Source organism: Pseudoduganella sp. GW821-FHT12E03 (assembly GCF_058807115.1).
The window spans coordinates 1-55,570 of record NZ_JBXAQJ010000013.1; the positions used below are offsets into that span (position 1 = coordinate 1).

The 55,570-nt window shown below is 62.6% G+C and carries 53 protein-coding genes and 1 tRNA gene (1 of these 54 cut by a window edge); 29 read left to right on the top strand and 25 right to left on the bottom strand.

Annotation, left to right across the window (positions count from 1 at the left end):
- From AC1RRC_RS27525 to AC1RRC_RS27540, 4 genes are all read right to left on the bottom strand, one after another.
- Nucleotides 1-356, bottom strand: a 356-nt coding sequence (locus AC1RRC_RS27525; RefSeq protein WP_493058805.1) for an aldehyde dehydrogenase family protein, incomplete at its 3' end; no start/stop codon positions are given.
- A 10-nt stretch (nt 357-366) separates the two neighbouring features.
- On the bottom strand, nt 367-1,377 hold the full coding sequence (locus tag AC1RRC_RS27530) for a dihydrodipicolinate synthase family protein (protein ID WP_493058806.1): 1,011 nt from the start codon (nt 1,375-1,377) through the stop codon (nt 367-369).
- Between the two features lie 17 nt (nt 1,378-1,394).
- Nucleotides 1,395-2,399 carry an ornithine cyclodeaminase family protein gene (locus tag AC1RRC_RS27535; RefSeq protein WP_493058807.1) on the bottom strand — a complete coding sequence of 335 codons (1,005 nt, stop codon included), beginning with the start codon at nt 2,397-2,399 and terminating at the stop codon, nt 1,395-1,397.
- An 83-nt stretch (nt 2,400-2,482) separates the two neighbouring features.
- A complete protein-coding gene (locus AC1RRC_RS27540) occupies nt 2,483-3,007 on the bottom strand; it encodes a YceI family protein (protein ID WP_493058808.1) in 525 nt (174 codons plus the stop codon).
- A 102-nt stretch (nt 3,008-3,109) separates the two neighbouring features.
- Here AC1RRC_RS27540 and AC1RRC_RS27545 point away from each other — a divergent pair, with 102 nt between their 5' ends.
- The 12 genes from AC1RRC_RS27545 (at nt 3,110) to AC1RRC_RS27600 (ending at nt 16,829) form a co-directional block, all read left to right on the top strand.
- Nucleotides 3,110-3,775, top strand: coding sequence for a FadR/GntR family transcriptional regulator (locus AC1RRC_RS27545; protein ID WP_493058809.1), 666 nt, complete (start codon nt 3,110-3,112; stop codon nt 3,773-3,775).
- 84 nt (nt 3,776-3,859) lie between these two features.
- Complete coding sequence (gene kce / locus AC1RRC_RS27550; RefSeq protein ID WP_493058810.1) at nt 3,860-4,789, top strand: 3,5-dioxohexanoate:acetyl-CoA acetone transferase; 930 nt, start codon at nt 3,860-3,862, stop codon at nt 4,787-4,789.
- A 24-nt stretch (nt 4,790-4,813) separates the two neighbouring features.
- Complete coding sequence (locus AC1RRC_RS27555; RefSeq protein WP_493058811.1) at nt 4,814-5,926, top strand: FAD-dependent oxidoreductase; 1,113 nt, start codon at nt 4,814-4,816, stop codon at nt 5,924-5,926.
- A gap of 39 nt (nt 5,927-5,965) precedes the next feature.
- A complete protein-coding gene (locus tag AC1RRC_RS27560; RefSeq protein WP_493058812.1) occupies nt 5,966-7,609 on the top strand; it encodes a DUF1302 domain-containing protein in 1,644 nt (547 codons plus the stop codon).
- A gap of 24 nt (nt 7,610-7,633) precedes the next feature.
- On the top strand, nt 7,634-9,004 hold the full coding sequence (locus AC1RRC_RS27565; RefSeq protein ID WP_493058813.1) for a DUF1329 domain-containing protein: 1,371 nt from the start codon (nt 7,634-7,636) through the stop codon (nt 9,002-9,004).
- 28 nt (nt 9,005-9,032) lie between these two features.
- Entirely contained in the window at nt 9,033-9,590 is a 558-nt protein-coding gene (locus AC1RRC_RS27570; protein ID WP_493058814.1) for a cupin domain-containing protein, read from the top strand.
- A 22-nt stretch (nt 9,591-9,612) separates the two neighbouring features.
- Entirely contained in the window at nt 9,613-10,554 is a 942-nt protein-coding gene (locus AC1RRC_RS27575) for a VOC family protein (protein WP_493058815.1), read from the top strand.
- A gap of 14 nt (nt 10,555-10,568) precedes the next feature.
- Nucleotides 10,569-10,937 (top strand): Rieske (2Fe-2S) protein, encoded by a 369-nt coding sequence (locus AC1RRC_RS27580; RefSeq protein WP_493058816.1) that lies wholly within the window; start codon nt 10,569-10,571, stop codon nt 10,935-10,937.
- 34 nt (nt 10,938-10,971) lie between these two features.
- On the top strand, nt 10,972-11,592 hold the full coding sequence (locus tag AC1RRC_RS27585; protein WP_493058817.1) for a TetR/AcrR family transcriptional regulator: 621 nt from the start codon (nt 10,972-10,974) through the stop codon (nt 11,590-11,592).
- 156 nt (nt 11,593-11,748) lie between these two features.
- Nucleotides 11,749-12,825, top strand: coding sequence for a WD40/YVTN/BNR-like repeat-containing protein (locus tag AC1RRC_RS27590; RefSeq protein ID WP_493058818.1), 1,077 nt, complete (start codon nt 11,749-11,751; stop codon nt 12,823-12,825).
- Nucleotides 12,822-15,221, top strand: coding sequence for an efflux RND transporter permease subunit (locus AC1RRC_RS27595; RefSeq protein WP_493058819.1), 2,400 nt, complete (start codon nt 12,822-12,824; stop codon nt 15,219-15,221). The genes AC1RRC_RS27590 and AC1RRC_RS27595 overlap by 4 nt, the downstream gene beginning before the upstream one ends.
- Nucleotides 15,222-15,239: 18 nt before the next feature.
- Nucleotides 15,240-16,829, top strand: coding sequence for a methyl-accepting chemotaxis protein (locus AC1RRC_RS27600; RefSeq protein WP_493058820.1), 1,590 nt, complete (start codon nt 15,240-15,242; stop codon nt 16,827-16,829).
- On the opposite strand, the gene AC1RRC_RS27605 is transcribed toward AC1RRC_RS27600, so the two are convergent.
- The 5 genes from AC1RRC_RS27605 to AC1RRC_RS27625 all read right to left on the bottom strand — a co-directional run bounded on the left by AC1RRC_RS27605 (nt 16,777) and on the right by AC1RRC_RS27625 (nt 20,834).
- Nucleotides 16,777-17,286, bottom strand: coding sequence for a hypothetical protein (locus tag AC1RRC_RS27605; protein ID WP_493058821.1), 510 nt, complete (start codon nt 17,284-17,286; stop codon nt 16,777-16,779). The two genes, AC1RRC_RS27600 and AC1RRC_RS27605, sit on opposite strands and share 53 nt — an antisense overlap.
- A gap of 77 nt (nt 17,287-17,363) precedes the next feature.
- On the bottom strand, nt 17,364-18,371 hold the full coding sequence (locus AC1RRC_RS27610) for a fumarylacetoacetate hydrolase family protein (protein ID WP_493058822.1): 1,008 nt from the start codon (nt 18,369-18,371) through the stop codon (nt 17,364-17,366).
- Between the two features lie 120 nt (nt 18,372-18,491).
- Complete coding sequence (locus tag AC1RRC_RS27615) at nt 18,492-18,953, bottom strand: PaaI family thioesterase (RefSeq protein WP_493058823.1); 462 nt, start codon at nt 18,951-18,953, stop codon at nt 18,492-18,494.
- On the bottom strand, nt 18,946-19,968 hold the full coding sequence (locus tag AC1RRC_RS27620; RefSeq protein ID WP_493058824.1) for a fumarylacetoacetate hydrolase family protein: 1,023 nt from the start codon (nt 19,966-19,968) through the stop codon (nt 18,946-18,948). Before AC1RRC_RS27620 ends, AC1RRC_RS27615 begins: the two co-directional genes overlap by 8 nt.
- On the bottom strand, nt 19,965-20,834 hold the full coding sequence (locus AC1RRC_RS27625) for an ABC transporter substrate-binding protein (protein ID WP_493058825.1): 870 nt from the start codon (nt 20,832-20,834) through the stop codon (nt 19,965-19,967). The genes AC1RRC_RS27620 and AC1RRC_RS27625 overlap by 4 nt, the downstream gene beginning before the upstream one ends.
- 177 nt (nt 20,835-21,011) lie before the next feature.
- On the opposite strand from AC1RRC_RS27625, the gene AC1RRC_RS27630 reads away from it, so the two are divergent.
- Nucleotides 21,012-21,665 (top strand): TetR/AcrR family transcriptional regulator, encoded by a 654-nt coding sequence (locus AC1RRC_RS27630; RefSeq protein WP_493058826.1) that lies wholly within the window; start codon nt 21,012-21,014, stop codon nt 21,663-21,665.
- A 167-nt stretch (nt 21,666-21,832) separates the two neighbouring features.
- On the opposite strand, the gene AC1RRC_RS27635 is transcribed toward AC1RRC_RS27630, so the two are convergent.
- From AC1RRC_RS27635 to AC1RRC_RS27645, 3 genes are all read right to left on the bottom strand, one after another.
- Nucleotides 21,833-21,925, bottom strand: a tRNA-Ser gene (locus AC1RRC_RS27635).
- A 186-nt stretch (nt 21,926-22,111) separates the two neighbouring features.
- Nucleotides 22,112-25,234 (bottom strand): glycoside hydrolase family 2 TIM barrel-domain containing protein, encoded by a 3,123-nt coding sequence (locus tag AC1RRC_RS27640; RefSeq protein ID WP_493058827.1) that lies wholly within the window; start codon nt 25,232-25,234, stop codon nt 22,112-22,114.
- Nucleotides 25,235-25,245: 11 nt separating this feature from the next.
- Complete coding sequence (locus tag AC1RRC_RS27645; RefSeq protein WP_493058828.1) at nt 25,246-26,520, bottom strand: DUF2264 domain-containing protein; 1,275 nt, start codon at nt 26,518-26,520, stop codon at nt 25,246-25,248.
- Between the two features lie 251 nt (nt 26,521-26,771).
- Between AC1RRC_RS27645 and AC1RRC_RS27650 the strand changes: the two genes are divergently transcribed.
- Entirely contained in the window at nt 26,772-27,941 is a 1,170-nt protein-coding gene (locus AC1RRC_RS27650; protein ID WP_493058829.1) for a glycoside hydrolase family 88/105 protein, read from the top strand.
- Between the two features lie 155 nt (nt 27,942-28,096).
- On the opposite strand, the gene AC1RRC_RS27655 is transcribed toward AC1RRC_RS27650, so the two are convergent.
- Nucleotides 28,097-29,413: a BNR repeat-containing protein gene (locus AC1RRC_RS27655; RefSeq protein WP_493058830.1), complete on the bottom strand. Its 1,317-nt coding sequence runs from the start codon at nt 29,411-29,413 to the stop codon at nt 28,097-28,099.
- 75 nt (nt 29,414-29,488) lie between these two features.
- A complete protein-coding gene (locus AC1RRC_RS27660; protein WP_493058831.1) occupies nt 29,489-32,341 on the bottom strand; it encodes a TonB-dependent receptor in 2,853 nt (950 codons plus the stop codon).
- A gap of 312 nt (nt 32,342-32,653) precedes the next feature.
- On the opposite strand from AC1RRC_RS27660, the gene AC1RRC_RS27665 reads away from it, so the two are divergent.
- Both AC1RRC_RS27665 and AC1RRC_RS27670 read left to right on the top strand, forming a co-directional pair.
- Nucleotides 32,654-33,769 (top strand): LacI family DNA-binding transcriptional regulator, encoded by a 1,116-nt coding sequence (locus tag AC1RRC_RS27665; RefSeq protein WP_493058832.1) that lies wholly within the window; start codon nt 32,654-32,656, stop codon nt 33,767-33,769.
- Nucleotides 33,766-35,112: an MFS transporter gene (locus tag AC1RRC_RS27670; RefSeq protein ID WP_493058833.1), complete on the top strand. Its 1,347-nt coding sequence runs from the start codon at nt 33,766-33,768 to the stop codon at nt 35,110-35,112. Before AC1RRC_RS27665 ends, AC1RRC_RS27670 begins: the two co-directional genes overlap by 4 nt.
- A gap of 82 nt (nt 35,113-35,194) precedes the next feature.
- Here AC1RRC_RS27670 and AC1RRC_RS27675 read toward each other — a convergent pair whose 3' ends face one another.
- The 5 genes from AC1RRC_RS27675 to cysS form a co-directional block, all read right to left on the bottom strand.
- Nucleotides 35,195-36,460: an aspartate kinase gene (locus tag AC1RRC_RS27675; RefSeq protein WP_493058834.1), complete on the bottom strand. Its 1,266-nt coding sequence runs from the start codon at nt 36,458-36,460 to the stop codon at nt 35,195-35,197.
- A 136-nt stretch (nt 36,461-36,596) separates the two neighbouring features.
- Nucleotides 36,597-38,153 carry a tRNA lysidine(34) synthetase TilS gene (gene tilS / locus AC1RRC_RS27680; RefSeq protein WP_493058835.1) on the bottom strand — a complete coding sequence of 519 codons (1,557 nt, stop codon included), beginning with the start codon at nt 38,151-38,153 and terminating at the stop codon, nt 36,597-36,599.
- Between the two features lie 92 nt (nt 38,154-38,245).
- Nucleotides 38,246-39,220, bottom strand: coding sequence for an acetyl-CoA carboxylase carboxyltransferase subunit alpha (locus tag AC1RRC_RS27685; protein ID WP_493058836.1), 975 nt, complete (start codon nt 39,218-39,220; stop codon nt 38,246-38,248).
- 85 nt (nt 39,221-39,305) lie between these two features.
- Nucleotides 39,306-39,953: a DNA-3-methyladenine glycosylase family protein gene (locus tag AC1RRC_RS27690; protein WP_493058837.1), complete on the bottom strand. Its 648-nt coding sequence runs from the start codon at nt 39,951-39,953 to the stop codon at nt 39,306-39,308.
- 1 nt (nt 39,954) lies between these two features.
- A complete protein-coding gene (gene cysS, locus AC1RRC_RS27695; protein ID WP_493058838.1) occupies nt 39,955-41,346 on the bottom strand; it encodes a cysteine--tRNA ligase in 1,392 nt (463 codons plus the stop codon).
- Nucleotides 41,347-41,526: 180 nt separating this feature from the next.
- Here cysS and AC1RRC_RS27700 point away from each other — a divergent pair, with 180 nt between their 5' ends.
- The 3 genes from AC1RRC_RS27700 to AC1RRC_RS27710 all read left to right on the top strand — a co-directional run bounded on the left by AC1RRC_RS27700 (nt 41,527) and on the right by AC1RRC_RS27710 (nt 43,564).
- Nucleotides 41,527-42,171 carry a peptidylprolyl isomerase gene (locus AC1RRC_RS27700; RefSeq protein ID WP_493058839.1) on the top strand — a complete coding sequence of 215 codons (645 nt, stop codon included), beginning with the start codon at nt 41,527-41,529 and terminating at the stop codon, nt 42,169-42,171.
- A 93-nt stretch (nt 42,172-42,264) separates the two neighbouring features.
- Nucleotides 42,265-42,756 (top strand): peptidylprolyl isomerase, encoded by a 492-nt coding sequence (locus tag AC1RRC_RS27705; protein ID WP_493058840.1) that lies wholly within the window; start codon nt 42,265-42,267, stop codon nt 42,754-42,756.
- Nucleotides 42,757-42,811: 55 nt separating this feature from the next.
- Nucleotides 42,812-43,564 carry a UDP-2,3-diacylglucosamine diphosphatase gene (locus AC1RRC_RS27710; protein WP_493058841.1) on the top strand — a complete coding sequence of 251 codons (753 nt, stop codon included), beginning with the start codon at nt 42,812-42,814 and terminating at the stop codon, nt 43,562-43,564.
- A 17-nt stretch (nt 43,565-43,581) separates the two neighbouring features.
- On the opposite strand, the gene AC1RRC_RS27715 is transcribed toward AC1RRC_RS27710, so the two are convergent.
- Nucleotides 43,582-44,292 carry a CPBP family intramembrane glutamic endopeptidase gene (locus AC1RRC_RS27715; protein ID WP_493058842.1) on the bottom strand — a complete coding sequence of 237 codons (711 nt, stop codon included), beginning with the start codon at nt 44,290-44,292 and terminating at the stop codon, nt 43,582-43,584.
- Between the two features lie 81 nt (nt 44,293-44,373).
- Here AC1RRC_RS27715 and AC1RRC_RS27720 point away from each other — a divergent pair, with 81 nt between their 5' ends.
- The gene (locus AC1RRC_RS27720) at nt 44,374-45,129 is read left to right on the top strand and encodes a substrate-binding periplasmic protein (protein ID WP_493058843.1); all 756 of its coding nucleotides are present in this window, start codon (nt 44,374-44,376) and stop codon (nt 45,127-45,129) included.
- Between the two features lie 12 nt (nt 45,130-45,141).
- On the opposite strand, the gene AC1RRC_RS27725 is transcribed toward AC1RRC_RS27720, so the two are convergent.
- Together AC1RRC_RS27725 and AC1RRC_RS27730 are read right to left on the bottom strand one after the other, a co-directional pair.
- The gene (locus AC1RRC_RS27725; RefSeq protein WP_493058844.1) at nt 45,142-45,723 is read right to left on the bottom strand and encodes a DinB family protein; all 582 of its coding nucleotides are present in this window, start codon (nt 45,721-45,723) and stop codon (nt 45,142-45,144) included.
- Nucleotides 45,724-45,733: 10 nt separating this feature from the next.
- Complete coding sequence (locus AC1RRC_RS27730; RefSeq protein ID WP_493058845.1) at nt 45,734-46,321, bottom strand: DUF1439 domain-containing protein; 588 nt, start codon at nt 46,319-46,321, stop codon at nt 45,734-45,736.
- A gap of 51 nt (nt 46,322-46,372) precedes the next feature.
- On the opposite strand from AC1RRC_RS27730, the gene AC1RRC_RS27735 reads away from it, so the two are divergent.
- The 5 genes from AC1RRC_RS27735 to AC1RRC_RS27755 all read left to right on the top strand — a co-directional run bounded on the left by AC1RRC_RS27735 (nt 46,373) and on the right by AC1RRC_RS27755 (nt 50,288).
- Nucleotides 46,373-47,137, top strand: a complete 765-nt coding sequence (locus AC1RRC_RS27735; protein WP_493058846.1) for a DUF72 domain-containing protein — start codon at nt 46,373-46,375, stop codon at nt 47,135-47,137.
- A 10-nt stretch (nt 47,138-47,147) separates the two neighbouring features.
- Nucleotides 47,148-47,960 (top strand): substrate-binding periplasmic protein, encoded by an 813-nt coding sequence (locus AC1RRC_RS27740; protein WP_493058847.1) that lies wholly within the window; start codon nt 47,148-47,150, stop codon nt 47,958-47,960.
- A 95-nt stretch (nt 47,961-48,055) separates the two neighbouring features.
- Nucleotides 48,056-48,433 carry a GntR family transcriptional regulator gene (locus tag AC1RRC_RS27745; RefSeq protein ID WP_493058848.1) on the top strand — a complete coding sequence of 126 codons (378 nt, stop codon included), beginning with the start codon at nt 48,056-48,058 and terminating at the stop codon, nt 48,431-48,433.
- Nucleotides 48,430-49,287: an ABC transporter ATP-binding protein gene (locus tag AC1RRC_RS27750; protein WP_493058849.1), complete on the top strand. Its 858-nt coding sequence runs from the start codon at nt 48,430-48,432 to the stop codon at nt 49,285-49,287. Before AC1RRC_RS27745 ends, AC1RRC_RS27750 begins: the two co-directional genes overlap by 4 nt.
- Nucleotides 49,284-50,288 carry a hypothetical protein gene (locus AC1RRC_RS27755; RefSeq protein ID WP_493058850.1) on the top strand — a complete coding sequence of 335 codons (1,005 nt, stop codon included), beginning with the start codon at nt 49,284-49,286 and terminating at the stop codon, nt 50,286-50,288. The genes AC1RRC_RS27750 and AC1RRC_RS27755 overlap by 4 nt, the downstream gene beginning before the upstream one ends.
- Before the next feature lie 6 nt (nt 50,289-50,294).
- On the opposite strand, the gene AC1RRC_RS27760 is transcribed toward AC1RRC_RS27755, so the two are convergent.
- Nucleotides 50,295-51,023 carry a PAS domain-containing protein gene (locus AC1RRC_RS27760; RefSeq protein ID WP_493058851.1) on the bottom strand — a complete coding sequence of 243 codons (729 nt, stop codon included), beginning with the start codon at nt 51,021-51,023 and terminating at the stop codon, nt 50,295-50,297.
- Between the two features lie 114 nt (nt 51,024-51,137).
- On the opposite strand from AC1RRC_RS27760, the gene AC1RRC_RS27765 reads away from it, so the two are divergent.
- From AC1RRC_RS27765 to AC1RRC_RS27780, 4 genes are read left to right on the top strand one after another with little or no spacing between them, the layout of a single operon-like run.
- Complete coding sequence (locus AC1RRC_RS27765) at nt 51,138-52,067, top strand: 4-hydroxyproline epimerase (RefSeq protein ID WP_493058852.1); 930 nt, start codon at nt 51,138-51,140, stop codon at nt 52,065-52,067.
- An 18-nt stretch (nt 52,068-52,085) separates the two neighbouring features.
- Nucleotides 52,086-53,213, top strand: coding sequence for an NAD(P)/FAD-dependent oxidoreductase (locus tag AC1RRC_RS27770; protein WP_493058853.1), 1,128 nt, complete (start codon nt 52,086-52,088; stop codon nt 53,211-53,213).
- Nucleotides 53,210-53,524: a (2Fe-2S)-binding protein gene (locus AC1RRC_RS27775; protein ID WP_493058854.1), complete on the top strand. Its 315-nt coding sequence runs from the start codon at nt 53,210-53,212 to the stop codon at nt 53,522-53,524. Before AC1RRC_RS27770 ends, AC1RRC_RS27775 begins: the two co-directional genes overlap by 4 nt.
- Nucleotides 53,521-54,789: an FAD/NAD(P)-dependent oxidoreductase gene (locus tag AC1RRC_RS27780; protein WP_493058855.1), complete on the top strand. Its 1,269-nt coding sequence runs from the start codon at nt 53,521-53,523 to the stop codon at nt 54,787-54,789. The genes AC1RRC_RS27775 and AC1RRC_RS27780 overlap by 4 nt, the downstream gene beginning before the upstream one ends.
- Before the next feature lie 220 nt (nt 54,790-55,009).
- Here AC1RRC_RS27780 and AC1RRC_RS27785 read toward each other — a convergent pair whose 3' ends face one another.
- Nucleotides 55,010-55,390: a tautomerase family protein gene (locus AC1RRC_RS27785; RefSeq protein WP_493058856.1), complete on the bottom strand. Its 381-nt coding sequence runs from the start codon at nt 55,388-55,390 to the stop codon at nt 55,010-55,012.
- 58 nt (nt 55,391-55,448) lie between these two features.
- A protein-coding gene (locus AC1RRC_RS27790) for a flavodoxin family protein (RefSeq protein ID WP_493058857.1) crosses the window boundary here: on the bottom strand, nt 55,449-55,570 show its 3' end. 448 nt of this gene lie beyond the right edge of the window; only the last 122 of its 570 coding nucleotides appear in the window; its start codon lies off the right edge, out of view — the gene reads right to left on this strand; it ends in the stop codon at nt 55,449-55,451.

Below are 55,570 nucleotides of genomic sequence, written 5' to 3' on the forward strand. Positions count from 1 at the left end.
GCCGCGTACAGGATTTCACCGCGCGACTCGACCAGCGGCTTGCCCTGTTCCGCCGTCATGATGACGGCCAGGTCATCAATGTTCTCCAGCATCAAGTCGTACAGCTTGCGCAATACCTGCGCCCGCACCTTCGGCAAGGTCCTGCGCCAGCCGCGCATGGCGCGCTGCGCCGCGTCGATGGCGCGCCGGGTTTCAGCCGCGCCACCATTCGGCACGCGCGCCACCAGGTCGCCGGTAGCAGGGTTGATCACATCGATGGTCAAGCCATTGTCGGCCGGCACCCATTGCCCATCGATCAGCATGGCCTGGCGCAGCAGGTCCGGATCGTTCAATGGTAACTTGGTCACGTCATTCATGGGGTTCACCTTAAACAGGGTTGCGGCCGATGAAGAATTCTTCATCCTGCGATGCGGTCGGGTTCAGGCCGGCCGCCTGTGTGGCGCTGCGCAACAGCGCCATGTCCTTGCCATGCACGCGCGCGGTCGGGTGGCGGATCGGGCCGCCGTTATAGCCCTGCAGCCAGCTCTGGTACTTCCACAGCAGGCGGTTCGACAAACCGTGGCCGCCAAAGCCCAGCGTGGCCACGGCGCGGCGCATCGGTTCAAGTTGGTAATACAGCTCGGTGGCTTCGTCGAACTTGCCTTCGCGGATCATCTTGTGCGCGCGCGGAATCCATGGGCCGAAGAAGGCGCTGTAATTGGTGCCACAAAACGGAATGTCCATCAGTTGCGCCAGCGGGATGTATTCGTATTCCAGTGGCGACGCCATCACCACTTCCTTATGGAAATGACGGTGCACTTCGATTGCCGACATAAAGTACGGCATACCGCCTTCAAGCTTGATCGCCACCACGTTCGGGCAATTGTCGACCAGCTTGCGCAACAGCGGCACGGGGATATCGGCCGGATGCAGGCGGCCAAAGCCCCAGGTCGGCACTGGGAACACAATCACGCCGAGGTTCGTCGCGTCGCAAATCGCCTTGGTGTAGTCATACACGTCGTCCAGCGTTTTCGGGTAAAAGTGCGGAGGATAGCCCAGCAGCACCAGGTCGGCGCCATTGGCTTCGGCGCGCTTCACCGCTTCGATATTGTCTTCCAGCGTATTGAAGATGGCGTGGTGCACCACCAATAATTTACCCTTGGCTTCGTCCACCATGATTTGCTGGAACAAGTCGTGCTCCTGCTGCGACAGCGGTACTTCCGACACCGCCAGCGAGCCGATGAAGCCATGTTCGATCGACAGCCGCACGTCGTGCCGGATGGCCTTTTCGTTAATGCCCTTGAAGTCATTGGTCATGGTTGGGATGGTGACGTTGGCAACGCCGACCAGCGCTTCACGCGCCCAGTCGCGGGCTTCCTGCCTGGTGTAATTTGCCATGATGTGGGTTCTCCTGTTTAAATGGATTTGTGTTCAAAGGTGATCGGCAGCGCTATCGCCAATCCTTGTTCCAGTGCGCGGGTTAAGATCAGTTCAGCCACCACGATGTCTTGCAGGCCACCGCCCACCGACTTGAACATGCGCGTTTGCGCGCTGTGCAACTGTGCTTCCAGCTTGCCGCCCATCAGGTCGGCCATGCCGTATGCCTTGTCGTGGAAGGCGATGCCCGCCGCTTGCGCGGCCAGCATGTCGCCGGTTTCTTCCAGTACTTCTTCCAGCATGTCGCAGACTATGATGTCGCTGCGCGCCACTACCGAGGCGTCGATCTCGCGCTGGGTCGGCACGGTGGAACCGATCGACACCACGGTGGCGCCAGGTTGCAGCCAGTGGCCAAACAAGATCGGCGATTCGTCACGCGAACGCGCGCAGCACAACACCAGGCTGGCGCCCTGCACCGCTTCCTGGCCGCTGGCCACGCCGCGCGCCGGCACGCCGAGCTCGCGCGTCACGGCGTCGGCAAACGCATCCCGCTTGGCCGGGGTCGGGCTGAACACCACCACTTCCGTCAATTCCCTCACGCTGGCGACGGCGCGCACGTGCATCGACGCTTCCAGGCCGCTGCCCAATACGGCCAGGCGCGCCGGCCCTTTGGGCGCCAGCCGGTCCAGCGCGGCGGCCGACGTCGCGGCCGTACGGAAACCCGTCACCAGAGCGCCGTCGACAAAGCCGGCGATGCGGCTGGTTTCGCGGTCGAACAGAACAATCACGTATTCGACGCCGGACTGGGCGCTGCCCATGGCCGCGCCCATGACTTTGGCGCCGTAATAGCGGCCGCCCACCGGCACCGCCGACAAGGTGCGCAGCCACGTCTTACCGACGGCGGCCACGCTGCGCGGCGGCGTGGACTGGGCCGGAATCGGTTGCGCATACGCGGCTTGCAGCGCGCGGATGGCGTCTTTCCAACTAAATACGGCACGTGCCGTATCATTATTAATGAAAACAGGGGGTGGTATGGTACTCATGGTGTTCCTCGCTCGTGGAATTTGAAACAGATTAAGTTACGAATTAATGCATGTCAATAGAATTATTGATTGCATTTTTGATTTTATTCGGCATGATGCGTCAGCTCCGCTTCGATGCGCAGCCGCACCGCATCCGACAGCGCGCCGGGAAACGCGCCCATGCCATAGGCGCCGCGGCTGATGACGGCGTCCGCGACAAACCCCAACACCGGCGCCTGGGTCCACGGATTGGTCGCGCGCCCAGTCAATTCCGCCTGTAAATCCAGCGGCAAGGTAATGCCGCGCAGGGTCAAGTCCCCTTCGATCACATAGCGCGCATCGGCCACCCGCCGCACCGCGCGCGATGCAAACACCGCCTTGGGATGCGCCTCCACATGAAACCAGTCGGGGCCCCGCAAGTGTTCGTCGCGCACCACCAGCGCGGTATCGATTGACGCCACCTCCACTTCAAACGTCACGCCGCCCGCTTCGATCGCCTGGCCGTCAAAGTGCAATTGCGCCGCGAACCGCTTGAAGACGCCCGGCGTGCTGGTGAGCCCCAGGTGGCGCACTGAAAATGCGATGTGGGTATGCGCTGGCTCGAACGCCCAGCGGGTAGAATGCGTCATTTGTTGCTCCTTTGGTCAGTAAAAAAGTTTGAATCAATTGCTCGCGCATTATGTATCATCTTTTAAATTGATACGTATTAATTTTTAAATTGAAGGATATCTATGAATTTGATCGATGATGATATCGCCCGGCTGCGGCAGTACATCGCACAGCGCGATGCCGACCTCGACCCGCGCCTGCCGCCCGAGCCCAAGTTGTGCGAAGCACTGGGCATGTCGCGCGGACGGCTGCGCACGGTACTGAAACGGCTGGAACACGAAGGACTGATCTGGCGCCATGTCGGCAAAGGCACCTTCATCGGGCCGCGCCAGGTCGACGCGAACGACGCCAGCCTGTCCGCCGCCGTCAGTGTCGATGACTTGCTCGGCGCGCGCCTGGTGCTGGAACCCCAACTGGCGGCCCAGGCCGCCATCCACGCCACCCCGGCCGACATCGCCGCGCTGGAACTGTGTCTGGCCGAGATGGCCGCCGCCGGTCCCTTCCTGCACTGGAAGCGCCTCGATGAACGCCTGCACCGCGCCATCGCGGAAGCCGCGCACAACGGCTTGTTGCTGCTGCTGTACGACACCATGCGCACGCAAATGCGCGCCAACCTCGATAGCCGCATCGAAACCGTGTATGCCGCCATGACGGGTTCACGTCCGGACACCGACGGCGAACACGCGCAACTGGTAGCCGCCATCCGCGCGCACAATCCCGACCGGGCCGAACAAGCCATGCGCGAACACTTGCGGTCGGTACGTACACGCCTGTTCGGCCAGCGCTAGCAAAAACAACCACGCAAAATCCGTTGACTCTGTCATCCTTTTATGAAACGATACGTCTCGACTCGTTTTAAAAAGGAGACAGCGATGAAGAAAGTCATCATCACCTGCGCCATTACCGGCGGCGCGCACACCCCGTCGATGTCGCAGTACTTGCCGGTGACGCCGGACGAGATTGCGCGCCAATCGATTGCCGCCGTTGACGCTGGCGCCGCCATCGTCCACTTGCACGCCCGCGATCCCGTCAACGGCAAGCCCACCGGCAGTCCGGACGTGTTCCGCCAATTCATCGGCACCATCAAGGACGCCACCGATGCAGTCATCAATATCTCCACCGGCGGCGGCGGCCCCGGAATGCCGATCGCCGAACGCGCCGAGGCTGGCCGCGTGCTGCGGCCAGAAATGTGCTCGCTCAACATGGGGTCGATCAACCTGGTGCTGTCGGAAATGGGGCAAAAGAAGCGCGACTGGCAGCACGACTGGGAACAGCCGTTCCTGGACTCCACGCGCGGCATGATTTTCCGCAATACCTATGAAGATATCGAATGGATCCTGGAACAGATCGGCCGCGCCGGCGGCACCCGTTTCGAGTTCGAGTGCTACGACACCAGCCATTTGTACACGCTGGCCTATTTCCTGGAACGGGGCCTGGTGAAACCGCCGCTATTCATCCAAAGCGTGTTCGGGCTGCGCGGCGCGCAAGGCGCCCATGCGGAAGACGTGCTGCACCAAAAACGCACCGCCGACCGCCTGTTCGGCAACGACTACCAATGGTCGGTGCTGGCCGCTGGAAAAAATCAAATGCCGCTGGCCACCATGTCGGCGCTCCTGGGCGGCAACGTGCGCGTCGGCCTGGAAGACAGCCTGTATATCGGCCGCGGCGAACTGGCGCAATCGAATGCGGAACAAGTCGGCAAGATCCGCGGCATTTTGACCGAACTGGGGATGGACATTGCCCGTCCCGATGAAGTGCGGGAATTGCTGCAGCTGAAAGGCAGGAATGAGGTTGGCTTCTAACACAAATAACAGGAGATACACATCATGTCAGACGTAAAAAGCGCGCTGGTGGTCGGCGCCGGCATCGGCGGCGCCACCGCCGCCTACACCCTGGCGCGCGCCGGGATCAAAACCCAATGCGTGGAAATCGCACCCAAAAGCTCGGTGGCCGGCACCGGCATTTGCCTGCTGCATAACACCATGCGCGCCTTGGGCCAGGTCGGCCTGGCCGAACCTTGCCTGCAATATGGCCAGCAACTCGATCACTTCCGCCAGTTCAACGCCGCCGGCAGGCAACTCAGCGAAAACCCGACGCCGCCCGGCATTGGCATCAAACGTCCCGACCTGGCGCACGTGCTGGAACAATCGGCCATCGAAGCCGGCGCCACCATCGAACACGGCGTCACCGTCACCACCCTGGACGACCTGGGCGACCGCGTCAAAGTCGGCTTCAGCAATGGCGCCAGCGGCGAATATGACATCGTGGTGGCGGCCGATGGCGTCTATTCCACCATCCGCAGGCAAGTCTTTGGCGCCGAATATGACGCTACCTTTGCCGGCCAGAGTTGCTGGCGCTTTTCCGCGCCGCGCCTGCCCGAACACGACGGCTTCTGGCTGTTCCGTCACAAGGGCGCCGCCGTCGGCGCCATCCCGACCTCGAAGGAAGGCTGTTACCTGTTCGTGCTGGAAAGCAGCAAACAGCCTCTGCACATGGCGGAAGACCAACTCGACATCCTGTTGAAGCAACGGCTGGCGGAATTCAGCGCACCGCTGATCCGCCATTCGCTGGACCAGTTGTCCGGCCCGAAACACGTGCTGTTCCGCCCATTCGACGTGCGCCTGATGCCCGGCCCGTGGTGGCACAAGGGCCGCGTGGTGTTGCTGGGCGACGCCGCCCACGCGCCGACGCCGCAATTGACGTCGGGCGGCGGCATGGCGATCGAAGATGCGGTGGTGCTGGGGCAATGCCTGGCGGCGCCCGGCACGGCGGCGCAGGCGCTGGAAGCCTACAGCCAGCGGCGCGTGCCGCGCGTCAAGCGGGTATGGGAAGCGTCTTACCAGATTTGCCAATGGGAGCAGGAAGACCCGGTCGGCAACGCGCAAAAGACCGCCGGACTGCTACTCGATACCTACAAGTTCCTCGGCGAAGCGATGTAACCCACTGAAATGAAGCAGTCCATAACAAAGGAGACAACCGTGAACCACCACCACCAACCCGCGCGCGGCCTGCGCCTGCTGGCCATGGCAGCGGCGATTGGCGCCATGGGGGGCGCCCATGCGGCCGATATCGACACTGGCAATGGCGACCTGGCCGTACGCTGGGATAACACCCTGAAGTACAGCAGCGCCGCCCGCGTGCACAAGCAAGATCCCGCGCTGCTGTCGGGCGACATTTTTTCCGCCAACACGGATGACGGCAACCGCAATTTCAACCGTGGCGTGATTTCCAGCCGCATCGACTGGCTCAGCGAACTGGACGTGGTCTATGCCCGCCAATATGGCTTGCGCGTCAGCGCTGCCGCCTGGTACGACAGTGTCTACAACGGCCGCAACGACAACAGCTTGCCCCCCACCACCAACCGCTTTTCCGGCCCCTACGACCATTTCAACCCGACCACCCGCACCTTGCACGGCCGCGATGCCGAATTGCGCGACGCGTTTGTCTTTGGCCGCTTCGACCTGGGCGGCACCCGTTTGAATGTGCGCGCCGGCCAGCACTCGGTGCTGTGGGGCGAGAGCCTGTTCTTTGGCGCGAACGCGATTGCCGGCGCGATGGCGCCGGTCGACGTGATCAAGCTGGCGTCGGTGCCCAGCACCCAGTTCAAGGAAGCGATCATGGCGGTGCCGCAGGTGTCTGCGCAATGGCAAATCAATCCAACCGTGTCGCTGGGCGCGTTTTACCAGTTCCGCTGGAAAGCCAGTCGCCTGCCCGCCGCCGGCAGCTATTTCTCGGGCCTGGACTTCCAGCCGGCCGGCGGCGAAGGGCTATTGATCGGCCTGCCCCATCCGCTGCTGCGCGGCCCGGACCAGGAAGCGAAAAACAGTGGCCAGGGTGGCCTGCAATTGCGCTTCTCGGCACTGGAAACCGACTTCGGGCTGTATTCCGTGCGCTTCCACGGCAAGACGCAGCAACTGGTCACCAGCATCATCCCGCCCGGCATGCCGGGCAGCTACCACCTGGCGTACCACGAGGGCACCACCGCGTTCGGAGCCAGCGCGTCGCACACCTTTGGCGACATCCAACTGGCCATTGAAGCGTCGCTGCGCCGCAACCAGGACCTGGCGTCGACCGGCGCCTCGGACTTGAGCGCCCTGTTCGGCGCGCCGCCCGCCAACAATAGCGACCGCCCCGCGTACGGCGTCGGCCGCACCGGCCACGTCAATATCAGCACGCTGTGGACCTTGCCATCATCGCCGCTGGCGCGGGAAGCGTCGCTGACGGCCGAAATCATGTGGAACCGGGTCCTGTCAGTGCAAAAAAACCGCCAGGCGCTCGATCCCAACTCGACGCGCGACGCCTGGTCCTTGCGCGCGGTGCTGGAACCGACTTACCGCCAGGTCTTGCCGGGCCTGGACCTCAGCGTACCAATCGGTATCGGCTGGAGTCCGGCCGGTTCGCGCTCGCAAGCGCTGGGGCCCGCCCTGCCAGCGGAAAACGGCGGCGACTTCAGCATCGGCTTGAAGGGCAGCTATCTCGACGTGTGGAGGCCAAGCATCAGCTACACGCATTTCTATGGTCCGGCCGGCGCCATGATGACCGGCGCCATGCCGATGTTCACTTACCGCCAGTTCATGAAAGACCGTGACTTCATCGCGCTGTCGATCAGCCGCACGTTCTGACCCGTCAAAGTAAAAGGAACCATCATGAAATTCCAGACCTGCATCCGCACCGCCGCCCTGCTATCCACCATTGCCGTACTGGCGCCAAGCCACGCCGGTGTCCCTGCCACGGAAGCGGCCCGCCTGAAAAACGATTTGACCCCGATGGGCGCCGAAAAGGCCGGTAACAAGGAAGGCACCATTCCCGCCTGGACCGGCGGCCTGACCACGCCAACACAAGGTTTTAAAAATGGCGGACGCCGTCCCGATCCTTATGCCGCCGACAAGCCGACATTGCAAATCACCGCGAAAAACATGGGCCAGTATGCCGACAAGCTGACCGACGGCGTCAAGGCGCTGCTGCAAAAATATCCGGACAGCTTCCGGCTCGACGTCTATCCGACCCGTCGGCCCGCCGCCGCTCCGCAATACGTGTACGACAACACGTTCCAGAACGCCACCCGCGCCACGCTGGTCAATTCCGATGGCGGCCAGATTCCAAAAGGCGCGTATGGCGGGGTTCCCTTCCCCATTCCCAAGACCGGCGTGGAAGTCATGCTCAACCACAAACTGCGCTGGCGCGGCGAATCGTGGGTACAGGCCGGGCATAACTGGCAAGTGACCGCCGACGGCAAGAAGGTGCTGTTGTCCGACGTGGTACAGCACACCAACGCACCTTACTACTTCAAGGACAGGGCCGCCGACAAGCCGGGCGAACCCTACTGGATGGGACGTATCGAAACGCTGGGCCCGGCCATCCGCGCCGGCGAAGCCATCGTCGGCCATGAAGTGATCGACGCCAGCAATACCAATACCTGGGTCTACCTGGTCGGCCAGCGCCGCGTGCGCAAGTTGCCGAATGCCTGCTGCGACACGCCGACACCCGCCGCCGCCGGCGTGCTGTCGTTCGACGAAATTGAAATCTTCACGGGCCGCCTGGACCGTTTCGACTGGAAGCTGGCCGGCAAGAAGGAAATGTACATTCCGTATAACGCCAACCGCATGCTAACGGCCAGCAAGGATAGCGACGTGCTCGGCACCCAGCACATCAACCCGGACCATCTGCGCTGGGAATTGCACCGCGTTTGGGTGGTGGAAGCGGCCTTGAAACCGGGTCAGCGCCACACATCGAAGAAGTCGGTGTATTACGTGGATGAAGATTCCTGGCTGGGCGTGCTGGCCGACCGCTACGACGCCAACGACAAGCTGTGGCGCATGGTCTATACCACGCCAGTGGCCGCGCCCGACGTGCCGGGCGTGATCGCTTCCGGCTTCGGCGCCTACGACTTGCTGGCCGGCGGCTATATCGCGATGGAAGTCGGCGCCGAACAAAAATCGCAATACAAGATCAACCCGGCGCCTTACCCGCAATCGTTCTTCGCGCCGGAAAACATGGCGGGCGAAAGCGTCCGCTGATCCCTCCACCTGGAACATGAGTCTCAACATGCAAACAGAAGAAAACCAACCCGGCTTGCGTCAGCTGGCGTTACGCCCGGTCCGGCGCATCGTCACCGGCACCAATGCCGAGCACCGCTCATACATCCAGTCCGACAGCGCCGCACCCAACGTGGTGTACGAACCGGGCCGTCCCGTCGCGCACGTGCTGTGGGCTACCGGAGAGGCGCGCGCGGCAGGCGGCGAACCGGCGCCGGCCGGCCACGCGTTCCCGTTCCACTCAGCGGGCGGCTCGCTGCTGCGCGTGGTCGACTTCCCGCCGGACGCGTTTTATGACCAGCAGGAATTGATGAAATTCCTCGACGCGTCCGGCGTTCGCGACCCCAACCAGCCGCGCCATTTCTGGTTCCACAAGACCGCTTCGCTGGATTACGCCATCGTACTGGAGGGCGAGATCGTCGCCATGATGGACGTAGATGAAACCGTGATGCGGCCGGGTGACATCCTGGTCCAGCGTGCCACCAACCACAGCTGGTCGAACCGTTCCAACCAGCCGTGCCGCATGGCGTTTGTACTGCTGGACCTGGTGCCCGGCGAACCACTGTAATCCCCACCTTTAAGGAGTTACCATGAATATTATCGGACCCGATTATCTGGTCTTCGCCATCGACGATCTGGCGGCAGGCAGCCAGTTCCTGACCGACTACGGCTTGCACGACCAAGGCAATGGCCTGTTCACCGCGCTGGACGGCACCGGCATCATCATCCGCCAGAGCAACGATCCATCCCTGCCCGCCTGGCCGCTGCCAACCACCAACCAGTTGCGCAAGACCGTCTATGGCGTGGCCGACCAGGCCACGCTGGACGCGATTGCCGCCGAACTGGGCAAGGACCGCGAAGTCAAACGCCTTGCCGACGGCTCGATTGAAGCGGTCGATGACATGCAATTCGTGCTGGGCTTCCAGATCACCGTGCGCCGCAAGCTGGACTTGCCGGGCGAATGCGCCAATGCGCCGGGCGTGCCGCAGCGCGGTTTCAATGTCAGCGGCATCGACTGGAATTTGCCAGCCGCCGTGCCGAAACCGCGCTCGCTGTCGCACGTCGTGTATTTCGTGCCGGATTATAAAAAGACCGAAGCGTTTTATATCGAGCGCCTGGGCTTCCGGCTGGTCGACCGTTTCGAAGGCATGGGGCCGTTCCTGCGCCCGGCCGGCTGCATCGAGCACCACACCATGTTCCTGATCCAGACCCCGCCGCATTTGCACGGCTGCGAACATTTCACGTTCCACATGGGCGGACCAACCGAAGTGCTGCTGGCCGGCCAAAACCTGGTACGCAAGGGCTATGAATCGTTCTGGGGCCCGGGCCGCCACCGCTTCGGCTCGAACTGGTTCTGGTATTTCAACTCGCCGTTCGGTGCCCATATCGAATACGACGCCGATATGGATTTGCACGACGACAGCTGGACGCCACGGGTCGAACATGCGCAGGCGGACCGCTCGCAAATCTTCCTGTTCCACTGGCGCGACACGTGGGCGCCGGGCGGTCCGCCCCCCGGCGGCGCGGTGTAATGGAGGAAAGCGCCATGGCCGACGCCTCCTGGATCCGGCTGTGCCGGCTGGATGAGCTGCCCCAGCCTGGTGCGCGCGGCTTTGATTTAAGCGGCCGTGGCACGGATGACCTGTTTATCGTGCGCCGTGGCAGTCTGTTGCGCGCTTACCGCAATTCCTGCCCGCACTGGCCGGAAGTGACACTGCCGTGGCGCAAAAATGGCTACCTCGACAGCAAGGCTGAACACGTGGTCTGCCACGGCCATGGCGCCCGTTTTACGCTCGACGACGGCTTGTGCATACAAGGCCCCTGCCAGGGACTGAAGCTGCAAGCCATCCCGCTGCGCGTGGACGACGGCCGCCATGTCAGCGTGCTGTTCGCCAGTCCGGAGCGCAGCTTGTAGAATTGCGGGGAATTTCATTTGATATCGAGGCCCCGTGAAACCATCCGCACAACGTTCCCCCGGCCGTGCACGCAGTGAAGACTCGCGCACGGCGATTTTGACCGCCACGCTGAAACTGCTGGAAGCGCAATCGCTGCAACAATTATCGATCGAAGCGATTGCGCGCGAAGCCGGTGTCGGCAAGACCACGATTTACCGCTGGTGGCCATCCAAGGCCGCTGTCGTGATTGAAGCCTTCCTGATGAACCACGTCAGCCGCGTGGCCGCGCCCAGGGATATGAAGGCGGCCGACGCGCTGGTGCAGATCATGCAATTGCTGATCAAGGAATACAATGACTGGGAAGGCCGAATCGTCACGCAAATCATCGGCGAAGGCCAGAGCGATCCGGACATCTTGCGCGAATTCCGCGAGCGTTTCTGGAATGACCGGCGTGCGCTAACCCTGGGACTGGTCAGCGAAGCATGCCGCCACGGCGAACTGCGCGACGACTTTAGCGCTGAATTTTTGCTGGAACTGATGTTCGCGCCGATTTACTTCCGCCTGCTGTTGCGTACCGCGCCATTGGACCAGGAATTTTCCGATTCCTACTGCGACAACATCTTCCGCCTGCTGGCACCGCCAGCGCCAGCCGCGCCCAAGACCAAGGCCCGCTAGCCTGACACCACGCTCCTCTTGCAGGCCCGGGCCCGGGCCTGCCATCCCCCAGCTTCCACCGCCGCCGCGCCAACGCGCATTGCATGATTGACGCCCGCCATCTTCGCCGATAATATAATACGCATCGTATCGATTCCATATTAGAGGAGACAAACCATGTTCACTCATCCTGCCCGGCGGCGCGCCCTAGTAGTGCTGGCCGCCTGTATCGGCGTCTTGGGCGAGGGCGCCGCGCTGGCGGCCCCCACCGGCCCGGCGCTCTCTCGGCCCGCGATCCCCACGCAGCGGGCGGCCCAGTCGGTATTGCTCGGCATTGCGCGGGCCGGCCAGCGCCTGGTGGCAGTGGGCGAGCGCGGCATCGTGTTGCTGTCGGACGACAACGCCGCCACCTGGCGCCAGGTACCCGTGCCTGTCAGCGTGACCCTGACCGCCGTGCGCTTCGCTGATGGCCGGCGCGGCTACGCGGCCGGCCATGGCGGCGCGGTGCTGGCCACGGAAGACGGTGGCGAAACCTGGGTGCGCGTGCTGGACGGCAGCCAGGCCGCACACATTGCGCTCGATGCGGCCCAGGCCAGCGGTAATGCGGCGGCCCTGCGCGACGCGCAGCGCCTGCTGAGCGACGGCCCGGACAAGCCGCTGCTCGACTTGCTGGTACTCGACCCGTGGCGGGTGATCGTGATTGGCGCTTACGGCATCGCCTATGCCACCACGGATGGCGGCAAAAGCTGGCATTCGTGGTCGCAGCGTCTGGGCAATCCCCGTGGCCTGCACTTGTATGCGATCCGCCGCCACGGTGACACCCTCCTGGTGTGCGGTGAACAGGGTCTGGTACGCCTGTCGCGCGACGGCGGCCAGCACTTCACGGCCCTCAAGACGCCCTATAACGGCAGCTTCTTTACGGCCGAACTGACTGGCGCGGACGGCATCGTGCTGGCCGGCCTGCGCGGCAACCTGCTGCGCTCATCGGACGCGGGCGCCACCTGGCGCCACAGCGCGGCGCCGGGCGCCGCCACCATCACGGCTTCCGCCCTGCGCTCCGATGGCGCGCTGATGCTGGCGACCCAGGCCGGCATGGTGCTGGTCGAGCGCAACGGCGTGCTGGCGCCCGTCAACCCGGCCCCGCTGCCGCCGCTGACCGGCATTTTTCCTAAAAACGATGGCGCCAGCCTGGCCCTCAGCATCCAGGGACTCGGGGCCGTTCCCTCTCCCGCCCAGAATGGAGGCCAACCATGAAACCCGTCCCACCTATCGACGTGCATCCGGACGTCCCCTTCGATCCCCGTTCCGGATCGCTGCTGGAGCGCGCGCTGTTCAACCACCGCCTGATCGTGGTGGCGCTGTGCGTGATTGCCACCGTGCTGCTGGGCTGGCAAGCCACCCGGCTGCACTTGAACGCCAGCTTTGAAAAGACCATCCCGGCACACCACCCGTATATCCAGAATTACCTGCAGCACCAGCATGAACTGTCCGGCCTGGGCAATGCCGTGCGCATCGCCGTCGAAAATCCCAATGGCGATATCTACGACGCCAACTACCTGCGCCAACTGCGTAGCCTGTCCGATGAACTATTCCTGTTGCCCGGTGTCGACCGCCTGAAAATGAAATCCCTTTGGACACCGTCGACGCGCTGGGTCGGTGTGACCGAAGAAGGCCTGGAAGGCGGCCCCGTGATCCCCGACGGCTACGACGAATCGCCGGACAGCTTGCGGGCGCTGGCCGCCAATATTGCGCGCTCGGGCGAAATCGGCCAACTGGTCGCGCTGGACGCCCGTTCGACCATTATCTATCTGCCCTTGCTGGCGAAAACGCCGGATGGCCACACATTGAACTATGCCGATTTTTCCGCGCAACTGGAAGCCCTGCGCGGCAAATACCAGCGGCAGGGATTAACCATCCACATCACGGGCTTTGCCAAGCTGGTGGGCGACCTGATCGACGGCGTGCAAGCGGTATTGGTATTCTTCGCGCTGGCGGTTGCCATCGCCACCGCCACGGTGTACTGGTACACGCGCTGCATCCGCTCCACCTTGCTGGTGGTGGCCGCCTCGCTGGTGGCGGTGGTGTGGCAAATCGGGCTGCTGCCGGCACTCGGCTACGCGCTCGACCCGTATTCGATCTTGGTGCCCTTCCTGGTGTTTGCCATCGGCATGAGCCACGGCGCGCAAAAAATGAATGGCATCATGCAAGACGTCGGGCGCGGCATGGACAAGCTGGTGGCGGCCCGCTATACCTTTCGCCGCCTGTTCCTGGCCGGCCTGACGGCGCTGTTGGCCGACGCAGTGGGTTTTGCCGTGCTGCTGGTCATCGACATCCAGGTCATCCGCGAACTGGCGATTGCCGCCTCGCTGGGCGTGGCCGTGCTGATTTTCACTAACCTGATCCTGCTGCCGATTTTACTGTCGTACACCGGCGTCAGCGCCAAGGCCGCCGTGCGCAGCCTGCGCTCGGAAAGCGCCGGTGAGACGAAGCACCCGGTGTGGGCCTTGCTCGACCAGTTCACGCGCCGCCGCTGGGCCACGGCCGCCGTGATCGCGGCCACGGCCATGGGCGTGGCCGGGTTTGCCGCCAGCACCCACCTGAAAATCGGCGACCTCGACCCCGGCGCCCCGGAATTGCGCGCCGACAGCCGCTACAACCGCGACGTCGGCTTCATGAACGCGGGCTATGGCGCGTCCAGCGACGTGCTGGCGGTCATGGTCAAGACTCCGGAAGGCGGCTGCTCGCGCTACGACACGCTCAACAAGATCGATGCGCTGGAGTGGCAGTTGCGCCAGCTCGACGGCGTGGAAGACACCAATTCGCTGGCGCGCCTGAACCGCCGCATGCTGGTCGGCCTGACCGAAGGCAATCCCAAATGGTATGAACTGGCGCCCAACCAGGACATGCTCAACACGGTGACGGCCGGCGCGCCGCGCGGGCTGTATAACGATAGCTGCAGCCTGCTGACCTTGTATGTCTACCTGCGCGACCACAAGGCCGATACGCTGGCGCGCGTGGTCGACCATGTGGATGCCTTCGCCAGAGAAAACAATAGCCCGGACGCCACCTTCCTGCTGGCCGCCGGCAGCGCCGGTATCGAGGCCGCCACCAATATCGCTGTCAAGGATGCGTGGCGCAAGATGCTGGTGCTGGTGTATGGCGCGGTAGTGGTGCTGTCGTTCGTCACGTTCCGCTCATGGCGCGCGGTGGTGGTGGCGGTGTTGCCGCTGATGCTGACGTCGGTGCTGGCCGAAGCGCTGATGGTGGCGCTGGGCATGGGCGTGAAGGTCGCGACGCTACCGGTGATCGCGCTGGGTGTGGGCATCGGCATCGACTATGCGCTATATATCTTGTCGGTGACACTGGCCGAACTGCGCGCCGGCAAGAGCCTGTCGGCAGCCTATTACCGCGCCCTGCTGTTTACCGGCAAGGTGGTGATGCTGACCGGCGTGACATTGGCCATAGGCGTCGTCACCTGGGTCGCCAGCCCGATCAAATTTCAGGCCGACATGGGGCTGTTGCTGGCGTTTATGTTCTTGTGGAATATGCTGGGCGCGCTGATCTTGCTGCCGGCGCTGGCGCACTTCCTGCTCAAGCCGGCGCGCATCGCGTCGGTCCAGGCAGCCCCCGGCGCTTCACGCGCCGCCTGAATCCCACGGGAGCACATCATGCGCATTTCCAACCTGAATATCGGCACCCGCTTGTCGCTGGGCTTTGCTCTGGTGTGCGGCCTGCTGTTGCTGGTCGTCGCCATCGCCACCACCATCCTGGCCCATATCAACCATGCCGCCACCAGCATCGCCAATGACACGATACAAAAACTCGAAGGCATATCCAGCGTGGTCTGGCACGTCAATGACGCGGCTTTTGCACTGAGCAATACCCTGATCACGGACGACACGGCGGACCGCAAGGCGCTTGGCACGCTGGTGCTGGTCAAGCGCGACGACGTGGCGGCGATTTACCGCGCCCTGCCACCGGAAGCGTTTGACGCCAAAGGCCAGGAATTGTTGCGGCAGACGCGCACCATCGATACCCGCTTGTGGGAAGCACAGCAGCGCATCTTCAGCCAGCTGGCGAGCGACGACCTGGCGGCGGCGCGGGCCACGCTGACCCGGCAACTGCGGCCCGTACTGGACGCCTACAAGGGCGCCATCCAGACCCAGTTGCTGTACCAGAAAAGCCTGGCGCTTCAGGCGGCCGCCGATGGCCGGCAAAAATACCAGTTCACCCGCAATTTGCTGATCGGCCTCGGCGCGTTTGCCGTGGTGGTGTCCATTGCCGCCGCGCTGTGGATTACCCGCTCGATCACGGTACCCATGTCCCAGGCGCTGCGCGTGGCGGACACGGTCGCATCGGGTGACCTCACCAGCGGCATGGCGGCCGGCGGCGACAGTGAAACCGGGCGCCTGCTGGCGGCGCTTGGCAAGATGAATGGCAACCTGGCCCGCACTGTCGGTGCGGTGCGCTCCGGCACCGCCACCATCCGCTCGGCGTCGGCGCAAGTGGCCAGCAGCAACGTGGAATTGTCCGGCCGCACGGCCCAGCAAGCCGGGTTGCTGGACGAGACCGCGTCATCGATGCGGGATCTTACCGCCACGGTCCGGCAAAATGCCGACAACGCGCGACAAGCCTGCACCCTGGCCGAAACCGCCTCCACCATCGCGGCGCGGGGCGGCGCCGTGATCGGGCAAGTGACGGCCACGATGGCGGAAATCGACACCTCCGCCAACAAGATCGCCGACATCATCGGCGTCATCGACGGGATCGCGTTCCAGACCAATATCCTGGCGCTGAACGCGGCGGTGGAAGCGGCGCGTGCCGGTGAACAGGGCCGTGGTTTTGCCGTGGTGGCCAGCGAAGTACGCAACCTGGCGCAGCGCAGCGCCACGGCGGCCCGGGAAATCAAGGTGCTGATCGACGTGTCGGCCCGCAAGGTTCATGCAGGGGGGGAATTGGTCGGCCAGGCCCGCGCCACCATGGACGACATAGTCCGCAGTGTGCGGCAAGTGGCCAATATGATGACAGCGATCAGCAGCGCCAGCCAGGAGCAGACCGCCGGCATAGCCCGCATCGGCAGCGCGGTGTCGCGCATGGATGGCATGACCAAGGAAAATGCCGCGCTGGTGGAAGCAACATCGACGGCTTCCGAAGCCATGCGCGATGAAGCTGACCGCCTGGCGCAGGCGGTCAGCCTGTTCAAGCTCAGTTCGGATGAACGCCGGCTTGCCGCAGCGCTGCCTGCACCGCCAGTTTGACCGACAAGGCGCCTGCCAGCGGACCGTAGCATGCCTTAAACAGCAGGTACGGTCCGAATTGCATGGCATTGACGCCCAGCAACCAGAACCCTGCCACCGACACCGGCACAATCCATGCCGTCATCAGCAGCGCCAGCAGCACGATGCGTGGTGCCGGATGGCGCGGCAAGCGCCGCACCATCCATCCGCATTCCTGATCCCGCATCGCCTCGACCTGCCCGCCCTGCAGGCGCCGCCGCGCCACCAGGCTAATCACGGTGCTGCCGATCAGGGTCAGGAACAATACCGTGGGCACCAGGTCGGCCGCGATGCCGTGTTCGCCCCACAGGGGAATCGGACCGCCATGGGGCAGCAAGACATAGGTAAAGAATGTGCACAGCATGGCATTGAAGATGCTGGCGGTGACCAGTTCACGTTGGAGGTAGGTGGCATGATTGATGGGGAATGAATTAGGCATGATGGAGTCTCGCTTCAAGAAAAAACCCGCGTGAACTGGCATCGCGGGTTTGATGGGAAATGATTGCCGGTGGGCATTTACATGAACGGCTGGCGTTCTTCCGGCCACCAGACGCTCTTTTGCGGTTGCCCGATGCGGTTGCGCAGCACGCCGATACCGGCCACGTCGAGTTCCAGCACGTCGCCCGGCGACAACTGGCGGTCCAGTTCCAGACCGGAACCGCCGCCCATGGTGCCGGAACCGATGATGTCACCCGGCTGTATCCAGTCGGCCAGCGCCACATAAGCGATCAACTCTTCAATACTCCACAGCTTGTTGGCGCTGCTGCCCCGGGCCCAGGTTTCGCCATTGACGCGCACTTGCATTGCAATCGCGTCGAGGTCGGCAAATTCGTCCACGGTGGTGATCCATGGACCGATCCCATACGCAAAATCCTTGGATTTGGAGGGCCCCATGCCGATCCCCATTTCAATCGACTGGCGGTCGCGCGCACTGAAGTCATTGAATATCGTCACGCCGAACAGGTAAGCACGGGCATTGTCCGGATGCACGTTGTGGCCACGGCGGCCAATTACGTAACCCAGTTCCAGCTCGTAATCCATGTAGCCAATAAACGCAGGCCATGGCACTTCCGCTTCATGGCCGATTACCGTGTGCGGCGTACCCTTGAAGTAGCCCGGCACCTTCAGCAGGCCGGGCTGCGGGGTGGCCTTCATCTTGCTGTGGAAACCCTTGATGTGGTCGACAAAGGTCAGGCCATCACGCACCACGGACGGGTCCGTGGCACCCAGCCAGGTGACGGCATCGAAACTAATCGACGCGCATGATGCGGCGTCCGGCGCGTCCTTCGCCACCGCACGCGCAGCGTCCAGGAACAGGTCGCCGCTGGCAATGGCGGCCGACATACTGCCCGGGAACACTGCATCCGCCACGCGCAGGGCGCCCTCAGGAGTAGCTCCCGCCTGCTGCAGGCGCGCCGACCACGCCGCCTTCAAATCAATCACGCGCCGCTCTTCCGGCAACACCAGCACCAGGCGCGCCACGTCGCCATCGGGACCCGATACGGCTATACGACCTAACTTCATTGTCATCTCCTGTGATGCCCGCCAGGCGGCGGGCGGTTAAATGTTCAGTTCAAAGCACACATACGAATCGTTTCGTATTTAATTTAACGGAATGCCGGCGCGGCAAATCCGTCCGCCGCCCTAGACGATCGCCAGCGACGACGTCGCGGTGGCCACAAGCCGCTGTCCGGAATCGAACAATTGCGCCTGGGCGAACACAATGCGCCGGCCGGCCTGATCCACCTTGGCCCGCACCCACAGTGGGCCGACCGTCGCCGCGCGCAGCATGCTGACCGTCAGGTTGATGGTGCTGCACGTCTGTCCTGGCGCCAGCGCGGACAGGGCCGCCACCGCCAAGCCGCAATCGAGCAGATTGGCCAGCGTGCCACCGCCCACCACGCCATTCCCCTGCGCGGTGTCGGGCCCGGCCCTGAAACGCAAGGTGACGGCGCCCGGCACGCCCTCTTCCAGCACGCAGCCCACGCTGACAAAGGCCGGATTGATGTCGAGCGCCACGTCGCGCCGCGCCGATGCGATCAGATCGGCGATGAAAGCGCGCGTCGGATTATCCTCCCGCGCCGGGAGTGCGGCAGCCTCACGCATCGCCGGCCACGCAGCGCGCGCGCTGCGTCCCCAGACCATCGATATGGCCTTCCATCACATCACCCGGCTGCAAGAAGCGGTTGTAATGGGTGCCATTGCCAGCCGGCGATCCGGTACAAATCAAGTCGCCCGGCAACAGGCGGCAATACGACGAGATGTATTCGATCTGGCGAGCGATATCAAAAATCATGTCCGCCGTCGTCTCGTCCTGCATCACCTGGCCCGATACGCTCAAGCGCAGTGTCAAGTCTTGCGGATTGGCGACAAAACGGGCCGGAACCAGGCAGGGGCCGAATGGCAGGAACCCCGCCTGACCCTTGGAACGGAACCAGTCGGTGCCCAGCATTTTATAGTCAGTGCGCGGGATTAAATCACGCGCGGAAATATCGTTGACGATGGCGTAACCGGCCACGTGCGACAACGCCTGTTCGCGGCTGATACGGTAGCCACCCTTGCCGATGACCACACCGAGCTCCAGTTCCCAGTCCGGCTTGGCCGTGTTGGCCGGCAATACCAGGGGATCGAACGCGCCCGCCACCGCCGACACCGGCTTGGTGAAGACATAGGGCTCGCCCTTGACGGCCCGCTCGTCCATCATGTCTTCGGCCCAGCGCCGCAGCGCGGCGCCACTGAGCCCTTCAGGCCCGACATGGGAATCGATGGTCATGTCGACCACATGCTTGCGGTAATTTGCGCCGGTGCAAAAGATCTGGCGCGGCAAATCCACCGGCGGGTGGACCCGCAACGACGCGAGCGGCAGCCAGTCCAAGCCCGGCTGCGCCAGCGAGGCTGTGGCCAGGCGATCGATGACCGGCAGGCTGTCTGCCCAGTGCTCCAGCAATTCCAGCACGGAACTCCCCAGCAGCACCGTCAAGCCCTGCTCCGCGTGCGGGTCCAAGCCGGCCCCCACAGGCGCCAGCGCCACCAGCGGCAGCACCTTGTCGTGCACCATCAGGCCACTGAATTTCTTGCCGCCCTCCCGGGAAAATGTCCCCAGCCCATATGCCTCATTCATTGCATCTCCTCCTGATTTTCCAGATCACTCAGCAAGCTCGTATCGACCAGCCTTTCATAGGCATCTTCCGCCCCCGCCAGCGCCAGTTGCCGGCGGTGGCGCCGCAGCAGTTCAATGCCGTCCTTGGGTGGCCGCAGCGCCGTGGGCAAGTTCGTCAGCATGGCGGCGGCCACCAGCGGGGCAAAGCCGGCCTCCACCAGCACGCCACGGTTGGCCGCTTCCGCGCCCAAGCCGGCGGAAGCGGCAACGGCGGTGCGCTCCAGCGCTGCCAGCCATGCCTGCAATTGCGGCCGGCGCCGTTCGATGGTTTCCTGCCGCATGACCAAGCCCTGGCCAGGGAAGGCAGGATAGTGCTCTTGCACGCGCGCCAGCAGCGTCATGCCCGCTTGCAGCGCCAGGCTGTCAAATGGCGGCCCCAGTAAAGTGGCCGCGCCCTCGCCGGCCAGCAAGGCGTCGAAACGTTCCTTTACGCCGCCGGTTTCCAACAGGCTATGTGCCGGTGTCGTGATCCCGGCGTCGGCCAGCATGGCGCGCAGCGCGATCACGAAGCCATTGTGCGGCGCATCGACCAGGATCCCGGCGCCAGGCAAGTCGGACAAGCGGCCGGCCGAAGAACCGACCAGCGACAGCGGCGTGATGCGCTCGACTTGCGCCACGATACGGAAATCACGCGGCCCCCTGCGGCGATTCCACGCGAACACATTGTCCATTGACGTGACCACGGCGTCGCAGTGCCCCGACACCAACGTGTCGTACTGCTCATCGGAGGACTTGTTGATGACGCCGTCCACACTGCCGGGCTGCGCCGCCTGCGCCAGCACGATCAGCGGCGCCGGGACAAACCACATGACACGGATAGGGTTCATTTGGATTCTCTTGAATTGGGAATGCCCTCATTAGAAACGCTCCGTTTCGTTTTGTCAAGCGTACGGATTGCAACCCCCATAAGGCATGGCACGAATGCAAATGAAACGATACGTTTCAAATCTAATTAGTGCTAAAATCGCGCCTTGTTTATAGTGTTATTTCTGAAAGTCGACACCATGGCAGTGCAAAAAGAACGCGCCGCAGGATCGTCCGGATCCGTCGGGCGCCCCCGCAGCGAAACGTCGCGCCGCGGCATCCTGAACACCACCATCAAACTGCTGCAAGTGCAAACGGTACAAGCCATCACGATCGAAGCGATCGCGCGCGAAGCGGGCGTCAGCAAGGCCACCATTTACCGATGGTGGAATTCCAAGGCATCGATTGTCATCGATGCGTTTATTGAAAATCACATCGTGCGCACGCCGATGCCGCGCGATATGCCGCCCCGCATCGCCATTGCGCGGCATTTCCAGGCGCTGGTGACCCAGTTTTCCGGGTGGTCCGGCAGCATCGTCGCGCAAATCATTGCCGAAGCGCAGTTCGACCGCCAGATCGCCCGCGAATTCCGCGAACGCTTTCACTACGGGCGGCGCGCCATCGTGCGCGAAGTGCTCGAAGAATGGCGCCAGAGCGGAGAAATCAGCCCGGACACAAATATAGAAATCCTGATGGACGTGATTTACGGTCCGGTCTACATGCGCCTGCTGGTCGGCCACGCGCCGCTCGACGACGGCTTTATCGCCGGCCACCTGAACTATGTTTTCCAGATGCTGGGCCTGCAGACGCCTGAGTTGAATGGTGGGGACGCGGGCGCCGCACCGCAAACATAGCGCGCCGGATGGCATGTTCCAGACACAGTATATTGCGATTTTTATCTCTAGTCGGAGGATCCGAATAGGGGTGTGAACTGAGGCTCGACGTTGGGGGCCTCGAAATTAATAAACTACTCTAACAAATGCGAAAAAGCCCTTGATTAACAAGGGCTTTTTCTAAAAACTGGCGGAGGCGGTGGGATTCGAACCCACGATACAGGTTTTGCCCGTATGCTTCCTTAGCAGGGAAGTGCCTTCGGCCACTCGGCCACGCCTCCTAGTCGATTACTCAACTATCGTCTTCACTCTGCATTGCTGCGTCGATCAGACGAGCGCTATAGTAATGGCCGTCATGGGATTGGTCAAGGAACCACAAGCAAATTTTCGAAAATATTTCATGTTTGCTCATAAATCGTGCAACAGGGCACGTTTCCCCTGCCGTTACCCCATCAAGGCCTGGTTCATCATGGTGTTCCCTGCTGTGGCGAAATGGTGAAGCTGTAGCGCAGCGGCTTCAGCGGAACACGGTATTTCACGATCGGCCAGCCCCGATCATCCCAGCCGGTATCACCGCCCACGCCAGCCTGCGCGGCGTCCACCATCAAGGTGCCATCGCCATGCGGCACAATGTCCGAACTGTGCCAACTGCCACGTGGACGCGGATACAAGTCTTCGTAAGGGAACGCCAGCGCATTGACAGATAACGGCTGCGCCCCCGTCACGCGCAGGCCGCCCTGCTCGCCGGTCAACGCCAGCCAGCGCACGCCGGTCTTGTTGCCGCTTTCCTGCGGACGCACGTACTGGTGGTACTGGTCCGCCACCTTGCCGCGATACAGGCCGATGGCGGCGCCCGTCAGACGGTCGGCGTACGATTCCTGCGGGCCGCGTCCATACCATGCCACGCCGGTCAGTGCGGGGGCATGATTGAAGCGCAGGCCGACGCGCATCGGGTCGGGCAAATCATCGCGCAACGGCGTGAAGACGGCGTCCACATTGACTTTGCCCTGCGCATCGATGCGGTACGTGGTTTCCCAGCGCACCGTGCCGGCGCCGAAGCCGTACTCGACGCGCACCGCGTCGCCCGTGGCCGCCACGGAACGCACGTGGCGCTGTTCCGTAAAGTCCTTCCATACCTGGCGGGCTTTCGCAAAGCCGGTGTCCTGGTCATTGTCCGTCATGGCGCGCCAGAAGTTCGGCGTACCACCCTGCAGCAATGGCTTGCCATCGATCGCCAGGCTGACCATGCCGGTCGCCTTGTCCACCGCCAGGCGCGTTTTTCCGCCTTGCAGCACCAGGGCATTACCCTCCACGGCAGGCGCCAGCCAGCGCGCGGGGCTGGCCGCTTTCGGCGCTTGCAGGATGAACTGACTGAAACCCAGTTCATGCCCGGCCGGTACGCCTTTCACCGCCCCCTCCTTCGCTTCGGCGCGGATGGTGAGGATGTATTCGGCGCCCGCCTCGCGCTTGAAGGCCGGCAGCTTGAATGGCACGGCGGCGCGGCTTTGCGCGGCGGCGTTCACACCGGCCATGTCACCACTGGCCACCGGCACGCCATCCTTGCTGACGGACCATTTGAATGCCAGGCCCGATAAATCGTTGAAATCGTGGCGGTTCACCACCGCCAGCGTCCCCCTGGCCGGGTCGCCTTCAAACACGACCGGCGAATACACCTTGCGCAGTTCGTAGTATTCCGGGTCCGGCGTGCGGTCGGCCCGCACCAGGCCATCGGCCACCACGGACGCGTCGTTGCGCGGGTTCTTGCCAAAATCCTCGCCCTGCGCCCAGTACGGGCGGCCATCCGGCGTCTTCAGGATCATGGCCTGGTCCACCCAGTCCCAGATAAAGCCACCCTGCAGCTTTTTGCGGGAACGGATGGCTTCCCAGTATTCTTCCAGGTTGCCCAGGCTGTTGCCCATGGCGTGCGCGTATTCGCACTGGATCATCGGCTGCTGGTAGCGCGGGTCGTCCGCATAGCCGATCATCTTCTCGACATCGTCATACATGGGCGCATAAATGTCCACGTACGCGTTCGGCAAGTGCACTTCGCCCAGCGCGCCCTGGCCCAGGTAGGCGATCAGGCGGCTCGGGTCGCGCTGGCGGATCCAGCGCGCCGCGTTTTCAAAGTTCGGGCCGGTGCCGGCCTCGTTACCCAGCGACCAGATCACCACGCTCGGATGGTTCTTGTCACGCTCCACCATGCGCGAGACGCGGTCCAGGTGCGCCGCCGCCCAATGCGGCTTGTAGCCCAGCTGGATTTTGTCGCGCTGCTCCGGATGCTGGTCGCCTTCGCGCATGTATTCGTGCGATTCAATGTTCGCTTCGTCATACACGTACATGCCATATTCATCGGCCAGGTCATACCAGCGCGGATCGTTCGGATAGTGCGACGCGCGCACCGCATTGACGTTGGCCTGCTTCATCAGCTCCATGTCGCGGCGCATGGTTTCTTCGGACAGCACACGGAACGTGTGCGGGTCGTGTTCATGCCGGTTCACGCCCTTGAACAAGATGCGCTTGCCATTGAGCCGCACTTCGCCATCCTTGATTTCCACCGTGCGGAAACCGATCTTGCGCGACGTGGCCGACACCAGTTTGCCGTCACTGTCGATGTGTTCCAGCACCAGCCGGTACAGCGCCGGCGACTCCGCCGACCATGGTTTCACGCCAGGGATGCGGCCCTGCAGGCCCTGCGCCTTGCCGCCCGTGATGGCGCCCTGCAGCGCCAGCACTTTCTTTTCTCCGTCATACACGGTGGCGCGCAACTGGCCGCTGCCTTCGCCACGGAAGCTTGGCTCCACCGTCAGCACGCCATCCTTGTAGCCATTCCTGTCCAACTGCGCGCTGGCGCTGTAATCGCGCAAGTGGGTCTTCGGTTCCGCGTACAGGTACACGCTGCGCTCGATGCCGGACACGCGCCAGAAATCCTGGTCTTCCAGGTACGAACCATCGGCAAAACGGTACAGCTCAATGGCCACCACGTTCTTGCCGGGCTTGAGGTGGCGGGTCACATTGAATTCGGCCGGCAACTTGGAATCCTCCGAATAGCCGACTTTTTCGCCATTGACCCAGATGTAATACGCGGCGCCGGCGGCGCCGATGTGCAGGTAGACGTCGCTGCCGTTCCAGCCGGCCGGCACATCGATGTCACGCCGGTATGAGCCCACTTCATTCATCGCATGGGGAATAAAGGGTTCGTTGGCGCCGAAGGGATAATCGATGTTGTTGAAGTATGGCTGACCATAACCCTGCGCCTGCATCATGCCCGGCACCTGGATCGTGCCCCAGCCGCTGGTGTCAAAGCCCGGCTTGTAAAAATCGGCCGGGCGCGTCTCCGGTGTTTTCGAATAAGCGAACTTCCACGTTCCGTCCAGCGACACGAAACGGCGCGATTGCGACTTGTCGCCCTTCTTCGCCAGGTCCGTGCTTTCGAAATTGAAGAACGTGGCCTTCATCGGCTCGCGGTTGACCTGCACAACTTCAGGTTGCTCCCATTCAGCCACGCCGGGAACCGTTTCGGCGGATGCGCCGTTCCATGCTTGCAGTGCCAGCGCGCACGCCAGGACGGCGGCTTTCAATTTGTAGCTCATATCAGTAAGGATCAATAATTGACAGGATAGTCTTTGGGGAATCGGCGGCCGCTAAAGGCCTTCTTTTGCGTCCAGTCTTGCGCGGGGGCGGTCCAGTAACTGTCCGTCTCCGGCAAGCCCAGCGCCAGCAGGCCGGCCGATGCGATGTACATGCTGCCGTTATTCGAATACCAGTCGCCCAGTTCCGGCTGGTGGCCGGCGAAGCCGATGGTCAAATAACCGTCTTTGGTGAAATTGTCCGGCGCGCTCCATACCATCTTGTGCACCGCGTTCAGGGCGGCCCGCACCTGCCCTTCCGGCAGGCTGGCCGGCAATTGCTTGCGCCACGCCAGCAGTGCCAGTGGCTGGAAGGCGGCGGTGCGGTAGGTCAGCGAACGGCCGATCGGCGGGAACGTGCCGTCCGGCCCGATGAAGCGTTCCAGGTGTTCGCAGTAGCGCTGCATGCGCTTTAAGGCCTGGGCATGCAGTTCCGCCGGTTTGCCGTTCCAGAACGGCGCGTTGGTTTTCGCCAGCACCTCCAGCACTTCCAGCAGCATTGGGTACATGACGAAGGAACTGTAGTAATCGAAGTGGAATGATTCGCCATCCTTGATCCAGCCGTCGCCGACATACCATTCGTTGATCTTGCGGATCGCCACGTTCATGCGCATCGGGTCGTGCTCTTCGCCAACCGACAGCAGCCACGCTTCATTCATCGCGGCAAACAGCATCCAGTTGATGTATGGCGGCTCGATGCGGCGCAGGCCCTTGATTTCCGCGACGATGCGGCGCTTGGTGGTGGCATCGAGCGGATCCCACAGCGCTTTCGGGGCGCGCATCAGCGCGTTGGTGAAATAGGCGGAATCGACCAGCGCCTGGCCGTGCCCTTTCCATACCAGGTAGTCCGGGCTGGCCGGATCCACCGAATGTGCAAAGCTTTGCAGCGCGAATTCGCGCAGGCGCTTGCGGGTGCGGCTTTCGGCGCCGGCATCGTCGGGCAGCGCCAGCCAGGGGGCAATGCCGGCAATCAGCCGGCCAAAGCATTCAAGGTACGTGACGCGCTGGTCGCGCCCATCCCAGGTGGGGCTCAGCTCCAGCGGAAATTGCTTTTGCAGCGCGCCCCGCGCCATATTGGCCAGCACCGGCTCGGCCATCTTTTGCGCCAGCGCAGCCAGGTACGCACGGTCCTGGCCGTTTGACGATACCGCCGGTGCTGTCGCCGCCGGTGCGGTTGCTGCCTGGCCTGAACCTGCTGTGCCGGCGGCCATTCCGGCGGCCAGCGCTTGCATGAAATTACGGCGTTCCATACCCCTTAGTCTCCTTGTTGTGATGTGACAACGCTACCATATCGATCCGAAATATCTTATCGAAGAACACTGATGCGTGCCACGTGGGGTGTATTCGCTCAAAACGATGATTTTTGTTAATTAATTCAAGGATATGGCTTTTTTACAGGCTGCTGCTATTCCAAAAAACCCGACTGTTATACGAAATTAGTATGGTAACGTGCAAACAAACATGGGTAAGCTGGCGCTCATCGAACTTCACTGGCATACAAATGAACCCACCTTCGCACTACGGTTTTTCCCGCAGACGCCTGCTGGCAGGCGCCGTCGCCGGGCTGGCGTTGTCCCTGCCCGGATGCGCGCTGCCGGGCGCGCAAACAGCCGCATCTTCCAAGCAGGAAGCACTGGCGCTGATCGGGCAAGTCAACACTTACTGGCAGCGCACCACGCCTGCCACGGAGACGGCGTTCTGGAACGTGGCGGCTTACCACACGGGCAATATCGAAGCGTACCGCGTGACGGGCAACGACGCTTACCGGCGCTATTCCGAGCAGTGGGCGGACCATAACCGCTGGATGGGCGCACGCTCGCAGGACAAGGTCCAATGGAAGCTGACCTATGGCGAAACCGATGATTTCGTGTTGTTCGGCGACTGGCAAATCTGCTTCCAGACTTACATCGACCTGCACCAGCTGGACCAGGGCCGCCAGCCGCAGCGCATCGCGCGGGCGCGCGAAGTCATGGAATACCAGATGAGCACCGCGCGCAACGATTACTGGTGGTGGGCCGACGGCCTATACATGGTGATGCCGGTGATGACCAAGCTGTATGGCGTGACGGGCGACCGGCGCTACCTGGACAAGCTGGCCGAGTACTTTGCGCACGCGAACAGCATCATGTATGACGGCCCGGAACAGCTGTATTACCGCGATGCGCGCTTTGTTTATCCGGCGCACAAGAGCGCCGGTGGCCGCAAGGATTTCTGGGCGCGCGGCAATGGCTGGGTCTTTGCGGGGCTGGCCAAGGTGCTGCAGGATTTACCGGCCAATGATCCGCGCCGGCCGGAATTCGAAGCGAAATTCAAGGGCATGGCGGCGGCGCTGAAAGCGGCGCAGCAGCCGGACGGCTACTGGACCCGCAGCCTGCTCGATCCCGCCCATGCGCCGGGTCCTGAATCAAGCGGCACCGCCTTCTTCACCTATGGCTACCTGTGGGGCATCAACCATGGCGTACTACCGCGCGCGGAATACCTGCCGGTGGCGCTGAAAGGCTGGCACTTCCTGCGCACGGTGGCGGTGCAGCCGGACGGCAAAGTCGGCTATGTGCAGCCGATCGGCGACCGCGCACTGCCGGGCCAGGTGGTGGACAAGAACTCCACCGCGCACTTTGGCGTGGGCGCGGTATTGCTGGCGGCGGCGGAGATGGCGCGGCTGAAGGATTGACAGGCTTCATGTGGAACGGTGCGCTACCCGCGCCTCCCTTCAGGCCGGCGGCTGGGCAACCAGCGCCGGCTTTTTTTATATGGAGCCTGGCCCCTTCTTCTATGGGGCCTGGCCCCTTTCGTACTATCGCTCGCTTTGGAATGTATAGGCTACGGCTATTCTGGCGACCATTCCAGTACACGCACCATTGCCGGGGCGGCTTGTGCAAGGCCTTCGCCATCGACTTGCCGCACGGTTTGCACAAACAAATGCAGGACTCCCTGGCCGCGCCATAGTTCCGTATCAAAGGAAGGCTCCCATGCACCGACCTCATCGTGAGTGAGGTCGCGGACGTGCCAGCGCTGCCGGGTGAAATCCCGGATATCCACCACCGAGACTTTGCTGCCCCGTTCTTCATCGCGGTAGACCAGCAGCGCGGCAGGCTGGCCATCGCGCTCCTTCACCATGATTTGCGGACGGGCGACAGGAATCGCCTTGGTGCCCATGCCGCTCAGTGAAAACGGCGTCGTGCGCAGCGGCAGGTCAAGCTGGCGCCAGCCGCCGCCGGCGCGGTACAGCACGCGGTATTGCGGCACACGTTCCCCCGCCGCGCGCCAGTAGCTGGCGATATACGGATTGCCGCTGCTGTCCGCCGCCATCGACGTCTGGTTGATCAAGTCACTGCCCTGCGGAATGCGCGCCGCGTATTCCGCGCTGGCCTTTGTCACCGGCAACGCATACGCGCTGCCATCGGAGCGCTGCCACGTCACGCCACCATCGCTGGAGCGCGCGTAGGCCATGTCGTGGTTGCTGGCCACGTCGGGCGATTCGCGCCACACCCATGACAGGTGCACCGCGCCGCGGTCATCGACATACGCCTGCCAGTACGCGTTGCGCCGCCCTTCCCCGCTCAAAAGATTGTCGTGCAGGCGCGTCCAACTGCCGTGCTTGATGTCGTAGCGGTTGACCACCAGGTTGCCCTTGCCCGAACCGCCGTCGCGGTACAGGAACAGCACATTCCCGTCCGGCAGGCGGTGGAATTCAGGATACGACACCGCCTGTTCATCGCGCCCCGTCATCGGCAGTTTTTCGCTCAACTGCAAGGAACCCGGCGCCACCGCGCGCGCATAACGCAGCGGGTGGTTATGGTGGTCCCAGGCCATGTGCAGCACGCCCGCGCCATCGACCATGATGCTGATGCTGTTGTGGGCGTCGCGCGCGTTGCCCTGGTATTGCGTGCGGCGCAGGTCCCAGCGCGCGTCACCCAGCTTGCGCTTGCCCAGCACGACGTAGGCATCGGCATCGTAATACGCGATGTATTGCGTATTGCCGTGGCTCACCAGCGCATTCTTGCGGAACACCACCGCATTGACGGAATTATTGGCCCAGCCGGGACCGACGTCGGTCACCCGCACATGCCCGCCAGCGGGGGGCCATGCGGCGCATCCGGTGGCCATGGCAACCGCCAGCAGGGCGTAAGATTGTTTCCACATACAAAATGCCTTCACAAATGCAAAAACGCGGAACAGGCCAGCCGCCTGTTCCGCAAGTGATTCACCCGGGTTCGATTACAGTTTGCCCCGGATCCCGAACTTGATGGTGCGGCCATCATACTTCGCATAATCCATGCGGGTGCGCTTGCCGCTGCCATATTGGCCGGATGCGTCTTCGAAGTAATCGTAGGCCAGCGTGTTCGACAAGTTCAGCGCATCGAGGCGCAGTTCCAGCTGTTCGCTGATCTTGTACGCGATGCTCGCGTCCAGGTAGCCGCGCGCGGCGCGCCAGCGCAGCAAGTCGTCGCCGAGGTTGCGCGGATTGTCGCCATGCAGCGAGCGGCCTTTATAGTTATAGGACAGGCGCACCGCCAATGGCCCCTTTTCATAGTAGCCTGTCGCACTGTAGGCATACTTGGGCACCGAATTGACTTCGATTTCCTTGCCCGCGTTGGTGATCCACTTGGCGCTGTTGAACGGGTCGATATGCGTGAAGCTGGCCAGCGCGCCCAGGCCCTTGAAGGGTTCCGGCAAGAACGTGAAGGCTTGCTGATAGGCCAGCTCGTAGCCTTTCAGGGTCTGCTTGCCGGCATTGCTGTAGCTGCGCAAGGTCATCGGCAAGTTCGGATCGACTTTGCCCTGTGCATTCTGGAAGATCGCACCGAGCGCGGTATCCGGCAAGCCGAGTGAACCAAAGGTCACGTTGGTGGTGCTGGCCACGGTGGCGTCGGTCAGTTCTTTCTTGAACACCGCCGCCGACAGCAGGCTGCCCGGCTGGAAGTACCATTCCATGCTGGTGTCGAGGTTTTTCGATTGCTGCGGGCGCAGGTTCGGGTTGCCGGCCGTTGCCGTGTTATCGAATGGATTCGGAATCACGGTTTGCGCGGCGATGATCGACAGCGAAGCGCGCGAAATCGTCTTGCCCCACGATGCCCGCCACATCAGGTTGTCCGTCACATCGAGCGCCGCGCTCATGGCGGGCAGCACATTGCTGTAGGAACCCTTTTCCTGGTTCGGCAGATAGGTCAGTCCCGCGCCCTGCTGCTTGAAGTTGTCGATCAGCGTGTCGGTTTTCGAATAGCGCACACCCGCATTGAAGCGCAATTCACGTTCCAGCACCTGGCCCTTGAAGTCCGACTGCACAAACGCCGTGCTGACCTTTTCCTGCGCAGTAAAACTTTGCGCCGGGGTAAAGGTGGCTTCGGTATTGAAGGCCAGCGGATCGAAGGTCGAATACGTATAGTCGCGCGTAAAGGTGCCCCACGCATGTGGCCAGCCCGCGCCCATGTCAAGGTTCCCGATCGGCAGTGTCGACGTCATGCCGCTGCGCAGGCCCGCATTGCCCAGCGAATTGAGCTTGCTGGTCATGGCCGAGGTGGCGTTGCGCTTGTTGATGCCCTTTTCCGTGTCCACATGGACCAGGCCCGCTTTCAAGTGGCCACTCCAGCCGCCCGGCAAGCCGTAATCCCAGTCGGCCGCCACGCGCGCCTGTTTGGCCTTATCCGTTTCACGGGTCCAGCCGGTGCCGATGCCAAAGCCCTGGAAGTTATTCGGATCGGTGTAGCTGACCGGCGACGACAGCGATGGATACACGTGGTCGTCGCCATACGAGATCGTGGAATCCACGCCGAAAATCTGGCCGGACAGGGTGTCCTGGTAGCTGGTGGCTTTACTGCTATTGCCGCTCACCTGCCCGGTCAGCACCAGCCCGTCCCGCACCGCCCAGCGGCCATTCAACGCGGTATAGCCAAAGCGCGTTTCATCTTCGCTGTAGGTGACGCCGCTGCTGTACGAGGTATTGCCGAAGGTCCCGGTCAACAGGTTCGATTCGCGGTCGACCTGCACATTGATCGGCACGAAGCCGCTATGGCCAGTCTGGCCGGCGGGGGCGCTGCGGTTGGTGGTCTTGCTGTTACGGACCAGCAAACCAAAATACATTTCATCGCGGGTGTTTTTCAGTTTCGAATACAGGGTGTCGAGGCTGATATTGAGACCGCCGTCCTTGTATTGCAGCGACGAGACCAGGCCGTCGCGCGTACGGTCATTGGCCGAGCCATAGAAGCGGTAGATGCGGGGCAGCAGCGCGTTATCGACATCGCTGCGCGACAGGCCGCCCAGGTTGGCACGCGGATCGTCGTAATCCAGGGTAACCGCGAAGTTGCCCTTGACCGGGCTCTGGCTGCCGCGCGCGGAACTGTTATAACCGCCGGTGGCTTCAAAGCCGGAGCGATTGTTGACGGACGACGAGTGGGAGACGCCGGCCAGCAAGCCCCACGGCCCCCAAGTGTCGGAGAACAGCGCAAAGCCGGTCGGGTCGGTTTTCTTCGACATCGTGTTATACGACCCGGACAGCGCGTAGCGCATGGTGCGTTTCGGGTTGTCGAACGGGCGCGGCGTCTGCAAGTCCACCACGCCGCCCATGCCGCCTTCGGTCAATTCCGCCAGCGGCGATTTATAGAAGTCCACGCGGCCAAACAGTTCGGAGGCAAACACGTCGTAGTTAAAACCGCGCGCGGCGCTGCCGATGGTGCTGGTGGACGTCGCGTTGACCGGCGCGCCATTCAGGGTGGTGATGGAATACTCTGTCGGCAAGCCGCGGATGGAAATGCGCTGGCCTTCGCCCGAGCTTTCATCGCGGTTCAAAATAATGCCGGGCACGCGCTGCAGCGATTCCGCGATATTCGCCTCGGGGAATTTGCCGATGTCTTCGGCCACGATGGAATCGCGCACGCCGATGGCTTGCTGCTTGAGGTTCAGTGCTTTTTGCAGGCTGGAGCGAAAGCCGGTCACGACCACGGTGCTGACCGGCTCCTGGTCCGCGCCGGCCGCCGCGGCGGCGGGCGCGGCACTGTCCTGCGCCAGGGCGGCCTGGCTGTAGGCTGCCGACAGCGCCAGCGGCAACAAGGTGGCGAGGATGGTTTTTTTCATGATGTCTCCTTTTATTGTGGTTCGACGTCAGACTATCAATTTTTGTTAGCACGTTACCATACGAAAATCGCATAACTGGCGTGCATTTCGATATAGCTCGCCGCGAAATTGCATAACCCCTTGTTTTAAAAGCAGAAGATACTTGCCTGCCGGCGTCTTTCATGCCACCTGAACCAATCAACAAATTGATTAGTTCGAAAAACCACCTATGTTAGCGTTGTCATGTCACAACGGCATGCCGATTGCCGGGCTGCCGGCATGGTTTAGCCGCTATCATTCGGCACACCCACCGACCATAAGGACCGCCGGCCCATGCGCAAAGGAAGCACAGGAAGTACAGCAACGACACTGGCCGAGGTGGCCAAGGCGGCCGGCGTGTCGATGATTACCGCTTCGCGCGCCATCCGGGGCCTGGGCTATGTCTCGGACGCCACGCGCCAGCGCGTGCTGCAGGCGGCGGAACAGTTGAACTACCAGCCCGACATGCTGGCCAAGCGCATGCGCGGCGATACCGGCAACCTGATCGGCGTGTTCATCAATAACTTTGGCTCCGTTGTCATGCATGAACTGATCAGCGCGATCAGCCAGGAAGCGCGCCGCCTCGGTTACGACCTGGTGGTGTTCCACGCGCAAAGCTTCAACGAACCGGGCCGCGCCGCCACCAGCGACATGCTGCGCAAGCTGTGCGAAGGCTTGCTGCTGGTGCTGCCCAATACCTTCGACCATTACCTCGACCGGCTGGAACAGGACCGTTTCCCTTGCGTGCTGGTGAACTTTGCCGCGCGCAAGATGGCATTGCCGGTGGTGGTGTGCCAGAACCGCCAGGGCGCGCGGGACGCGGTGGACCATTTGCTGGCGTTGGGCCACCGTCGCATCGGCTTTATCGCGGGCACGCCATTTACCGGGCAAAGCGCGGAACGCCAGCGCGGCTATGTCGACGCGCTGTGCGCGGCCGGGGTCGAGATCGATCCGGCCCTGATCGTGGAAGGCGACTTTACCCAGGTTTCCGGCTTTCCAGCCGCCGAACACTTGCTGTCGCTGGCCGAACCGCCCACCGCGATCTTTGCCGCCAACGATGAAATGGCGCTCGGTGCGCTTGACGCGATCCGCACCCGGGGCTTGCAGGTGCCGGACGATCTGTCGCTGATCGGCTTCGACGATATTCCCGCCGCGCGCTATGCGTATCCGGCGCTGACCACCTTGGCGCAACCGTTCGCGGAAATGGGTGTGCGCGCGGTGCGGGAACTGGTCGAGCTGTTGAAGGGCAAGGAAGTCGCGGCGCAGCGCATTGAATTTCCGACGCCGATGGTGGTGCGGGGTTCGACCGGGCCGGTGCGTGCCGCAGCGCGCCCCGGTGCGGCCGACGCGCCCGCGCCCCGGCGCCGCGCAGTACGCGGCAGCAGCGGCAGCACCGGCAGCGACTCATGACGGATGCCGCCCGGCTGCAGGCAGGCGCGCTGCACTACACCGCCGCCGGGCTGGGCATGGTGATCTTTTGGCTGCTGCTGGGTGAATTTGCCATCGCCATGCGCGAACGCTCGGCGCTGCCGGGCGCACTGGAACTGCTGCGGCGCCACCACGCGTCCGACACCACGGTATCGCTGCTGATGTCGTCGGTCCCTGCCCTGCTGGGCATCCTGCTTGGGCCGCTGGTCAGCTATCACTCCGACCGCCATCGCGGCAAGCTGGGACGGCGGCTGCCTTACCTGATTGCCGCCACGCCGATCGGCGCGCTGGCCATGGTGGGACTGGCCGCGTGCCCGTGGCTGGGAGCCTGGACCAACGCGGTGCTGGGCGCCTGGTCGCCCGGCCTGGACCACTGCGTGCTAATCTGGTTTTGCCTGTGCTGGGGCATCTTTGAATGCATCGCCATCATGACTCTGGCACTGTATGCGGGGCTGGTCAACGACATCATTCCCTTTCCCCTGCTGGGCCGCTTCTTTGCCGCCGTGCGCGTGGTAAGCCTGGGGGCCGGCATCCTGTTCAATTACTGGCTGTTTCCGCTGACCGATACGCATTTGTTTGAAGTGCTGGCAGGAATCGGCATCCTGTTCGGCGTGGGCAGCCTGTGGATGTGCGCGATGGTCAAGGAAGGCGCGTACCCACCGGTTGCCGCCGGCGCGCTGCCACGTCCGGGCCTCATGCACGCGGCCCGGGAATTTGCCGCCGCCTGTTTCAGCGAGCGGCGCTACCTGTGGGTGTATGCCGCGCTGACACTGGCGGCGGTCGCGTTCACGCCGTTCAATACGTTTTACCAGTATTACGCGGCGGCGATGGGCCTGTCGAAAACCACGCTGGGTGAATTGACGGCGGCGTCCTATATGGCGTCGATCGTGCTGGCGTTGTTCATTGGCGCGGCGGCGGACCGCTGGGGCGCGGTGCAGGTATCACTCGGTATCCTGGCGCTGTATGCGCTGGTGTCGGGCACGGGCTTTGTGTGGGTGCGCGATGCGGCCGGTTTTGCCTGGCTGTACGTGGCGCACGTGGTGGTGTCGGGCGCGTATTACACGGCGTCGGCATCGATCCCGATGGCGCTGTTCCCACGGCTGCAGTTCCTGCAATTTAACGCGGCCAAGGATTTGATGGCGGGGGTGGCGACCATTGCAATGGGTATGCTGCAAGGGCCATTGCTGGACTGGTCCGGGCATGATTACAGCCTGACCCTGGTGAGTGCGGCGCTGCTGTCTGTTGCCGGTGTGCTGTGCTTGCGTAGGGCGGGTTTTTCAAACCCGCCATGCGTGCAGCCCGGCGGCGCCGCGGCGGCTTTGTAAAAGCCGCCCTATGTGTAGCCCCCAATGTAAAACGCCCCGCAGGCCATGCCATGCGGGGCGTTTAAATCAGCCGAGGGGCGGATTACTCGACGCGTGCGGCGACGTCTTTTTCCAGCTCGAACGCCTTGTGCAGTGCGCGCACGGCCAGTTCCATGTATTTCTCGTCGATCAGCACGGAAATCTTGATTTCCGAGGTCGAGATCATCAGGATGTTGATGCCTTCTTCCGACAGGACGCGGAACATCTTCGATGCCACGCCGACGTGCGAACGCATGCCCACGCCCACCACGGAAATCTTCGACACTTTGGCGTCGCCAACGATGGTGGAGTGGCCCACTTCATCCTTGGAGTTGTGCAGCACGTCCAGCGCCTTCTGGTAGTCGTTGCGCGACACGGTGAAGGTGAAGTCGGTCTTGCCGTCGACGGACTGATTCTGGATGATCATGTCCACTTCAACGTTGGCTTCGGCCACTGGGCCGAGGATGTGGTAAGCCACGCCTGGACGGTCCGGAACGCCCAGTACGGTGATTTTGGCTTCGTCACGGTTAAAGGCGATGCCGGAGATAACTGCTTGTTCCATGTGTTTGTCTTCCTCAAACGAAATCAGGGTGCCCGAATTGGCTTCGGTTTCGAGATCCAGGTCTGGATCGGTCAGCGACGACAGCACGCGCGTTGGCACGCGGTAGTTGCCGGCGAACTCCACCGAGCGGGTTTGCAGGACTTTGGAGCCCAGCGACGCCAGTTCCAGCATCTCTTCGAACGTGATGGCTTTCAGGCGGCGCGCTTCCGACACCACGCGCGGGTCGGTCGTGTAGACGCCGTCAACGTCGGTGTAAATCTGGCATTCGGCCGCCTTCAGCGCGGCGGCAATCGCCACGGCGGAAGTGTCCGAGCCGCCACGGCCCAGGGTCGAGATGTTGTCATTCTCATCCACACCCTGGAAACCGGTGATGATGACGATCTTGCCGGCGTCCAGGTCGCGCTTGACCTTTTCATCGTCGATCGACTGAATACGGGCTTTGGTAAAGGCGGAGTCGGTTTTAATCGCCACCTGCCAGCCGGCGTACGACACGGCATCCTTGCCAATGGCTTGCAGCGCCATCGACAGCAGGCCGACCGAGACTTGCTCGCCGGTCGATGCAATCATGTCCAGTTCGCGCGGGTCGGGCGGGTTCTGAATTTCTTTCGCCAGCGCGATCAGACGGTTGGTCTCGCCGGACATGGCCGACGGGACAACGACGATCTGGTGGCCTGCGTCATGCCATTTGGCGACGCGGCGCGCGACGTTCTTGATGCGTTCCGTCGATCCCATCGACGTACCGCCGTATTTGTGAACGATTAAAGCCATTGGTGTTTCCGCTCAGTGATGTTTTAAAGGAGGGCTTATAACTGTACATGCTGCAATGCGAAAGAACAAGCCAAAAAAGTTATGTAGTCATACTCAATTGGCATATGAATAGATTAAAACGCAGCAGTACCGTAGATTATTTTGCTTCCCAACGGAATATGAAGCGTTTACCGCCGTCGGCAATCAAATGATGGCAGTCCATGCCGATTCCGCCCGCAAACAGCAGTTGCCCGCCGGCCTTCACCACCGGCAGGCGCTCACGCTCCCACGCCGGCACGCCCAGCGCCTGGTAGTGGCGCTTCAGCGCGCGGGTCGGACGGTTCGGGGCGGGTTTCAGGGTTTCGCCGCCGCTGCGGAAGCCTAATGTCAGCTTTTGCCGGACCAGCCAGTGTTCCGCCAGGCCGCCCTGCCCCGGCGCGGCTTCGGCGATATGCAGCACGCCGCCGTAATCCGGAAAATCGATGTGGGTTTCACCCTGCCAGCGGAACGCCTGTTCGGGGGCGTCGTCGAATTTATCTTCGCGCATGCCCGCCAACTCGGGCAAACGTGGCGCCAGCATCAGGCGGCCACGGTGGCGGCGCACTTCGCATTCCGGGTGCGTGACGCACAGGTTGGCGTCTTCCCGCGCACTCAATAACTGCTCGAGCATTTCATGCAGCCACGCGGTGGACGGCATCGACAAGCCACGCTGGTGGAACCAGCGGCGCAGCAGGTTGTAGCTGCGGTCCAGGCTCAGGGTGTGCAAGTAAGCGATGCTGAGGGTGCCGTTGCCGGTCACCGCGCTCGTGGCAGCTGGTTGCCCGGCTGCTGCGGGGACGCTTGGGTTGGGGCCTGTGGTGGCGCCCACGGCGCCGGCGCCGCTGGCGGCTGCGTGGATGCCGGGGGCGCCAGGCTCGCCGGGGGCTACGGCGTTGGCGCTGGCAGGCAAATCCTGCGCCAGCGCCGCCGCCAGATCCTGATCGGCCAGTTCATCGAGCAGCCGCTGCGCCGATTGCGCGTGCTGCGCGCTGCGGGCGAAGCGTTCCTGGAAGCCCGGGAAGTGCTGCGCCAGCGCCGGCATCACCAGGTTGCGCAGGGCATTGCGGGCGTAGCGCGGGTCGGCGTTGGATTCGTCTTCGATATGCGGCACGGCATGCGCCTGCTGATACGCTTCCAGTTGCCGGCGCGAGGCGGCGAGCAGCGGGCGCGCCAGCAGCAGGCTGTCGTTTTGCAGCAGGCCGGCCGCGCTGTTGCTGGCGTCCATCCCGGACAGGCCGGCCGTGCCGGAGCCGCGCAGCAGTTGCAGCAGCACGGTTTCCGCCTGGTCGTCCAGGTGGTGCGCCGTCAGCAGCAATGGCACACCATGTTCCCGGCACATTTCGCCCAGCGCCGCGTAGCGCTGCTTGCGGGCAGCCGCTTCCACGCCGGATTGCTTGACGCCCGCAAGCGTGATGCGGCGCGCGCCGAACGTCACGTCCAGCGCGGCGCATTGCTGTGCGCAGTGTTCTTCCCAGGCGTCGGCGTTCGGACTGAGACCGTGGTGGACGTGGAAGGCATACAGCGCCGCGTTGTGTTCCTTTGCCCATGCATGCGCCAGGTGCAGCAGGACGGAGGAATCAAGGCCGCCGCTGAGGGCGATGGCGATTTTGCGGTTGCCGGGCAGCGCAGGCAGGCTGGCGGCGAACAGGGTGTCCAGTTGGGGGGATTTTTTCATGGCGTCAAAATGTGAAAAACCGGAGGCGGGATCGACCCAGCTCCGGTTCGTGGCCTGCTTGGCGACTTTATAAAAGCCGCCCTACGCAAGCATTATTCCTGCGGCGTGGTTTCCTTGAATTTGCCGTAGCCCATCAGCTTTTCATGACGGGCGGCCAGCAAGTCCTTGGTTTTCATGCCATGGAATTGGCGCAGCGAATCGGCCAAGGCGCGTTTCAGCAGGCGTGCCATTTCTTTCGGATCGCGGTGCGCGCCACCCAGTGGCTCATTGACAATCTTGTCGATCAGGCCAATGGCTTTCAGGCGGTGCGCAGTCAGGCCCAGCGCTTCCGCCGCTTCCGACGCGCGCTCGGCGGTCTTCCACAGGATCGAGGCGCAGCCTTCCGGCGAAATCACCGAATAGGTCGAATATTGCAGCATCAAGACCTGGTCGCCCACGGCAATCGCCAGCGCGCCGCCGGAGCCGCCTTCACCAATGATGGTGGCGATCAGCGGCACTTTCAGTTCCGCCATTACGTACAGGTTGTGGCCGATGGCTTCCGACTGGCCGCGCTCTTCCGCGTCGATGCCGGGGAAAGCGCCCGGGGTGTCGACGAAGGTGAAGATCGGCAGGTTGAATTTTTCAGCCAGCTTCATCAGACGCATGGCCTTGCGGTAGCCTTCCGGCTTCGGCATGCCGAAGTTGCGCATGGCGCGTTCTTTGGTGTCGCGGCCCTTCTGATGCCCGATCACCATGCATGGCTGGCCATTGAAGCGGGCCAGGCCGCCGACGATGGACTGGTCGTCCGCATACGTGCGGTCGCCGTGCAGTTCATGGAAGTCGGTGAAGATTTCATTCACATAGTCCATCGTATATGGACGCTGCGGGTGGCGCGCGATTTGCGCCACTTGCCATGGGGTCAGCTTGGCATAGATATCTTTGGTCAGTTGCTGGCTCTTTTTGGCCAGGCGGTCGATTTCTTCCGAAATATCGACTGCCGAGTCGTCCTGGACGAAACGCAGCTCTTCAATTTTGGAATCAAGTTCCGCAATCGGTTGCTCAAAATTGAGGAAAGTTGTTTTAGTCATTCTACCTCCGTAGGGATGCCGTCCTGCCGGCTGGCTGAGCAGCGGGCACGACGGCGAATTGCGTTATTTTACCGGATCGGCGCAGTTATACCGGATCTAAGGACCGCCATAGGTACCACGTTGCGACTGTTCGATAAGGCTCCCAGTTGGCCGACACTTCGCGCGCATCGCTGCGCGAAACCGGCTCGCCTGAGAAGTAATTCTGGCTGATGCCCTGGATCAGACCGGGGTCATCCAGCGGCAAAACATTCGGGCGGAGGAGATTAAATATCAAAAACATCTCCGCTGTCCAGCGGGTAATGCCACGAATTTGCACCAGTTCGGCGATGACGGCCTCGTCATCCATCTGGTCCCACTGCGACGCATGGACTTTTTTCGCCTTGAAATGGTCTGCCAAATCAAGGATGTATTCGGTCTTGCGCTTGGACAGGCCACAGGCCGCCAGCTGGCCGGCGCCGGCCTTCAACACGGCCGACGGCGTAAACTTCGGCACGGCTGCGCGCAAGGTTTGCCAGGCCGCGTCCGCCGCCTTGGCCGTGACTTGCTGCTTGACGATGGAACGCGCCAGGGTGGTAAACGGGTCATCATGACCGACCAGGTGCAGGTCGCCAATTTGAGGAATCAGCTTTTTCATGATGCGGTCGCGCTTCATGAGTTCAGCTTTCGCCTCTTCCCAATACGGCGGCACCGCCGCGGCGCCGGGCACGGCGCCTTCCCTGGAGCTGTTGGCCATATTATGCGCGGCGCCAGTTAGTCGTGCCGTCAGGCTTGTCTTCGAGGACGATGCCGGCCGCGGTCAAGTCTTTGCGGATCTGGTCGGCCGTGGCGAAATCGCGCGACTTCTTGGCTGCGGCACGGGCGGCAATCGCCGTCACGATGGCTGCCTCATCCATGCCGTCACCCTCGCCCACGCCGGCCTGCAGGAATGCCTGCGGTGCGCGCTCCAGCAAGCCAATCACGCCGGCCAATGCTTTCAGCTGGCGCGCCGCCACTGGCGACTTGGTCTTGTTGACTTCAGCGGCCAGGTCGAACAGCGCGGACACCGCGATCGGCGTATTGAAATCGTCGTTCATCGCTTCGGCGAACCGCTGCGCATTGGCTTCATTCCAGTCGAGCGGCTGGCCGTCGCCCTGCACGCCATCGAGCGCCGTGTACAGGCGGGTCAGCGCGCCACGGGCGTCGTCCAGGTGCGCATCCGAGTAATTGAGCGGGCTGCGGTAGTGGGCGCGCAAGATGAAGAAACGCACCACTTCGGCGTCGTATTTCTTCAAGACGTCACGGATCGTGAAGAAATTGCCCAGCGATTTGGACATTTTTTCATTGTCGACACGGACAAAACCATTGTGTATCCAATAATTGGCCAGCGTATGGCCGGACGCGCCTTCCGACTGCGCAATCTCGTTTTCGTGGTGCGGGAATTGCAGGTCCGCGCCGCCGCCGTGGATATCGAACTGTTCGCCCAGCAGCGCGCTGCACATGGCCGAGCACTCGATGTGCCAGCCCGGACGGCCCTTGCCCCACTTCGAATCCCATTTGACTTCGTCCGGCTCGGATTCCTTGGCGGCTTTCCACAGCACGAAGTCCAGCGGATCGCGCTTGCCGGTGTTGACATCAACCCGTTCGCCCGCGCGCAAGTCGTCCAGCGACTTGCCGGACAATTTGCCGTAACCGTCGAAATGGCGCACGGCGTAATTGACGTCGCCATCATCGCCCTGGTACGCCAAACCCTTGGCTTCCAGCTTTTCAATAATGCCCAGCATTTGCGGCACATATTCCGTGGCGCGCGGCACCAGGGTTGGCGGCAAAATGCCCAGCGCCGACGTGTCTTCATCCATGTATTGGGTGAAACGGCTGGTCAGCTGGCCGATGGTTTCGCCGTTTTCCACGGCGCGCTTGATGATCTTGTCGTCGATATCCGTGATGTTGCGCGCATAGGTCACGTCATAGCCGGAAGCTTTCAGCCAGCGGTACACCACGTCGAACGCCATCATCATGCGGCCGTGGCCGATATGGCAGTAATCGTAGATGGTCATGCCGCACACATACATGCGGACTTTGCCTGCTTCCATCGGGACGAATGTTTGCTTCTCGCGCGCCAGCGTGTTGTAAATCTTCAAATTGCTCATCGGACTCTTGTAATTCTCAGGGTCTGCCCCGGGGCTACCGGCAATACAAAAGCGGGCGCGGGGCACATATTTGTGCCGCACCTGCCGATCGCGTACGCCGGGGACTGACAGACCTCAATGGGTGTTTGCTAGAATGGTACGTCGCATCAAGTATAGCACTGTTAATTTTAAGGAAGCCATATGCAAGAGACACGGAGACTGTGGATTAAATCGTTGGGACTGATCGCCGGCGCCGCCCTGTCGGGTTCCGCCCTGGCAGCGGACGCTACTATGCCGCAAGTATCGCTGAAGACCACGGAAGGGGAAATCGTCCTGGAACTGAACCAGGAAAAAGCGCCGAAATCAGTCGCCAACTTCCTGCAATACGTCAAATCCGGCCACTATAACGGCACCATCTTCCACCGTGTCATCGATGGCTTCATGATCCAGACCGGCGGTTATACGGCGGACCTGAAAGGCAAACCCACCCGTCCGCCGATTCCGATTGAATCAAACAACGGCTTGAAAAATGACACCTATAGCGTCGCGATGGCGCGCATGGGTAATCCGAATTCCGCCACTGCGCAATTTTTCATCAATGTCGTCGATAATATCGGCCTCGATTATCCGGGCCAGGATGGCTATGGCTATGCGGTCTTTGGCAAAGTCATCAAGGGTTATGAAGTCGTTAATAAAATCAAGGGCGTGATGGTCGATGACAAGGGCATTTTCCAGAATATCCCGGTGAAACCCATCACGATCACCAAAGCCACGATCCTGAAAAAACCGATCGAACCGGTACCGCCGCCAAACGCGACGCCGCCGGGCGGCATGCCGCCGCAGTAAAATAGCGCATTGGCCTCGCGTCCTGTATAGTCGCGGCGCATAAAAGTAACGCATCAAAGTCACGCATCAAAGACACTTAACCAAGGAATAACCATGACCAAAATCGTCATCAACACCAACCTGGGCAAAATCACCGCTGAACTGGACGCGGAAAAAGCACCGAAAACCGTGGCCAACTTCCTGGCGTACATGAACGCCGGCCACTACGCCAACACCATTTTCCACCGCGTGATCGACGGCTTCATGATCCAAGGCGGCGGCTTTGAGCCAGGCATGAAACAAAAGCCAACCGAAACCACGGTGGAAAACGAAGCGAAAAACGGCCTGAAAAACGAGCCGTACACCCTGGCCATGGCCCGCACCTCGGCGCCGCACTCGGCTTCCGCCCAGTTCTTCATCAACGTGAAAAACAACAGCTTCCTGGACTACCCAGGCCAGGACGGCTGGGGCTACGCGGTGTTCGGTAAAGTCACCGAAGGCACCGACGTGGTCGACGCGATCAAGAAAGTCAAAACCACCCGCTCCGGCATGTTTGCCGACGTGCCGGCGGAAGACGTGATCATCACCAGCATCGAAGCCGCGTAATTCGCCGCATCTGCTCATCATGGCGGGCCCTGCCCGCCATTTTTCTTTGACGGCCATGCCAGCTCCCCTCGCCCTGTTCATCTCCGACCTGCATTTGCAGCCCGCGCAACCCGCGATTACCGCCGCGTTCCATCGATTCATGGAACAGCAGGCGCCCCATGTGCGGCAGTTGTATTTGCTGGGTGATATCTTTGAATACTGGGCAGGCGATGACGACCTCAATGACGCCTACCACCAGGACATCATCGGCGCGATCCGCAAGATCAGCGACGCCGGCATTGCCGTCTTCTGGATCGCCGGCAACCGCGATTTCCTGGCCGGCGATGCGTTTGCCGCGGCGGCGGGGCTGACCCTGTTGCCGGAAACGTGGGTGGCGGAGATCGGCGGCCAGCGCATCGTGCTGCTGCACGGCGATGCGCAGTGCACCGACGACGTCAAATACATGGCGTTCCGCACCCAGGTGCGGCAACCGGCGTGGCAACAGCAATTCCTGACCATGCCGCTGGCGCAGCGCAAGGCCATCATCGCGGGCCTGCGTGAAAACAGCCAGAAGGAACACACGACGAAGTCGTATGAAGTGATGGACGTGACGCCGCAGGCGATTGCCGCCGTGTTCGAACAGACCGGCGCCAGCGTCATGATCCACGGCCATACGCACCGCCCCGCCCTGCACCAGGTTGACGGCACGCGCCGCTATGTGCTGCCGGACTGGGAACCGCAGGCGCAGCCGCCGCGTGGCGGCTGGATTGCCGTGCACGCGGATGGCGCGATCGTGCGCCACGCGCTGGACGGCGCGGTGATCGCGTAATCGTTAACGCGTAAGCATTATCGCGTTACGGTTACCGCGTCGGTGTTCCGCGCGGCGTTTTTCCGGTACACGCTCCAGCCGACACCCAGCGGCGCCGCCGTATGGATCACCATCAGCCACCACAGGCTGCCGGTCCAGACATAGGCCAGCGTGAAAGTAAAGGCCGACACGATGCTGGCAATGAATGGTTTCAAGCCGTTATAGCCGTGCCCGGCGCCATAGGCCAGCGCCGCCAGCGTGACGGCGCCCGCCGTGCCGGTCACCGGCGCCAGCACCAGCAGCAGGAAACCCCGGTACAGCAACTCCCACCCGACGCCGATCAGCACCGCCAGCACGGTGAATACGGACAGTTCGCGCAGCGTGGTGGGCATGTCTTTTTGCGCCAGCATCTCGGCATCGCTTTTCGCGCGCTTTTCCGGCGACATGCGGCGCTCGTACAGTTCGCCCGCCACCAGCAATGCAACCACGCCGGCCACCGCCGCCGCCAATCCCCATTGACCGGCCGTACTTGGCGGCCACGCGACGCCCATTTGTTGCGCCGTATAGCCGGACCACAGCGCGCACGCTGCCAGCGCCAGCAACAACAGCACCAGGCGGGTGATATTCGACAGGTACATCGTCATGCGGGGACGGTCGCGCGGAGGCTGTCGGCTGCGCCAAATGGCCTGTGCCGGCAAGACCAGCAACAGGTACAGTGTCAACAGCAATTCAGGCAGCGTCAGTGTCATTGAGCCTCTCGTCTAGACAATTTAAAGTGGAGCAAGCCTGGCGATATATAATTCACCCAGTTCAGTTTTCAAGTCCCGTCCATGAAATCCGGTTTATTTGCCGTGCTGCCGTTGCTGGCGATTCCGGCCTTCGCCAATGAAGCTGCGGCATCCGCTCCCATTACCGTGTCCTGGCGTGAAAAGCCTCCGTACTATTACACGGAAGATGGCGTGGAAAAAGGATTCATGCTGGCGTACGGTAAAGACGTGTTTGCCGCCGCAGGCATCGATGCGCGTTTTGTGCGTGAGCCGCAAAAACGCATCTGGACCAATTTCGAACTGCGCAAACCGAATTACTGTTCGCTGTCGTGGTACCGCTTGCCGGAACGCGAAGCCATCGCACAATTCTCGATTTCCGTCTACACCGACCCGCCCCATACCGTGCTGGTGTCCCCGGCCGCCGCCGCCAAGGTGCAGGCCCATCCCTCGCTGGCATCGCTGCTGGCCGACCCGGAACTCACATTGGGCATGGTCGATGGCGTGTCGTATGGCGCCGACCTGGACGAGCGCATCGCCAAGGCGGGCAACCAGACCATGCGCCGCACGGTGAGCACCACCAACATGATCCAGATGCTGGCCGCCAACCGTTTCCATTACATGCTGGCGGACCGCAACGACTGGGGCCACATGCGCGCCCATTACAAGGAAATGGCGTCCGTGGTCCAATACGACGTGCCGGACTTGCCGGCCGGCCTGAAGCGCTACATCCTGTGCAGCCGCGCCGTGCCGCCCTCCGTCATCGAGCGCCTGAACCAGGCCATCCGCGCACTGCCGAAACCCGCCACACCGTACAAATAATCCTGGGTGGGCTCAGCCCCAGATCATGGATTCAGTCCAGCCCAGTTCCCGGAAATCGTCTTCCCGCAAATCCGCTTCGCCGGCGCTGAAGAATTCATCGAGTTGCGGCGGCGCCACCGGCGTGCCGGACAACATCGCGTGCACCTGCCCCCGGTGATGCGTCTGATGCTGGAACAGGTGGGCCAGCAAGCGGTGCCGCCGGTCGCGCTGCACTTCACCCGTGCGCAAGATCGTCACCGTGCGGTTCAAGTCTTCATCCTTCATTTGGCGGCAATAGTCGATCAGGCGCCGGTCCGCGTCGCGCTGTTCGGCGCGCACTTCCACGCAAGTCGCGCAGGGTTCGTCCTTGGCAAAAAAGCTCAGGTAATTGGGATGCGGCTCCCGCCCTTCCAGTTCGCGCTCCAGCGCATCGATATAAAACCAGTCGACCGTCAGGATATGGTTCAGCGTCGCCTTGATCGATGGAAAAAAGCTGGTGCGCGGCGCTTCGAACTCGGCTTGCGTCAACTGCAGGCACGCTTTCAGCAGGCGGTGATTGGCCCACGCATTGTTGTACGCGTGGGTCAGCAGGTGGTGCGACAACGTGGGCGCCATGGTCACTCCTTTATCTGGCTGGTTCCAGCACCAGCACCAGCGCGGTCGGCGTGGTGCGGATGGCCACCGGCACCAACTGGATGCCGGCAAAGCGCAAGTCTTCCGGCTTGTAACTGTACACCGGCACGTCACGGATCAGTTTATCGGCCAGGATGTTGGCGGCGCCGGCCACTTGCCGCTGCTGGGATTCGCCCATGCCATCGACGGCAAAGCGGTCCACCTGCGCATCGGACAGGAATACGGCATTGCGCACGTTGTCCACCACCAGGCGGCCGGAAATGGCCAGGCTGCCGCGCCACGACTGGCGCACCAGGATCGGCGACACGGTCAGGTCTGCCGACAAAGCGATACGATCATTGTCGCGCAAGGTCATGATCTGCGGATTGGCGAGCTGAATATCGAACACACTCAATGCCCGGTGCCGCACCGGAAAGTGCCTGCCCATGCTGGCCTGCAGCTTTTCCAGCGGGATTTCCACCTGGCGCGGGCCGGACAATCCGGCACAGGACACCAGCATGGCGGCTACGGCGGGGATCGCAGCAAGTTTCAACAAGCGCGCGCACAAGTCGCGGCGGGTATTACGATTCGAGGCAGTCATGAGTACAATCCGGGCTGGCAAGTGAATTAGCGGGCTACAGTGTAGGCGAGTATGCGGAAAGGAAACAAGATGGCGGTGGCGCACATCGGCTGTGCAGGCTGGTCAATACCGAAGACGGCCGCCATGGCGTTCCCGATCGGCGGCACGCATCTGGAACGCTATGCCGCCGTGTTCAACGCGGTGGAAATCAATTCCTCGTTTTACCGCCCCCATCAAACCGCCACCTATGCGCGCTGGGCCGCCAGCGTGCCGGCCCCCTTCCGCTTCTCCGTCAAAGCGCCCCGCACCATGACGCATATCCACCACTTGCAGGATGGCGAAGCGCCGATGGCGCGCTTTGCCGATGAAGTGGCGGGACTCGGGGAAAAGCTCGGTTGCGTCCTGCTGCAATTCCCGCCCTCGCTGATGTTCGACCCGGTGGCGGCCGGTTCCTTTTTCGCGCTGGCGCGGCGCCATTTCAGCGGCACCATGGTGGCCTGCGAAGGCCGCCACCCGACCTGGTTTTCCGAGACCGCCACCAGCGTGTTGCGCGAACACGGCATCACGCGCGTGATTGCCGATCCGCCCGCCGGGCAGCCGGATCCGCATGTCGCCACCACCAAGAGCACGTATTTGCGGCTGCATGGCGCGCCGCGCGTGTATTACTCGCCGTATGGCCCGGAAGATATCGACTGGGCGGCCCGCATCCTGGCCGGACGCCTGAAGGCGGGCCACGACGCCTGGTGCATCTTCGACAACACGGCCGAAGGCCATGCGATGCCGAACGCCGTCTCCCTTCTGCAACGCCTGGATGATCTTTCGGCCCGGCGAATATAAACTGGCTTGCATGCCACTCTTCATTCAACCCGGCAAGAGCCTCTTGCTTGCGATGCGCCCCGTGCAACGGCGCGGGCATCGCCCGGCCATCCGCGCCGCCGCAATTGGCGCCTGCCTGGTCTTCTTCGCGGCGCCGGCCCGCGCCGCGGATCCGCTGATACTCGGTTTCGTGGCGCGTCCCGGCCTGGCGGAAATCATCGATGGGAAACCGGCCGGAACGTATTTCCCGACCGCCGTGGCCGCGGCGGAAAAAGCCGGGTTTGCCATCACCCTGCAGGCGGTCTCGCAAATGCGCCTGATGGCGCAAGTCCAGAGCGGCACGCCGAACTATTGCGCAGTGGGCATTTTCGTCACGCCCGAACGGCAAACGTTCAGCAAATTCACCTTGCCGATCTACCGCACGCCGCGCTTTGTCGTCATCGCCACGCGCGGCAAAGACAGCGATATCCGCCGGCACAAGACCTTCATGTCGCTGATCGCCGACCGGCAAATCCGCATGGGCCTGATTGAAGGCTATTCGTTAGGCAATACGCTCGATCCGCTGATCGCGGCCATGCGCGGCAATGTGGATCGCTACGTCGGCACGTTCGACCAGGGCTTTACCAAGATCCAGGCCGGCCGCTTCGATTACATGATCGGCTTCGCCGACGAATTCGACAACTGGGTCGGCCGCACTGGCGCCAACCGCGAGGCCTTCAGCAAAATCGACTTCCCCGACGTGCTTGACGGCGTGTACCGCCACCTCATGTGCAGCCGCGCAGTCGATGACGCCGCCATCGAGCGGCTCAACGCGGCCATCCAGTCCCTGATCCCCCACCCGTAATCCCGCTTTCACAAAAACCCGTTTGACCGTCTTTGATTTAGTGTTATAGTTCACTACAACACCACTTCATCACATCACCAGTGAAGGAAACATGTATGTGGAATGACAACACGCCGATCTATCGCCAGCTCAAGGAGCGGGTCATCGGCATGATGCTCGACGGTTTATTGAAACCCGGCGACGCCCTGCCCTCGGTCCGCCAGATCGCGGCTGATTTTCAATTAAATCCCATCACCGTCTCGAAGGCGTACCAGGAACTGGTCGACGATGCGCTGGTGGAAAAACGAAGGGGATTAGGTATGTACGTAACGGAAGGAGCACCGGAAAAACTGCTGGCCAGTGAACGCGACCGCTTCCTCAGTGAAGAATGGCCGGCCATGCTGGAGCGCATCCGCCGCCTGGGGCTGGACCTGGAACAATTGCTGCGCACCGGCGGGTCCAGGCCCGAGGTGCCGCCGGGAGCGCCGGCATGAGCGCCCTGATCACCGCCCGCAACCTGACCAAGCGTTATGGCAAGCATGTGGCGCTCGACCAGGCCAGTTTCGATGTGCAGCCGGGCCGCATCGTCGGTCTGATCGGCCCCAATGGCTCGGGCAAAACCACGACCCTGAAAGCCATGCTGGGCCTGACGCAGTTCGAAGGCGAATTGTCGGTGCTGGGCATGGACCCGCGCACCCACCGCGATGAACTGATGCGCGACGTGTGCTTCATAGCCGACGTGGCGATCCTGCCGCGCTGGATGAAGGTCAAGGATGCGGTGGACTTCGTCGAAGGCGTCCACCCGCGCTTCAATCGCGCCAAGGCCGAACGCTACCTGGCCAACACCAAGCTCGAGCCGCAGATGAAGGTCAAGACCATGTCCAAGGGCATGATCGTGCAACTGCATCTGGCGCTGGTGATGGCGATCGACGCCAAACTGCTGGTGCTGGACGAGCCGACCCTGGGCCTGGACATCCTGTACCGCAAGCAGTTTTACCAGCACCTGCTGGAAGATTATTTCGATGAAGAACGCACCATCATCATCACCACGCACCAGATCGAAGAAGTGGAAAACCTGCTGACGGACTTGCTGTTCATCCGCGACGGCAAGATCACGCTGGCGGCATCCATGGAAGAAATCGGCGACCGCTATACGGAAGTCATGGTCGAACCGCAGTACATCCATGCCGCCAATGCGCTGGCGCCGCTGACCCAACGCAGCGTATTCGGCAAGGCCGTGATGCTGTTTGACGGCGCCTCGCGCACGCAGCTGGAAAAATTCGGCGAAATCCGCACACCCAGCGTGGCGGACCTGTTCGTCGCAACGATGAAGGGGACCTACGAATGAACACGAAACTAACGTCAGCCAACCCAGCGACAGCGCACCTGACCACCATGCAGTGGCTGCTGCGCCGCGAAGTATGGGAACACAAGGGCATGGTGATGTGGGCGCCGGCGGTGGTGGCGCTGATCATCATCACGCTGGTGCTGGGAGGCTTGCTGCTGGGGCACAACCTGACCATGACCATGGATGGCCATGCCGTACATGTGAAGGAGCACCTGCTCGAACACATGCTGCAGCCGGGTGCGAAGCAGGAATTCGCCCGGGCCGCATCGGAAATGTATGTGGCCATCGGCGTGCCGCTGTACCTGGAACTGGGCGTGCTGGTGTTCTTCTACTGCCTCGGCGCGCTGTATGACGACCGCCGCGACCGCAGCCTGCTGTTCTGGAAATCGCTGCCGGTATCGGACCAGATGACGGTCATGTCGAAGGTCGCGGTGGCGCTGGTGGTGACGCCTGTCATCACGATGATGGCGGCGACGGTCCTGTCGCTGGCGGTGATCTTGCTGGTCTGCACGGCGGCGGCGTTCCAGGGTGTACAACTGTTCGGCACCTTGCTGACGACCGGCGAGTTTTACCTGGCGCCGCTGCGCATGTTCGGCCTGCTGCCGGTGTACATGCTGTGGGCCTTGCCAACCGTCGGCTGGCTGCTGCTGGTGTCGAGCTGGGCCCGCTCCAAGGTGTTCCTGTGGGCGGTCGGCGTGCCGCTGGGCGTCGGCGTGCTGGTGGCGTGGACCAGCAAGATCTTTGCGCTGGAGTGGAACATCGGCTGGTTCATGCAACACGTGGTGGCGCGCCTGCTGACCGGCGTGGCGCCCGGCTCGTGGTTCATGTATGTGCGTCCGGCGTCGCTGGAAGGCAAAGAGGAAGGCCGCATGGGCGCCGCGGAATTGCTGTTCGATTCGTGGGCGTCGCTGTCGTCGCCGGTGGTGTGGGCCGGCGCGGTGGCCGGCGTGGCGATGATTGCCGGCGCCGTGTGGATGCGGCGCTGGCGCGAAGAAGTGTAATCTTTCCTACTTGTCTTTCAACATCTGACGGTACTGGGTGGGCGTCACGCCCACCGTGGCGCGGAACTGGCGGGTGAAAGCGCTGTGGTCACTGTAGCCACAGGCCAGCGCGATCTCCGCCACGCTGCTTTCGCCGCCCAGCATGCGCGACGCCGCCTCGAGCCGGGTCTTGATGATGACCTGGCGCGGCGTCAGCTGGTAAATCCGCAGGAAATAGCGCTCCAGCTGGGCCACCGACATGTTGGCGATCGCCGCCAGTTCCGGCAGCAGCAAGGGCTGGTCAAACCGTTCCTGGATCTTGCGCACCGCATCGGCCACCTTGTGGTAGGCGGAATTTTTGCTGTCTTCCATCGCCAGGTCGCGGGAAATCCCGGCCAGGCCGATAATCTGGCCGCTGCTATCGCGCAACGGCGTCTTGCGGGTCAGGCACCAGCCCGGATCGCGGTTCGGATACAGGTGCAGTTCCAGCTGGTCGTCCAGCTCGCCCTTCCCCGCCAGCACCGCCATATCCTGGGCCAGGTAATTCTGGCCGTAAGGATGGGCAAACACTTCCGCCGACGTCTTCCCCAGCAGCGCCTGCTTGGTTTTCACGCCGCAGCGTTTCACCAGGGTCTGGTTCACCACCACATAGCGTCCCTGCGCATCCTTGACGAAAAAAACCACATCCGGCAGCGCATCAAACAAGTGTTCAGAAAAGAACACATCCGAAATCCGCGATTTATCAAAAGTATCCATAGGCCGATTCTCGCACATACAGTGGGGCGAAAACACAATTGTGCAGATTTCGTCATTTTAGGTGCGCAGCAACCGCAAGACGGATGCAATCAGCAAGCCTACAATCCTTACATCATGAAAACGATCTCCATCATTGACTCCCACACCGGCGGTGAACCCACCCGCCTGGTGACCGACGGCGGCCCGGACCTGGGCCATGGTCCCCTGTCCGTTCGCCTGGAGCGGCTGCGCCGCGACCACGACCACTTCCGCTCCGCCGTCGTATGCGAACCGCGCGGCTCGGACGTGCTGGTCGGCGCGCTGCTGTGCGAACCCGATGCGCCGGACTGCGCCGCCGGCGTCATCTTCTTCAACAATGTCGGCTACCTCGGCATGTGCGGCCATGGCACCATCGGCCTGGTGGCGTCGCTGGCGTTCATGGGCAAGATCGGCCCCGGCAAGCACCGCATCGATACGCCGGTGGGCGTGGTCGAAGCCGAACTGCACGTGGATGGCAAAGTCACGGTGGAAAACGTGCCGGCCCGCCGCACCCGCCACAACGTCGCTGTTACTGTGCCGGGCTATGGCCCGGTGACGGGTGATGTGGCCTGGGGCGGCAACTGGTTCTTCCTGGCGGCCGACCATGGCCAGACCCTGGTGGTGTCGAATGCCGGCAAGCTGACCGCCTACGCCTCGGCCCTGCGCCAGGCGCTGCTGGACGCCGGCGTCACCGGCGACGACGGCGCGGAAATCGACCACATCGAACTGTTTGCCGACACCACCGAAGCGGACAGCCGCAATTTCGTGCTGTGCCCCGGCCATGCGTATGACCGTTCGCCGTGCGGCACCGGCACCAGCGCCAAGCTGGCGTGCCTGGCGGCCGACGGCAAACTGCTGGAAGGCGCCGTCTGGCGCCAGGAAAGCATCGTCGGCAGTATTTTTGAAGGTTCGTACCGGCGTGACGGCGATTTGCTGATCCCGTCCATCACGGGCCAGGCCTGGGTCAACGCGCAGGCAACGCTGATCCTCAACCCGACCGACCCGCTGGTCTGGGGCATCCGCTAATTTTCAGGCAGCACGGACATGACGACAGACGTATTGATCATCGGCGCCGGCATCATCGGCGCGGCCTGTGCGGAAGCACTGGCCGCGCGCGGAGTGCAGGTGACCATCATTGAACAGGATGCGATCGGTTCGGGCGCCACGGCGGCCGGCATGGGGCACCTGGTCGTGATGGACGACAATGCCGCGGAACTGGCGCTGTCGTCGTATTCGCTGGCGCTGTGGCGGGAATTCGTCGGCGCCGCGCCGGCCCGCCATGAATACAGCCGCTGCGGCACCATCTGGGTGGCCGCCGACGGCGAAGAGATGGATGCGGCGCGCGCCAAGGGCGAGATCCTCAATGCCAACGGCATTCCCTGCTCGCTGCTCAACGCGGCCGCCCTGTACGAACGGGAACCGGCGCTGCGTCCGGGCCTGGCGGGCGGCTTGCTGGTATCGGGCGATGCCTTGGTTTATCCGCCGAAAAGCGCGCGCATCCTGCTCGAGCGCGCCACCGCCAACGGTGCGCGACTGGTGATGGGCAAGGTGTCGTCCTTGCTTGACGGCGGCGTGCAACTGGCGGACGGGCGCGAATTGCGCGCCGGCGCCGTGGTGCTGGCGTGCGGTGCGCGCAGCGCTGCGCTGTTGCCGGAACTGCCGGTACAGCCAAAGAAAGGCCATGTGGCCATTACCGACCGCTATCCGGGTTTCATCCGGCACCAGCTGGTGGAACTGGGTTACATCAAGAGCGCCCACGCGTCCAGCGGCGATTCGGTGGCCTTCAATTTGCAGCCCCGTCCCACCGGACAAATCCTGATCGGGTCGTCGCGCCAGTTCGGCACCAGCGACCCAGCGGTGGAACCGGCCATCATGGCGCGCATGCTGCGCCATGCGGCCAGCTTTACGCCGGCGCTGGCCGGACTGAATTTGCTGCGCTGCTGGACCGGCATGCGCGCCGCCAGCCCGGATGGCTTGCCGCTGGTCGGCCCGCATCCGCGCCGTCCCGGCCTGTGGCTGGCCACCGGCCACGAAGGCCTTGGCATCACGACGTCGCTGGCCACCGCGCACTTGCTGGCGGCCCAGTTGTTGAACGAGCGCCCGGCCATTGCGGCGGAACCTTACCTGCCGGCCCGCTTTGCGGCCTTGGCCAATCACGGAGGTGTGCAATGAACGGCGTCGCCGAAGCGCTGGTGGAAGCCATCACGCCACAGACCAACCTGAATGCGGTGATCGTGCTGGTCGACGGCCACGCTGTCGCGGTGCCGGTCGGCAGCACGGTGATTGCCGCCATCGCCCATGCCCAGGACACGGTGCTGACACGCCTCTCCGTTTCCGGCAAGCCGCGCGGACCGGTGTGCGGCATGGGAATTTGCCAGGAATGCCGCGTGACCATCGACGGCCGCGCGCACCAGCTGTCATGCCAGACCCTGTGCGAACCCGGCATGGAAGTGCGCACCGCCGCATGGGAGGCACGCAAATGAAAACGGCTTACGACATCCTGGTGATCGGCGCCGGCCCGGCCGGTCTGGCGGCGGCGCATGCCGCGGCCCATGCCGATCCGCTGCTGTCGATTGCCATCGTCGATGACAACCCGGCGTCCGGCGGCCAGATCTGGCGCGGCGGCGCGCAGCATCAGCAAGATGAGCGAGCCCGCCTGCTGTGGCGCGAATTGCATGCGGCGCAAAACGTGGTGTTCATTCACCAGGCACGCGTGCTGTATGCGCCGGAACCTGGTGCACTGCTGGTGCAAACGCCATCGAAGGCACTGACCCTGCGCTATCAGCGCCTGGTGCTGGCGACCGGCGCGCGCGAACTGTTGCTGCCCTTCCCCGGCTGGACGTTACCTGGTGTGACGGGCGCCGGTGGTTTGCAGGCGCTGGCCAAGGGCGGCTATCCGCTCGATGGCAAGCGCGTGGTGGTGGCGGGTTCCGGCCCGCTGCTGCTGGCGGTGGCCGCGACCCTGGCGGAAAAAGGCGCGCAGGTGCAAGCCATTGTGGAACAGGCCGACAACACCAGCCTGGCGCGCTTTGCACTGGGCTTGCTGGCGACGCCATCGAAAATTGTTCAGGCCTTGCAACTGCAGGGCCGCCTGAAAAGCATCCCGTATTTACGCGGCAGCCATGTGATGGCCGCCGTGAGCAATACCGACGGTACCGCCGTCCGTGCCGCCATGGTACGGACCGGCGGCCGCGAAACCGAAATCCCCTGCGATTACCTCGCATGCGGCTACGGACTGGTTCCCAACCCGGAACTGGCCCTGGCACTGGGCTGCGCCACAAGCGCAGACGCCGGTTCCATTAGCGCCGATGCGTGGCAGCAGACTAATATGCCCGGTATTTATGTGGCTGGCGAAGGCACCGGCGTGGGCGGTGTGGACAAGGCGCTGGTGGAAGGCCGCATTGCCGGACTGTGCGCGGCCGGCAAGCGCGAACAAGCCGAATCCCACTTTGCCGAACGCGCCCGCTGGCGCGCTTTTGCGGCACGCCTCGCGCGCGCCTTTGCCATCCAACCCGCGATCCTGGCACTGGCCGATGACAATACCATCGTGTGCCGTTGTGAAGACGTGTCCCACGGCGAACTGCGCTGCCATACCACGTGGCGCAGCGCCAAACTGCAAACGCGCTGCGGCATGGGCCCCTGCCAGGGCCGCGTCTGCGGCGGCGCCACCGGCGCCTTGTACGGCTGGCGCCCGGACACCGTGCGCGTGCCGCTGTCGCCGGCGCGCGTGGAAAGCATCATCTTTTGACACCGCCGCCATCTGGCCGGGTCAGGCAAGATCCCTGTAGTGCCTGTTGTACCAGCTGTACCTGAAGTAGCTGTAGTAACTGAAGTAGCTGTTGTAACTGTCGTACTCCGTTGTAACTGTAGTGCCACGTAGTGAGTTAGTGCTTTTGCTGTCTTGCGCAGCGCAGGCCACGCGGAAATCCCCTCCCGCGTGGTGTGCGCTGCGTTTTTTTTTGTTGTGGTCAGGTATGGATCAGGCGGCCGCCGCCAAATGACCAGTTTTCCCAGGTGGTCTCCTTGAAGCAGACCATCACGTTTTCCGGATTCAATCCCTGCGCCGACAGGCTGGCCATTAATTCCTCGAGCAGCTTTTTCTTCACCTTGACGCTGCGTCCGGCTGACCACAGTATTTCTATCAAAACGAAGTCGCTGGTCCGTGGCGAGCTGAGATCGGGGTAATGGGCATCGAAGCGGAAATCCGCTTCATCCAGTTCCAGCACACGGTGAAACCTGTCGGTGGGCGGCACGCCCGACGACACCAGCGCCGCGTGGACGGCTTCCAGAATGCCAGCCTTGAATTCGCTGGATTTCGGCTTACGAACAGTCAATGTAACGAGCGGCATGTAATCTCCTGATGTATAGGGGCGGTGCATGCCGCCGATTGTAGCTGCGAATTCGACATCACGCCGCGCCTCCCAGCCGCAGCAAGGTCTGTGCGAAATGCCGGCCAAACAGATGGGCTGTCTTGATATCACCCGGCGCAAACGCATCGGCCGGCGCGCCATGTTCGGCCTGCGCCATCA

Excerpts from the sequence above, each read along its gene's own strand:
- AC1RRC_RS27710 (WP_493058841.1), top strand. The coding sequence starts at position 42,812 with ATGCCAGCTCCCCTCGCCCTGTTCATCTCCGACCTGCATTTGCAGCCC.
- AC1RRC_RS27690 (WP_493058837.1), bottom strand. The coding sequence starts at position 39,953 with ATGGCCAACAGCTCCAGGGAAGGCGCCGTGCCCGGCGCCGCGGCGGTG.
- AC1RRC_RS27670 (WP_493058833.1), top strand. The coding sequence starts at position 33,766 with ATGACGGATGCCGCCCGGCTGCAGGCAGGCGCGCTGCACTACACCGCC.
- AC1RRC_RS27770 (WP_493058853.1), top strand. The coding sequence starts at position 52,086 with ATGACGACAGACGTATTGATCATCGGCGCCGGCATCATCGGCGCGGCC.
- AC1RRC_RS27780 (WP_493058855.1), top strand. The coding sequence starts at position 53,521 with ATGAAAACGGCTTACGACATCCTGGTGATCGGCGCCGGCCCGGCCGGT.
- AC1RRC_RS27530 (WP_493058806.1), bottom strand. The coding sequence starts at position 1,377 with ATGGCAAATTACACCAGGCAGGAAGCCCGCGACTGGGCGCGTGAAGCG.
- AC1RRC_RS27775 (WP_493058854.1), top strand. The coding sequence starts at position 53,210 with ATGAACGGCGTCGCCGAAGCGCTGGTGGAAGCCATCACGCCACAGACC.
- AC1RRC_RS27645 (WP_493058828.1), bottom strand. The coding sequence starts at position 26,520 with ATGGAACGCCGTAATTTCATGCAAGCGCTGGCCGCCGGAATGGCCGCC.
- AC1RRC_RS27595 (WP_493058819.1), top strand. The coding sequence starts at position 12,822 with ATGAAACCCGTCCCACCTATCGACGTGCATCCGGACGTCCCCTTCGAT.
- AC1RRC_RS27685 (WP_493058836.1), bottom strand. The coding sequence starts at position 39,220 with ATGACTAAAACAACTTTCCTCAATTTTGAGCAACCGATTGCGGAACTT.
- AC1RRC_RS27740 (WP_493058847.1), top strand. The coding sequence starts at position 47,148 with ATGCCACTCTTCATTCAACCCGGCAAGAGCCTCTTGCTTGCGATGCGC.
- AC1RRC_RS27750 (WP_493058849.1), top strand. The coding sequence starts at position 48,430 with ATGAGCGCCCTGATCACCGCCCGCAACCTGACCAAGCGTTATGGCAAG.
- AC1RRC_RS27580 (WP_493058816.1), top strand. The coding sequence starts at position 10,569 with ATGGCCGACGCCTCCTGGATCCGGCTGTGCCGGCTGGATGAGCTGCCC.
- AC1RRC_RS27675 (WP_493058834.1), bottom strand. The coding sequence starts at position 36,460 with ATGGCTTTAATCGTTCACAAATACGGCGGTACGTCGATGGGATCGACG.
- AC1RRC_RS27725 (WP_493058844.1), bottom strand. The coding sequence starts at position 45,723 with ATGGCGCCCACGTTGTCGCACCACCTGCTGACCCACGCGTACAACAAT.
- AC1RRC_RS27735 (WP_493058846.1), top strand. The coding sequence starts at position 46,373 with ATGCGGAAAGGAAACAAGATGGCGGTGGCGCACATCGGCTGTGCAGGC.
- AC1RRC_RS27715 (WP_493058842.1), bottom strand. The coding sequence starts at position 44,292 with ATGACACTGACGCTGCCTGAATTGCTGTTGACACTGTACCTGTTGCTG.
- AC1RRC_RS27765 (WP_493058852.1), top strand. The coding sequence starts at position 51,138 with ATGAAAACGATCTCCATCATTGACTCCCACACCGGCGGTGAACCCACC.
- AC1RRC_RS27590 (WP_493058818.1), top strand. The coding sequence starts at position 11,749 with ATGTTCACTCATCCTGCCCGGCGGCGCGCCCTAGTAGTGCTGGCCGCC.
- AC1RRC_RS27575 (WP_493058815.1), top strand. The coding sequence starts at position 9,613 with ATGAATATTATCGGACCCGATTATCTGGTCTTCGCCATCGACGATCTG.
- AC1RRC_RS27630 (WP_493058826.1), top strand. The coding sequence starts at position 21,012 with ATGGCAGTGCAAAAAGAACGCGCCGCAGGATCGTCCGGATCCGTCGGG.
- AC1RRC_RS27745 (WP_493058848.1), top strand. The coding sequence starts at position 48,056 with ATGTGGAATGACAACACGCCGATCTATCGCCAGCTCAAGGAGCGGGTC.
- AC1RRC_RS27540 (WP_493058808.1), bottom strand. The coding sequence starts at position 3,007 with ATGACGCATTCTACCCGCTGGGCGTTCGAGCCAGCGCATACCCACATC.
- AC1RRC_RS27565 (WP_493058813.1), top strand. The coding sequence starts at position 7,634 with ATGAAATTCCAGACCTGCATCCGCACCGCCGCCCTGCTATCCACCATT.
- AC1RRC_RS27545 (WP_493058809.1), top strand. The coding sequence starts at position 3,110 with ATGAATTTGATCGATGATGATATCGCCCGGCTGCGGCAGTACATCGCA.
- AC1RRC_RS27655 (WP_493058830.1), bottom strand. The coding sequence starts at position 29,413 with ATGTGGAAACAATCTTACGCCCTGCTGGCGGTTGCCATGGCCACCGGA.
- AC1RRC_RS27650 (WP_493058829.1), top strand. The coding sequence starts at position 26,772 with ATGAACCCACCTTCGCACTACGGTTTTTCCCGCAGACGCCTGCTGGCA.
- AC1RRC_RS27700 (WP_493058839.1), top strand. The coding sequence starts at position 41,527 with ATGCAAGAGACACGGAGACTGTGGATTAAATCGTTGGGACTGATCGCC.
- AC1RRC_RS27605 (WP_493058821.1), bottom strand. The coding sequence starts at position 17,286 with ATGCCTAATTCATTCCCCATCAATCATGCCACCTACCTCCAACGTGAA.
- AC1RRC_RS27620 (WP_493058824.1), bottom strand. The coding sequence starts at position 19,968 with ATGAATGAGGCATATGGGCTGGGGACATTTTCCCGGGAGGGCGGCAAG.
- AC1RRC_RS27615 (WP_493058823.1), bottom strand. The coding sequence starts at position 18,953 with ATGCGTGAGGCTGCCGCACTCCCGGCGCGGGAGGATAATCCGACGCGC.
- AC1RRC_RS27640 (WP_493058827.1), bottom strand. The coding sequence starts at position 25,234 with ATGAGCTACAAATTGAAAGCCGCCGTCCTGGCGTGCGCGCTGGCACTG.
- AC1RRC_RS27555 (WP_493058811.1), top strand. The coding sequence starts at position 4,814 with ATGTCAGACGTAAAAAGCGCGCTGGTGGTCGGCGCCGGCATCGGCGGC.
- cysS (WP_493058838.1), bottom strand. The coding sequence starts at position 41,346 with ATGAGCAATTTGAAGATTTACAACACGCTGGCGCGCGAGAAGCAAACA.
- tilS (WP_493058835.1), bottom strand. The coding sequence starts at position 38,153 with ATGAAAAAATCCCCCCAACTGGACACCCTGTTCGCCGCCAGCCTGCCT.
- AC1RRC_RS27665 (WP_493058832.1), top strand. The coding sequence starts at position 32,654 with ATGCGCAAAGGAAGCACAGGAAGTACAGCAACGACACTGGCCGAGGTG.
- AC1RRC_RS27625 (WP_493058825.1), bottom strand. The coding sequence starts at position 20,834 with ATGAACCCTATCCGTGTCATGTGGTTTGTCCCGGCGCCGCTGATCGTG.
- AC1RRC_RS27610 (WP_493058822.1), bottom strand. The coding sequence starts at position 18,371 with ATGAAGTTAGGTCGTATAGCCGTATCGGGTCCCGATGGCGACGTGGCG.
- AC1RRC_RS27755 (WP_493058850.1), top strand. The coding sequence starts at position 49,284 with ATGAACACGAAACTAACGTCAGCCAACCCAGCGACAGCGCACCTGACC.
- AC1RRC_RS27730 (WP_493058845.1), bottom strand. The coding sequence starts at position 46,321 with ATGACTGCCTCGAATCGTAATACCCGCCGCGACTTGTGCGCGCGCTTG.
- AC1RRC_RS27705 (WP_493058840.1), top strand. The coding sequence starts at position 42,265 with ATGACCAAAATCGTCATCAACACCAACCTGGGCAAAATCACCGCTGAA.
- AC1RRC_RS27600 (WP_493058820.1), top strand. The coding sequence starts at position 15,240 with ATGCGCATTTCCAACCTGAATATCGGCACCCGCTTGTCGCTGGGCTTT.
- AC1RRC_RS27720 (WP_493058843.1), top strand. The coding sequence starts at position 44,374 with ATGAAATCCGGTTTATTTGCCGTGCTGCCGTTGCTGGCGATTCCGGCC.
- AC1RRC_RS27535 (WP_493058807.1), bottom strand. The coding sequence starts at position 2,399 with ATGAGTACCATACCACCCCCTGTTTTCATTAATAATGATACGGCACGT.
- kce (WP_493058810.1), top strand. The coding sequence starts at position 3,860 with ATGAAGAAAGTCATCATCACCTGCGCCATTACCGGCGGCGCGCACACC.
- AC1RRC_RS27785 (WP_493058856.1), bottom strand. The coding sequence starts at position 55,390 with ATGCCGCTCGTTACATTGACTGTTCGTAAGCCGAAATCCAGCGAATTC.
- AC1RRC_RS27570 (WP_493058814.1), top strand. The coding sequence starts at position 9,033 with ATGCAAACAGAAGAAAACCAACCCGGCTTGCGTCAGCTGGCGTTACGC.
- AC1RRC_RS27660 (WP_493058831.1), bottom strand. The coding sequence starts at position 32,341 with ATGAAAAAAACCATCCTCGCCACCTTGTTGCCGCTGGCGCTGTCGGCA.
- AC1RRC_RS27760 (WP_493058851.1), bottom strand. The coding sequence starts at position 51,023 with ATGGATACTTTTGATAAATCGCGGATTTCGGATGTGTTCTTTTCTGAA.